The organism is Streptomyces sp. NPDC049597, from assembly GCF_040675505.1.
Taxonomy (GTDB): Bacteria; Actinomycetota; Actinomycetes; order Streptomycetales; family Streptomycetaceae; genus Streptomyces.
Window position 1 is genome coordinate 170,687 of record NZ_JBFAOY010000001.1, and the last position, 55,076, is coordinate 225,762.

A 55,076-nucleotide genomic window follows, 5' to 3' on the forward strand; every position below is an offset into this window, starting at 1 on the left:
GGGTTCCGCGTCGACGCCGTCGATCTGTCGCCGACCGCCGTCGCCTGGGGCGAGGAGCGGGCGCGGGGGGCGGGGGTGGACGTCCGGTTCGTCCGCGGGGACGCGTTCCACACCGCCGAGGTGGCCGGGCCGTACGACCTGGTCCTCGACTCCGGATGCTTCCACCACCTGCCGCCCCACCGCCGGGTCAGCTATCTCGCCCTGCTGGACCGGGTCCTCGCTCCCGGCGGCCATTTCGCCCTCACCTGCTTCGCGGCCGGCGGGATGGGGTCGGAGCTGCCGGACGCCGACCTCTACGACGGGGCCGGCCTGCGCGGCGGACTCGCCTACACACCCGAGGAATTGCGCTGGATCTTCTCCGACCTGGAGGAGGTCGAACTGCGCCGGATGCGCGAACAGCCGCCGCGGTCCGCTCACTTCGGCGAGGCATTCCTGTGGACGGCGCTGTTCAGGCGACCCGAAGCCGGGGGATGCACATGAAGGCAAACCTCCAGGCTGGGCCTACGCGAAAGCGAGGAATCCCATTGCGGGGACGGAAGAATACGCGCGCCGTTGACGGGAACCGGCACCTGAGCCGACGAACAGCCGAAGCACAGATGCGGGCCTGATGCCGGGCAGTGCCGACCCGGCACCGGAACGGGGAGGTGACGGGTGGGCATCGGCGGGCTCAGGGCGGGACCGCCGCTGTCGGTCCCGCCCGCTACCGTCCTCCCCATGACGACCGAGCCCGGGACGATGACCGAAGCCGAGACGACCACCCCCGAACCGGAATTCCTCACCCGCACCCGCGCCTCCTACGACGCCATCGCCGCCGGCTACGCGGACACGTTCCGCACCGTGCTGGAGGACCAGCCGCTGGACCGGGCCGTGCTCGGCGCGTTCGCCGAGACGGTCGAGGGGCGGGTCGTCGAGGTCGGGTCCGGGCCGGGGCGGGTGACCGCGCATCTCGCCGGACTCGGGGTGGACATCTCCGGTGTCGACCTGTCGCCCGCCATGGTCGCCCTCGCCCGGCGCACGTTTCCCCGCCTGCGCTTCGAGGAGGGGTCGATGACGGCGCTCGACGCCGCTGACGGGGCCCTCGGCGGGCTCGTCGCCTGGTACTCCGTCATCCACGTGCCGCCCGCCCGGCGGCCCGCCGTGTACGCCGAGTTCCACCGCGTCCTCGCCCCCGGCGGGCATCTGCTGATGGGCTTCCAGGTCGGTCACGAGCCCGTGCGCCACACCGAGGGGTTCGGGCACGAGATCTCGCTCGACTTCCACCGGCTGATGCCGGAAGAGGTCGCGGAGCAGCTGGAGTCGGCCGGATTCGAGGTGCGGGCGCGGATGGTGCGGGAGGCGGGTCCGGGCGAGAAGACCCCGCAGGCACATCTCCTCGCCCACCGCCCGCCTGTCGTGTCGGCGTGACGGCGACCGACCGTCCGCACGGCCCCGTACCGGTCGATCTGAGGCGCTCGGCTTTCCTCTGATCGGCGACGTGACCGGCACCGGGACCGTGAGGGAGCGCCTCACCGGTCCCTGACGGCCCCCGGCACACGGCGGCCCGGGCCGGGGCGCACACCCCCGGCCCGGGCCGGCCGGTGAGATGTCAGGCCCGCGGCGGCTCGTCCGGGCCGCGGTCGGGGCCGGGGGCGGGCCGGCCGCCCTCGCCGCCGCCGAACTGCTCCCTCATCTTGTCCTGTCCCGTGTCCACGTGGCGCCTGTGCTTGCCCCTGGTCCTCTCGTCCACGTAGTCGCCGGCCCTCTCGATGCCCTGGTTCGTCTGCTCGGGGTGGCCTTTGAGCATGCTCTTGATCTTGTCCATCATGGACATGAGGTTTCCTCCTCGACGCAGGGTCCCCCATCCCTCCCAGGGTCACGGCACGCCGCGGACTTCGCATCCGCAGGAGGAACGGCCCGGTCCCCGCAAGCCCGGCGGCCGGGAGCCGCCGGGAAAGCACCGAGGATCCGCCGGAGGTCCTACAGCACCGGCAGGCTCTTGCGCAGCTCGAAGGCCGTGACCTCGGAGCGGTACTCCTCCCACTCCTGCTTCTTGTTGCGCAGGGAAGTGACGACGGCCCGGGTCGAACTCGTGGGGCCCGACGCGCGGGCCGGGTGCTCCAGGTTTCCATGTCGGGGGCGGCCGGGGACGACGTTGCTGTCAGGTAGCCGGGAGAGGCAGGGCCGCCAGGCTGGCGAATGCGCTGGTCAGCTCCTGTCGCCAGGGCCAGGTCGCGGAGACGCGCAAGCGCAGACGGCGTCCGCCGCGGGTGATGCGGGCGGCGGTGTGCAGAAGCCGGTAGCGGAGCCTTTTCGGCTCCGCGGTGGCCAGTTCACCTTCCAGCAGCAGGGTGCGGGCCCAGGCGAGCAGTTGCGGCGTTGATGTTGAAGAGGCGGGAGGGCAGGCGGTTGGCGACCATCGCGGCGAGCCGGGGGGATGATCATGACCACACCACACATGCCCACGGGGGCGGGGACAGACCAAATGCGCACGGCTCCCCAGGCCAAGACGAAGAGGCCGATGCAGTCCCCATCATGGCGAAGTACACGTGACGGCGCCGGGCGTACATAAGTCCAGGTAGGCGGCACGGCTCCCCGGGGCGCACCGGCTACCGGGAGTCAGGGCGCGGGGGCGTGCGGCATGCGGAGCTTCGTCCACAGAGAGATGCACGGCACGCCGATCAGCACCGCAGCATAAATACCGATATAGGCATGATGGCTGACGCGAGCAATAATCAGACCGCCGCCCGTGGCGCCCAGGACGCTGAGCCAGAGGAGGGCGGCGACAATGGCGGACCTGAGCTGCACCGGCTTCGACCGTAACGCGCGATGGACACGATAGGAGCTCCTCCTCAACTGCCGAAAGAATCCGAACAGGCCGCCCAATGCAGCTCCGACCACCGCATAGCGGTCATCGACGTGCTGCAGTCGATGCAAGACGGCGACCTGGGCGAGCGTGCCGCACAGCGCGCCCCAGAAGACGCAGAAAAAGATGTCGGCGGCAAAGAAGGCGAACTCGTCACTCAATTTCTCCAGCCACGACTGGGCCGAGTACCCGGCATGGTATGCTCTCTGCTCCTCGGGGGTCACCAGAACCCTGACATCGTGCGCGACTCTGTTTCGCTCCAGCGACACGAATGTTCGTATGAATCCCACAGCGAGCAGCACCGCAAGGGCGAGGACCGCGCCGCGCACGGTGACCGGATCATGTCTCATGACGTAGATCGGCACCATGATCGTCGAAGCGGCCATCGCGGCCAAGGCCAGTACGAATCCGCGGCGAAAGGTGTCAGGCTGCACGGCCTGGCCCGGCAGTCGTTCCTCCAGCCGCTCCAGGAGTGGGTCCACCTGCGCCCTGACCGTGGCGCGCCATCTGCGCCGAGCGGTCCGGCCGCGCTCGCCGGTCGGGTCGAACAGCACGAACTCCGGGGTCCAGTCGTCGGCGAACCTGATCACCCCGCGCAGCGGATGTCGCCCTCTCCGCAGCCGCGGCGACCGCAGGGGCGGATAGTCCGGCAGTGCCGGCATACGTGACGACGCCACCCCTTCCCGGCGCAACTCCTCACCCCGCTGGGCGAAATATTCCGCGGCGGCGTCGCGGAATCGGTGGTACGCGTCCGGTCCCGTGCACACCAGAAGGAGCAGACGGGCCGGCGGCAGGGTCTTCACGGCCTCCATGAACTCCCATAGCGTGCCCTGTGCGGATTCCTTTTCATGCGAGGTTCCGGCCACCAGGAGAACCAGGCGTGCACGTCGGATCAGTTCGCTCACCTCGGATTTCCATTCATCCGTTTTGAGGTAAGACCGATCAATACCGGGTAGCGGGTATTTGTCGCCGGGGTGGCCGATCGCAAACAATTTGCCGAAGCGGCGGAAGAATCTAGCGACCTTCTCTTCTTCGGTGGCCGCGGCGTTGTGGACGTTATGGCCCAGGATTTCCCCGTTCGACAGCCAGAATCTCGCGCCCAACGCCCTCCTCGGATCGGCGAGTTCCCGGTCGATCCCGAAAGAGCGCAGGTACAGGACGAACGTCATGGTCGGGAGGTCCGCCGGCGAGCCCAGGACGGGTTGGATACGCATCGCGAAGGTCACTCCGATCGGCCCGGCCACCGACAGCCCGAACGCGGCGACGGCAAACCAGGCGAGAGACCAGAGCGCCATCCTCCAGTGAAACCCCCCGTCGAGCACCAGTCCGACGGCGGCGAACCCCCTGAAAAGGGCGCAGAAAGCGACAAAGATCACGACGGCGTACCACACCCCGGTGCCCCCTGAGCGCCGTAACACGTAGCGCGTCACACCGGAGTGGGGCTCTTGCTCGGACATCGACATGCGACAAGTAAGCCGACACCGCACGAAGGTGGTAAATGAACGTATCCGCACTCGTATGGTGGGGGTGCAGCGAGCCACAGGTGCGCCTGATCGGCCGACGCACCCACCGTCGAAGCTGACTGTCGTCGGCTGGGGTTCGTGCCACAACCGTGCCAGATGCAGGGGTCAGCCACAGGGTGCCCGCGGTCGAGTAGCCGCCTGCTTCCTCGGCTGGCGAAGCCCCAGCTCATCCCGCAGATCCCCCAGCCTCTCTCCAAAAGCGGGTGTACAGGTTCGAATCCTGCCGGGGGCACCAGCACAAACGCCCCCGACCGATCATGCTCCGGGCCGTTTTGACGGCACTCTTTGACGGCAGTCGCCTCTCCCAGTGGCAGTCCTCACCGCACATGTGAGCTTGTACGGTGTCCGACTGTCGTTGTTCGTCTACGGCAGGAAGGGCCCGCCGTGCCCACTACGTTCACCGGTCTCATGCTGCTGGTCGTCCTGCTACTGCCAGGACTGACGTTCGTCGTCGTCCGCGAGCGTCAGGGCAGCGAGCGTCGGCCTACGCCCTTCCGGGAGACCGGAACCGTGGTGTTCTGCAGCGTTCTCACCGAACTGGTGACACTCGCGCTTTTCGCGGCAGCGCGCGGCCTCATGCCCAGTCTGACGCCGGACGTCGGTCGCCTCGTGCGCGAAGGCGGTAGCTACGCGCGCGATCAATATGTCCAACTTGGCTGGTGGGCCGCCGGTCTATTGCTGTTCTCATGTGCTCTGGCGGCCGCGGCCGCGGCCGTCACAGGGAAGCGACCCCACGCATCCATCATGTCGGCATGGTGGGTCATGTTCGACCGCTGGTATCCCGGAGAAGACCCCATCGTCGGCTGCGTTCTGGAAGACGGCTCCTACATCGAGGGGCGGCAGGCGTCGTTCAACGTCAGCTCAGACGACTCCCCAGACAGGGATCTGGTGCTGGTGGAACCGTTGAAGTATCGCGCGCCCGGCGCGACCGAGGTACAGCACTTCCCATGGGGGGCGGCATGCATCTCGGCCCGCCGGATCGTGACCATGTTCGTCAGTTACCCCGACCCTGAGCAGGAGGCGGGGGAGGCGGCGACGCAGGGGTCCGCCCCGGCTGCCTCGTAGGTTTGTGACCACGCGTATCGGATGAACCCGACGGCTTCGTCTGCGGTTGGCCGCCTGAACCGGGCGTATTGGGCGAATCGACCATGGCGCATCCTTCCCGGACATACACATCCTGGCGATTGTCGCGACAACGCTCAGGATCTTCCCTGCGAAGACCCTACAGAGCTGCAGATGCCCCATCGAGGGGCGAGGCCGAAACGTGGAAGCCGCGTATCACGCCTGGTAGCCAGCGGTTCCCCCGGGCAGCTCAAAGTCACAAAACACCACCGCGCTGTCAGACCTGTCGCCTAGTGTGAGGCTTCACCGGTCCTGCTCGGGAGCAAGGAAGACGATGGCAAATCCGCGCGCGTTCCTCAGCTTCGACTTTGATCACAACGAGCTTCAGAAGAAGATGTTCGCAGGCCAGGCGGTGAGCGACTCACCCGCGCCGTTCACCGTCGAAGACTGGTCGAGCAAGACCTCGCTGCCCCAAAGCCAGTGGGAAGCCCTCATCAAGAAGAAGATCGCAAACACCCACATGTGCATCGTTCTGGTGGGCCAGCACATGGCGACGGCCACGGGTGTAGCCAAGGAGATCGCCATGGCCAAGGAACTGCTGGTCCCCGCCTTCGGTGTCTATGTCGACGGCGCCGGACCCAGCAGCCCACTGCCTGTCGGCCTGCCGCGGAGCCGCACCATCGCATGGAAGTGGGAACTCATCGCTCTGGCGGTGCGGCAAATGATGGGCGAGGGCAAGAACGCGTGAAGCGGGCCATCATCGTAGGCATTGACCACTACCCGGACGGTCAATCCCTCGGGGGTTGCGTCGCAGATGCGAGAGCGCTCGACAAGCTGCTTTCTGCCAACGCTGATGGCAGCCCGAACTGGCGCACTCAATTGATCACAGGAAAGGAGGGCGGTCCTGAGGTAACGCGGGACGGTCTGCGTCACGCCCTCACCCAACTGTTCGCCAGTGCTCGTGACACGGATTTACTCTTCTTCTTCGCCGGCCACGGGGCGCAGACGCCCTGGGGCGCCGATCTGGTTACCCAGGACGCTACAGACCATACGCTGGGCGTATCGATGAATGACCTGATCACCCTGGCCAACGATTCACCTGCCCGCAGTGTCACATTGATACTCGACTGTTGCTTCAGCGGAGATCTGGGAAATACACCAGGGCAGCAAGCCGCAGCAGTTGCAGAGAACTTCCGCCTCAACAAGAGCATTCTGCGGGAGAACGTCACCATCCTGGCCGCAAGCCGCGGAATCGAGACATCGCAGGAGGCAGACGGACACGGCGCCTTTACCCGCGTCCTCCTTGACGGACTCGAAGGAGGAGCCACCGACCACCTGGGAAAGGTCACTGCGCTCAGCCTTTACGGATACATAAGCCCAGCCTTTGACGCGTGGCAGCAGCGCCCGGTCTTCAAGGCGAACGTGACCGAGCCCGTTGTCCTGCGCATCGGTCCCCCATGGCTGGACGCCGCCATGCTGCGAAAGTTGCCCGAACACTTTCCTGAGGCAGACAGTCGAGTACGTCTGAGCCCGGAGCACGAGGGCGAAGGGAGACCTCTGCCTCGTGGAACTTCAGGCACTCCAAAACAGCAGCAATTCGACTATTTCGGGCGGCTGCGCAACGCCAACCTTGTCACCACGGACGGTCAACGTGATCACTACTGGGTAGCCATGGAAAGCGGAGAGGTTTACTTGACTCCCATGGGCCAGTACTTCTGGAAGCTAGCGAAACGGAAGGTGCTATGAGACGCATCGGGTGTACCGGACACCAGACGTTGAGCGTCGCCACACGGCGGCATGTCGTGGAAGCCATGCTGGCCGAGCTAAGCGACATGGAGGAAGAAATCTTGGGGGTGACGTGCCTCGCAGAGGGGGCAGATCAGGCTTTCGCGCTGGCCATGCTTGCCCGCGGAGGACAGTTGCATGTTGTCATCCCGAGTAGCGATTACGAAAACAGCTTCCAAAGCAACGAAGCGCGATCGGCCTACAATTCTCTACTCCAGATTGCCACCTCCCGCTCAGAGCTGGACTTTTCCACGGCTGGTGAAGACGCATATTTGGCCGCAGGGCAGGAGGTAGCTGATCAGAGCGATATCCTGCTGGCAGTCTGGGACGGCAGGCCGGCGGGCGGAAAAGGCGGCACCGCCGATATCGTGGCCTATGCCCGGCAGCAAGGTACGGACGTCCGCGTCATCTGGCCACCGGGCTCGACAAGGCAGTAACACCAAGCAGTCCCTAGGGTTCGCGGGACGCGATCAGACTCTGCGCGAGAGCGCGGTCGTACAGCTTCGTTGCGATGATGCCCCGAGGAGTCAGGACGGTCGACCACACCTTGACCGCGTGAACGGTCCGCCGCTGGTCCTCCTTTTCCTCCAGAATTCGCACGACCAACGCATGGTGCATCAATTTCGCCGCGGACCGCACATCGACGGAGGTCAACTCCAGCATCGCCAGGATCTGCTCAGCGTTGTTGCGTGCGGTCAGATGCGACGGGTCGTATGTACCCTTCCTGCCACAGGGTGGGAAAACAATCGTCACGCGGTGCTGGAGGCCGCATCTGCGGATCAACTCGATCTCCCACGCGAGGGACGGACGCATCTCGCGCCCTGGCGCGAGCAGCAGCACGATATGCGCGGCTTTCCCTACTAGTGCGGCAACATGATCCTGCCAGTCCTCGTCGGGTGAACGCAGGTAGACCGGACCAGGCGGCGAATACCGCACAGCGGCATCCACCAACGAGTACGCCGACATGTCCTGATGACGCAACAGAGCCCGCGCCGTCACCTGCTCCAAGGTCAAGGCAGGTGACCACAAGCCGATTTGGGGATGGGTGGGGAGTAGCACTTTGCCATCACCGCCGAATGTCCGCAGCATCAGACAGTACGAGGCATCCGACGCGAGTACAGAGTCGATGACCTGGGCGCAGTCCAGGCTCTCGCGGAGCCGCTTGTACCGCAACCACCACCGCAGGCCACTACCCAAGCCGAGGGCGAAAACCGGTAGGACGGTAACACCCCAGATCCCGGCGACCGATTCGAGCACCTTCTCACTCCCGGCCTGCTGGTCGAGAAGGACGTAGACGAGAGGAGGGACGAACAGCAGAGCGGCCAACAGCAGACCGACCTCCCGGACGAACCTGAGGAAGCGCCATCTCAACGGGACACCGGCCTTCGTGTTCGACGCCGCCCATTCGCTCGGTAGGGACGACGGCTCTCAGACTTCTCGGCGCCTGTTGCGCCACGCATGGACGCCCGGCAGCAGCGAAGAGTCCTCGCCGACCCCGCGCCCCTCCAAGACGCCCTCAACATTGTCGAAAAAGCCGACGGCGAAACGCCGCTGCCAGGCCAGCAGGGCAGGTACGGCTGCCAGAGAGACGCCGTTGGTAAGAATCGCCAGACCGACAGAAACGCCGGCAACCGCCCCGGTCTTGACAGATGGCAGCTTCAACACCACGGTGGAATGACCCGGATCGGCGTCGACCACCTCCGCGGAAACCGCGCCGCCGCGGCGAGCGTTGAAGGTCACCATCGCAGCTTCCGGCCTCACCTCAATGATTGGGTAACGCAGCAACTCGACGGCTCCCGTCAGCGCGTCGAATGCCCGACGCCGGGAAGCCTGCAACCGGCGCTCGTAGCGCCTGGTGGTCAGGAGCGTCGGCTCGCCGGGAGAAGCTGTGTCTGCTTCAGAGGCGGGAAATACCCCGTGCCCCTCAAGCGTCTCCAGGAGCCGGCCGAAGTCGTATGGCCAGTCCGAATCAGCGAGTCTGACGGCTTGCAGGCGTGAAAGTGTCTCGAGCGAGGGAGGTAGTTCATGCCCAGGTGGCATCACCGCCCCTCCGACGAGCACCGGTATGAGAGCTTTGCCGTGCCGGAGAGCAGTCTCCAACTCAACGCGTACCAGGTCGGCCGAGTCATCCAGCCGCCGCTGCCCCTGGTCATTCGAGCTACTCAGCCAGTCAGGCCCTAAGACCGCGATCACCGCGCGAGACGCGACTAACGCCCGCTCCAACTCCACTACGTAGTCCCGGGCGGGCAGGTTCGAATCGATGTCCAGATAGACACATTCCTTCCCGAAATACCTCCGCAGGTCGGCAGCGAGTCGCCCGGTCCACGGAGCCGAGTCCGAACGTCGATAAGAAATGAATATCGCCCGCCGCTCCTTCGCGGACGTCCGATCTTCAGGTGCTTGCATCACCGCTCCCGTCCGCGTCCTATCCGCCCGGCTCATGTGGAGGGGACCACAAGGGCGCTGTACGCAGCCTTCCGACAAGCACACGTGAAAACAAGAGGTGCAGGGGAGCGCACAGGCGGCGCACGCAAGTTGTCCGCGGACGGTGCAAGAAGACTCGTCGTTGTCGCAGGAGCACGCCGTGCACGGGCCCGATCTGATGCGATGTGGGAGCGGATCGAACCGCTGATGCCGACCGATCCGGTTTGCGGACGGCGTCGGCCGACCACCGCCGCACGCTCGAGGCCATCGCGTGGAAGTACCGCACCAGCTCGCCCTGGCGCGAACTCTTCGCCTCACTACGCCCTTCGCGATAGACAGCGTCTTCAGTAGGGTCCCAACGTGGGATAGGTAGCCCCGCATTCGGCGATGACGGGGGACGAACACTTCGTAAGCTTCGTCCTGAGCGACCCACAAAGTGCCGCCGGGCTCCTCGCGCGAGATCCAGCCATGGGTCGTTAGATAGAGGGAGATGCGGCGCGGATCGCCAGCTGCCCAGTAGATGCCGGCAGCAGCGGGCGGAAGTCCTGGAACATCTTCGGATCCGAGAGCGGCAGCAGCACATCCCGCCGAGACAGGATCTCCGTCTGCAGGTTGAGGCGGTCTCGCGCTTGCCCGATCCAGTGCCGCCCACGATGCGCACGTGGGTGCCGTTGCGGCTGGCGTCGGGGTCGCCGGGCCCGCCGAGAAGTGGCTGACCACGCAGACAACCGACATGACCACGCGAGAGTCGGTGGAGCCCGCGATTCGCGGCCACGCCATCCCTACCTGGGTCCGCGGCCGCTCGGCTCGCTCAAGCTGGAGCACATCCGGGATTCGCTCAGCGAACTGGAACGGGCCGTCCCTGCGTCGTCGTACCGGCGCGTGATCTGCAACATCGTGTCGACGGTCCGTAACGCGGCGGTGGACGATGGCCACCTGCCGGAGAACCCGTGCCGTGCGCAGTCGGTTCGTCCCCCGGCCACGGGAAGTGGCCGTTTTGTGCCGTGGAGCGCCGAGCGCGAGCAGGCGCACGGGCCCGGAAAGCCGTGGACGGCCTGTACGAGGGCACCGGTCCCGCGCCGGACGGCCCAGAGACGGCCCAGGGCCGGTGAGACGCCGTGGGGCCGACGGTCCGCGACCGTCGGCCCCACCCACTGAATCAGCGGGAAACCTGCGCTGACCAGTGCTTACAGCACCGGCAGGCTCTTGCGCAGCTCGAAGGCCGTGACCTCGGAGCGGTACTCCTCCCACTCCTGCTTCTTGTTGCGCAGGAAGAAGTCGAAGACGTGCTCGCCCAGCGTCTCGGCCACGAGTTCGCTGCGCTCCATCAGGTCGATCGCCTCGCCCAGGTTCTGCGGGAGCGGGGCGATGCCCATCGCACGGCGCTCCGCGTCCGACAGGGCCCACACGTCGTCGTCAGCGCCCGCGGGGAGCTCGTAGCCCTCCTCGATGCCCTTGAGGCCCGCCGCGAGCAGGACCGCGTACGCCAGGTACGGGTTGCAGCCGGAGTCCAGCGAGCGGACCTCGATCCGGGCCGAGCCCGTCTTGCCCGGCTTGTACATCGGGACGCGGATCAGAGCGGAGCGGTTGTTGTGGCCCCAGCAGATGTACGAGGGGGCCTCGCCGCCCGCTCCGGCGCTGCGGGCCGAGCCGCCCCAGATGCGCTTGTAGGAGTTGACCCACTGGTTGGTGACGGCCGAGATCTCGGCGGCGTGCCGCAGCAGGCCCGCGATGAAGGAGCGGCCGACCTTGGAGAGCTGGTACTCGGCGCCCGACTCGTAGAAGGCGTTGCGGTCGCCTTCGAAGAGGGACAGGTGGGTGTGCATGCCGGAGCCGGGGTACTCCGAGAACGGCTTCGGCATGAACGTGGCCTGGACGCCCTGCTCCAGCGCGACCTGCTTCATGACCAGGCGGAACGTCATGATGTTGTCGGCCGTCGACAGCGCGTCCGCGTAGCGCAGGTCGATCTCCTGCTGACCCGGCGCGCCCTCGTGGTGGCTGAACTCCACCGAGATGCCCATGGACTCCAGCATCGTGATGGCCTGGCGGCGGAAGTCCATGCCCACGTTCTGCGGGGTGTGGTCGAAGTAGCCGGAGCTGTCCGCGGGGGTCGGGCGGGTGCCGTCGACCGGCTTGTCCTTCAGCAGGAAGAACTCGATCTCCGGGTGGGTGTAGAAGGTGAAGCCCAGGTCGGAGGTCTTGGCGAGGATGCGCTTCAGCACGAAGCGCGGGTCCGCGAAGGACGGCGAGCCGTCGGGCATGAGGATGTCGCAGAACATCCGGGCGGTGCCGGGGGCCTCCGCGCGCCAGGGGAGGATCTGGAAGGTGCCCGGGTCCGGCTTGGCGATCATGTCCGACTCGTAGACGCGCGCGAAGCCCTCGATCGCGGAGCCGTCGAAGCCGATGCCCTCGTCGAAGGCCTGCTCCAGCTCGGCGGGGGCCACGGCGACGGACTTGAGGAAGCCGAGCACGTCGGTGAACCACAGGCGCACGAAGCGGATGTCGCGCTCCTCGAGCGTGCGGAGCACGAATTCCTGCTGCTTGTCCATGTCTGCGTTCCTACCCATCCTTGCGGTCCGCCGCCTGTCTGCCGCCTGCCTACCCGTCCCGAGGATGCCATTCACGGGTTTCGGGCAGGTTGCGCGGGGCGGCTGTGCCCATTGTGGGCCAGGGCACATCCGGAGACGACCCTGAGGGGTCTCTCACTCCTCCCGGCCCTCTGTGAAGGTCCTCACGGGTACCCCCGGAGGTCCCTCGCCCGGTGCGCTCGCGGCCTTCGGGCGGTTCGCGCCGGTTGCCCGCCCATGGAGCCGTGAGGTTTCCCTCCCCATCCGGCCTGCGCCGCCCGCGCGCCTACTACGATCTCGGGCCATGAGGGGTTCGCGGAGCGACCGCGTCTCGCGCAGTGCGCGTCCCACGGCTCTGCTGAGCTCCGTGGCGACGCTGCTCGGCGCGCTCTTCATCTGCCTGAGCCCATCGGCGCCCGCGCCCCACCAGGGGGCGGCGCACGAGACGGCGGCCGTGCGGGCACCCGGTGCCACCGACGGTGGCGGCCCCGCGTCCTCGCCCGTGTTCAGCTGCCCGGACCACCGGGGCGACTGCGGTCTGCTGCCGGTGCTGGGCCCGGCCGTGCTCACCGCTCCCCCGCTCGACGCTCCTGAGGCCACGGCCGCCGAGATCCCCCGCACGGCGGCGGCGGACGGCGGCGGCGGACCGCCGCGTACCGGCGCCCTGCCCCGGGCCCCCGACCTGCACGTCCTTCAGGTGCTGCGGGCGTAGATCCGCCCGCTCACCTCCCGCACCGACACACACCCCCAGACCTCACGAAGGACGACCCCACGATGGCTTCCCGCAACACCACCAACGAGCGCCGGGCCCGAATAGAGCAGATGCGCCGCGCCGAGCAGGCCCGCGAGCGCCGCAACCGCATCATCACGATCACCGTCAGCACCGTCGTCGTCGCCTCGCTCGTGGGCTTCGGCGCCTTCGTGCTCGACAAGAAGTCCGACGAGAAGGAGCAGGAGGTCGCCGCGGCCAAGGCCCCGGTCACCGACGAGAAGACCTGGGACGCCAAGAAGCTGGGCCGCAACCACGTCGAGACCCAGGTGGCGTACGAGATGGCCCCGCCGGTCGGCGGTGACCACAGCCAGGTGTGGATGAACTGCAACGGCGACGTCTACACCGAGCCCGTACCGGACGTGAACGCCGTCCACTCGCTGGAGCACGGCGCGGTCTGGGTGACGTACACCGACAGGGCCTCCGAGGCCGATGTGAAGAAGCTCGGCGAGAAGGTCGAGAAGACCCCGTACTCGCTGATGAGCCCGTACAAGAACCAGAAGGGCGCGATCATGCTGAGCGCCTGGGGCAAGCAGGTCACGGTCGACTCGGCCGACGACCCGCGGGTGAACCAGTTCTTCACCAAGTACGTGCAGGGGCCGCAGACGCCCGAGCCCGGTGCGGCCTGCACGGGCGGGCTGAGCGGGAAGTGAGCGGCATGACGCGTACGCACTGGGCCGCGATCACCGCGGTCGTGCTCGCGCTGCTGTTCGCCGGGGCCGCCACGGTGGTGGCCTCCGCCGGCGGGGACACGTCCGCCGCCCGTACGCCCACGGGCGACTCGGCGGACGCCGACTTCGCCCGGGACATGTCGGTCCACCATCAGCAGGCGGTGGAGATGTCGTTCATCGTCCGGGACCGGACGAAGGACGAGGAGGTGCGCAGGCTCGCGTACGACATCGCCAACACGCAGGCCAATCAGCGCGGCATGATGCTGGGCTGGCTCGACCTGTGGGAGCTGCCCAAGGTCGTCGCCGGCCGCGAGCCGATGGAGTGGATGCACCGGGGCACCGACGCCGCTTCGTCCGGGCACGGCTCCGCACACGGCGGACACGGCTCCGGCCGCGCCGACGGCGCGGCGGAGGACGGCCGGCTGATGCCGGGCATGGCGACGAAGGACGAGCTGGAGCGGCTGCGCGGGCTCAGCGGCCGGCAGGCGGAGGTCTTCTACCTCCAGCTGATGATCAACCACCACAACGGCGGTGTGGCGATGGCCCAGGGCTGCGTGGACCTGTGCACCGTCGGCACGGAGCGCGATCTGGCGCAGGGCATGGTGGACGCGCAGCGCTCGGAGGTCGAGCTGATGGTCGGCCTGCTGAAGAAGCGCGGTGCCCAGCCGCTCGCCTGACCCGTACGGAAAGGGGCACGTCCGTCACCGCGTGGTGACGGACGGGCCCGCGTGCTCCGGCGGCCGCTGGGCGTGGGGTGACGGGCCCCCGGGCCCGCGTGCTCCGGGGGCCGGTGGTCGCCGTGCCGGGGGGCCGGTGGTCGGGTGCTCCTGGGGGCCGGGGCCCGCGTGCTCCCGGGGGCCGGGGCCCGCGTGCTCCGGGAGGCCGGGGCCCGCGTGCTCCCGGGAGCCGGTGGCCGCAGCGGTCGCGTAGGCCGGAAGGCGCAACCACAATGGGATGGCTCGGGGCCTTTCGGCATCCAGGAGGCACGTTCGATGACCACGGCCAGAGACATCATGCACCCGGGGGCCCAGTGGATCCCCTCGCACGAGACCCTCGACCGCGCCGCACAGATGATGCGCGAGATGAACGTGGGCGCCCTGCCCATCGCGGACGCCGACGAACGCCTCTGCGGCATCCTCACCGACCGTGACATCGTGGTGGGCTGTGTCGCCATGGGGCACGACCCGTCGAAGGTGACGGCGGGCGAGATGGCCAAGGGCACACCACGCTGGATCGACGCGGGCGCCGACGTCGAGGAGGTGCTCCGCGAGATGCAGGGCCACCAGATCCGCCGTCTGCCGGTGATCGAGAACAAGCGCCTCGTGGGCATGATCAGCGAGGCCGATCTGGCACAGCACCTCAACGAGGACCAGATCGCGGGCTGGGCGGAACGCGTGTACGCGGCCACCGGCCCTCGTTCGTAGCGGCCCGTCGGTGCGGCGCGCTCGTGCCGCACCGACACCCCGGCCCGTGCGTGCGGCGCGCGCCGCGGGCCCGGCGGCCGGACGACTGCGCGGGGTGCGGTCCGGCGGCCGGACAACCACCCGCACCCGCGGCCCTTCGCCGCGGGGTGCGGGTGGTTGTCGGTCCGGGGCCGGTTGCCGGTCCGGAGCCGGCGGCCGGTCCGGGGCCGACGGCCGGACGAGGCGCTCCACCCGTCCCGAGACATCGCGTCAGACAGACGATTACACTGAGCCGCGTGCCTCAACTACGCATCGCTCTGAACCAGATCGACTCGACCGTCGGCGACATCGCCGGCAACGCCGAGGCCATCGTCCACTGGACCCGGCACGCCGCCGAGCAGGGGGCGCACCTCGTCGCGTTCCCCGAGATGGTGCTGACCGGGTACCCCGTGGAGGACCTGGCCCTGCGCTCGTCCTTCGTCGAGGCGTCCCGCGCCGCGCTGCGGGCGCTCGCCTCGCGGCTGGCCGCCGAGGGGTTCGGGGACCTGCCCGTCGTCGTCGGCTATCTGGACCGCTCCGAGACGGCCCAGCCCAAGTACGGCCAGCCGGCCGGCGCTCCGCAGAACGCCGGCGCCGTGCTGCACGGCGGCGAGGTGGTGCTGACCTTCGCCAAGCACCACCTGCCCAACTACGGCGTCTTCGACGAGTTCCGGTACTTCGTGCCGGGCGACACGATGCCGGTCGTCCGCGTCCACGGCGTCGACGTCGCGCTCGCGATCTGCGAGGACCTGTGGCAGGACGGCGGCCGCGTGCCGGCGGCCCGCAGCGCGCAGGCCGGCCTGCTGGTCTCGATCAACGCCTCGCCGTACGAGCGCGAGAAGGACGACACCCGCCTGGAGCTGGTGCGCAAGCGCGCCCAGGAGGCCGGCTGCACCACCGCGTACCTGGCGATGATCGGCGGGCAGGACGAGCTGGTCTTCGACGGCGACTCCATCGTCGTGGGCGCCGACGGCGAAGTGATCGCCCGCGCGCCGCAGTTCGCCGAGGGCTGCGTCGTACTGGACCTGGACCTGCCCGCGGCCGCCCCCGACGCGCCGACGGGTGTCGTCGACGACGGTCTGACCGTCGACCGCGTCGTGCTGTCCGAGGAGCCGCTGCCCGCGTACGAGGCCGAGCTCACCGGCGGGTACGCCGACCGGCTCGACGACGACGAGGAGGTGTACTCCGCGCTGGTCGTCGGCCTGCGCGCGTACGCCGCCAAGAACGGCTTCCGGTCCGTCCTCGTCGGCCTCTCGGGCGGCATCGACTCCGCCCTGGTCGCGGCCATCGCGTGCGACGCCCTCGGCGCGCAGAACGTGTACGGCGTCTCGATGCCGTCCAAGTACAGCTCCGACCACTCCAGGGGCGACGCCGCCGAGCTGGCGCGCCGGACCGGGCTGAACTTCCGGACCGTGCCGATCGAGCCGATGTTCGACGCGTACATGACCTCGCTGGGGCTGACGGGGCTGGCCGAGGAGAACCTCCAGTCGCGGCTGCGCGGGACGATGCTGATGGCCCTGTCCAACCAGGAGGGCCACATCGTGCTCGCGCCGGGCAACAAGTCCGAGCTGGCGGTGGGGTATTCGACGCTGTACGGCGACTCGGTCGGGGCGTACGGGCCGATCAAGGACGTCTACAAGACGGCCGTCTTCCGGCTCGCGCGGTGGCGCAACCGCGCCGCCGAGGAGCGCGGCCAGACCCCGCCGATCCCCGAGGCGTCGATCACCAAGCCGCCGAGCGCCGAGCTGCGTCCCGGCCAGGTGGACACCGACTCGCTGCCCGACTACGACCTGCTCGACCGCATCCTGGAGCTGTACGTCGACCGCGACCAGGGCAAGGACGCGATCGTCGCGGCCGGGTTCGACGAGGAGCTGGTGACGAGGACGCTGCGGCTGGTGGACACGGCGGAGTACAAGCGGCGCCAGTACCCGCCGGGCACCAAGATCTCGGCCAAGGGCTTCGGCAAGGACCGGCGGCTGCCGATCACGAACCGGTGGCGCGAGACGACGAGCTGACCGGCTCCGGTGTACGGGGGTCTCCCGCGGCGATCACGCGGGAGGCCCCCTCTCCGTCGCGCTTTCCGTCACGCTTTGCGCCGCGGTCGAGCAGTCCGGCCGCGGCGGCGATGGCGAGACCCGCGACGGCCAGGACCGCGCCGACGAACGCCGGCGACGTCCAGCCCCAGCCGGCGGCGATGGCCGCGCCGCCGAGCCAGGCGCCGCCCGCGTTGGCGAGGTTGAACGCCGAGTGGTTGGAGGCCGAGGCGAGCGTCGGGGCGTCCTGCGCCTTGCGCATCACCAGCATCTGCAGCGGGGTGGTGGTCAGGAAGCCGACCGCGCCGAGGACGACGACGGCCGTGAGCGCGAGCCACGTGGTGTGCACGGTGAAGGGGAACGCGACCAGGACCAGGGCGAGCGCGGCGAGGGAGCCGTACAGGGTCGGGCGCAGCGCCCGGTCGGTGAGCGGCCCCGCGACGAGCGCGCCCAGAGTCATGCCGATGCCGAACAGGGCGAGCACGAGGGTGACGGACGTCTCGCCGAGACCCATGGCCTCGGTGGTCATCGAGGCCAGGTACGCGTACACGGCGAAGACGCCGGCGAACCCGAAGACGGCGGTCAGCAGGCCCGAGGCGCGGGGTCCGGGCGGCGCGGGGGTCGGGCGCAGTCCGCCCGACAGGGCGGCGCGGGGGCCGGGGCGCAGCCCAAGTCAGGGGGGCCGGGGCGGAGACCCGGTTCAAAGGACGGGGCGGGTGGGGGGCGTCACAGGCTGACGCGGGCCGCGATCGGCAGGTGGTCGCTCGCCGTCCTCGGCAGGGTCCACGACGACACCGGCTCCACCCCGCGCACCATGATCTGGTCGATCCGCGCCATCGGGAACGTCGCCGGCCAGCTGAAGCCGAAGCCGTCCCCCGCCGCCCCCTGCGTCGAGCGCATCTGGGACGTGACCGCGTTCAGGGAGCGGTCGTTCATCGTGCCGTTGAGGTCGCCGAGCAGCACCACGCGGTCGAGGCCCTCCCGGGCGATCGCCTCCCCCAGCGCGTCCGCACTGTTGTCCCGCTGGTTGGCCGTGAAGCCCGCGTTCATCTTCACGCGCACCGACGGCAGGTGCGCCACGTACACCGCCACCTCGCCACCCGGCGCCGCCACCGTCGCGCGCATCGCACGCGTCCAGCCCAGCCGGATGTCCACCGGCGCCGCACCCGACAGCGGGTACTTGCTCCACAGGCCGACCGTGCCCTCGACCGCGTGGTACGGGTACGTCTTCGCCAGCGCCTTCTCGTACGACGCCACCTGTCCGCCCGGCAGTTCCTGCAGCGCGAGCACGTCGGCGCCCGAGGCCGCGACGTCCAGGGCGGTGTCGGCCGGGTCGGGGTTCTGGGCGTTCACGTTGTGCGTGGCGACCGTCAGATCCCCTCCGCTCGCCGACGACTTGCCCGTGAGCAGGCCGCCGAACAGGTTGAACCAGACCACGAGCGGCAGCAGCAGCGCGATCAGCGCCGTGGCCGAGCGGCGCACCAGCGCGCCGACGAGGATCAGCGGCACGGCCAGGCCCAGCCACGGCAGGAACGTCTCGGTGAGGCTGCCGAGGTTGCCGATCCGGTTGGGGATATGCGCGTGCAGGATCATCAGGAACGCCACCAGCACGGCGAACAGCCCGAGCAGGATGCCCCGCCGCCAGATCCCCCGGTCGCCACGCCAGCGCTCGCTTCGGAAGCGGGGTCCGGATGGCCGCGTCCCCGCCGTACCGTTCCGCGTCTCCGCCGTGTACGCCTGCGCCATAGAGCTGTCCTCACTGCCTTGCTGTCACACCGGTGGCGAGCCGCGCCGCTCCCCCGGGCCTCGGGCCCTTTCCTCGAAGGACCCTAGGCCGTCGGGCAGTCCGGGGTCCCGCGGCCCCCTCGGCACCCTAGGGGATGACCGGTGGTCACTCCGCCGTCCGCGGACGGCCCTACTGCCACGACGACGCCCGGTCCGCACACAGGGTTCCTGGTATCGGCCCAGGTGGGGCGGCTGTGACAGAACGCGCACATTCACACGCCGCCTTCAGCCGGGCGGCCGCACCCCGCGCAGCACGGTGTCCACGATCCGCTCGGCGCTTCCCGGTCCGGGCGTGGACTCGGGCCGCAGAACGGTGCGTACGAGCATGGGGCCCACGAACATGTCGCCGAGCAGGTCGAAGTCGACGTCGGCGCGTATCTCCCCGGTCTCGACGCCGCGCCGCAGGACGGCGTCCATGCGCTCGCGGCGGGGAGTGACGGCAATCCGGTGGTACATCTCCCAGAGCCGGGGATAGCTCTGCATCTGCGCGAAGACGTTGTGCAGGAGCGCGGAGGAGCGCTTGGCGAGTCCGCGCCGGCGCAGCATCTCGACGAGCGCCACGAGGTCGTCGCGTACGGAGGTGCCGGGAAGGGGCGGGTCGACGGGTTCCATGGAGCGGACGACGTCGACGAGGAGGGACTCCTTGCCCTCCCAGCGGCGGTAGATGGTGGCCTTGCCCACCCCGGCGGTGCGGGCGATGCGCTCGATGGAGAGGTCGGAGATGGCCACGCCCTCTTCGAGGAGACGGACGACGGCGTCGATGACCGACCGCTCGACGGCCTCGCTGCGGGGGCGCCCGCGGCGGGCCGGCGCGCCGGCCGGCCGGGCGTGCGACTGGGTGCCCGTCTTCCCCGCGTCCGGCCCGTGAGCGCCGGAGCCCGCGCCCTGGGCGTCCGGTCCCTGCGCGTGCGCGCCCGAGCCCGACCCGCGTGCGTCCCGTCCGTGCGCGTGCGCCCCCGCGCCCGGCCCGCGCGCGTCCCGCCCGTGGGGGCCGTGCTGCTGCCCCGGGGGCACCGTCGCTCCGCCTCTCGCCGCCATCCGGCCATTGTCCCGCAGGCTGTTCACGGTGCTCACGCCCCTGGTGGCTCGGCCTTCATCGGCACCTGCTCGGGCTCTGGCCGCTTTGCCGGCGGCGCGGCCCGGCCCGGCAGGAACAACGCCACCACCACCGCGCCCATCACCGCCACGCACGCCGACCCGAGCGCCGTCAGGTGCATCGCGCTCAGGAACGCCTCGTGCGCCGGGGCGGTCAGCTCCTTGCCCGCGGGGCCCAGGCGCTGCGCCGCGGCAAGCGTCGCCTCGACCGACTCGCCCGCCGCCTCCCGCGCCCCGCCCGGCAGTGCGGTCAGGTGGGGCTCGATCTCGCCGCGGTAGCGCGCGGACAGCGCCGAGCCGAGCACCGCGACGCCCAGGGCGCCGCCCACCTGCCGGAACGTGTTGTTGATCGCCGAACCCGAACCGGCCTTCTCCCTCGGCAGCGTCTGCATCACGGCCACCGTCACCGGCGTCATGACGTGCGCCATGCCCGTGCCCTGGACGAAGAAGACGGCCTCCAGCACCCACAGCGGCGTCGACGCGTCGAAGAACCCGAACGAGCCGAGACCTGCCGCGACCATCAGCATGCCCACCGCGCACACGGAACGTGCGCCGAAGCGGTCCACGACCAGGCGGGCCCGCGGGGCGAACACCACCTGCGTCACCGCCAGCGGCACCATCAGCATCCCGGCCTCCAGCGCGCTGTGGCCGCGCACGCTCTGCAGGTAGAACGCGGAGATGAAGGTCACGCCCATGAGCGCGAAGAACCCCAGGGTGCCCGCGGCGATGGAGGCGGCGAACGCCGGCCTGCCGAAGTACGACATGTCGATCGCCGGGTGGTCGCTCCGCTTCTCGTGCAGCACGAAGCCCGCCAGGACCACCACGCCGGCCAGAAGCGGGAGGACCACGGAAGGGGCGGTGAAGTCGGCGAGCTCGCCGCCGTGGATGATGCCGGACACCAGCAGGACGAGGCCGACGATGGACAGGACGACGCCGAGCGGGTCCAAACGGCCCGGATCCGGGTCCTTCGACTCGGGGACCAGCAGGACCATCGCCACCAGAGCGATGATCACGACCGGCACGTTGACCAGGAAGATCGAGCCCCACCAGAAGTGCTCGAGCAGCAGTCCTCCGGTGATGGGGCCGAGCGCGACGGCGACGCCGACGCTGCCGGTCCAGATGCCGATCGCCTTGGGCTGTTCGGCGCGCTCGAAGACGTTCATCAGAACGGCGAGCGTGGCCGGCATCACGAAGGCCGAGCCGAGGCCCATCATGGCCCGGTAGGCGATCAGCTCGACGGGAGAGGCGGAGAACGCGGCGAGCGCCGATCCCACGCCGAAGACGGTGACGCCGAGGAGCAGCACCTTCTTGCGGCCGATGCGGTCGCCGAGCAGTCCCGCCGTGAAGAGCAGTCCGGCGAAGACGAGCGTGTACGCGTTGATCGCCCACTCCAGCTGGCCCTGGGTGGCGCCGAGGCCGGTGGGCGGGGGTGCGGCGATCGTCCGCACCGCCACGTTCAGGATCGAGTTGTCCAGGACCACCATCAGCAGGCTGAGCATCAGGACGACGAGGGTCGCCCAGCGTCTGCGGTGGACGGCCTCGGGTACGCGGGGAGCCGTGGCGGCCCCTGAGGGGCTGGTCATGGACCCAGCCTAACCATTTCGATACGAAACCGTCTCGTAAAGGAACTCCGCGACACGAGGTCCTCTTCCGTCCGGGCGGCACGTAGTGCCACCATGGAGGCGGTCCGGGGACGCCGTCAGGGCGCCTCGAGATGACAACAAGGAGCCGGATCAGCCATGACGCTTCAGGCTGCGCAGAACCAGCCCGCCGCCCGCCCCTCCGACAGCAAGGCGCTCTACGGCGGCTCGCAGAGGCGGCGCATCACCGTCCACGACATCACCGCCGCCAAGGAGCGCGGCGAGAAGTGGGCCATGCTCACCGCGTACGACGCGATGACCGCGTCCGTCTTCGACGAGGCCGGCATCCCGGTCATGCTCGTGGGCGACTCGATGGGCAACTGTCACCTCGGTTACGAGACCACCGTCCCCGTGACGATGGACGAGATGACGCTGCTCTCCGCCGCCGTCGTCCGGGGCACCAAGCGCGCCCTGATCGTCGGCGACCTGCCGTTCGGCTCATACCAGGAGGGCCCGGTCCAGGCCCTGCGCAACGCCACCCGGCTCGTCAAGGAAGCGGGCGTGGGCGCGGTCAAGCTGGAGGGCGGCGAGCGCTCGCTCGCGCAGACCGAGCTGATCGTCGAGTCCGGCATCCCGGTCGTCTCCCACCTGGGCCTGACCCCCCAGTCCGTCAACACCATGGGCTACCGCGTACAGGGCCGCGGCGACGAGGCCGCCCACCGGCTGATCCGCGACGCCAAGGCGGCGCAGGACGCGGGCGCCTTCGCCGTCGTGCTGGAGCTGGTTCCGGCCGAGCTCGCCGCGGAGGTCACCCGCTCCCTGCACATCCCGACCATCGGCATCGGCGCAGGACCGGACACGGACGCGCAGGTCCTCGTCTGGACCGACATGGCGGGCCTGACGGGCGGCAAGGTGCCCCGCTTCACCAAGCAGTACGCGGACCTGCGCCGCGCCCTCGGCGACGCGGCGAAGGCGTTCGCCGAGGACGTCCGGGGCGGGGCGTTCCCCGCCGAGGAGCACACCTTCCACTGACCACTGCCGGTACGGACGACAGCCCGCCGATCTTCCCCCGTCGGCGGGCTGTCGCATGTCCAAGTGCGGCTGCGGGATCGGGCCTTCGGCGTAGTGTGGAAGGTGGTCTCGGGGGTGTTCCGCGACGCCGCCTGGAGGCGGATGACCATGGCCGGAATCGTGAGCAGAACGTTCGACAAGGCTGACGAGACACGGGAATTCACCGAGGGCAAGGGGAGGCTCGACCTCCTCAACACGGACCAGGGGCCGGTCGGCCGGGCCGTCTTCGAGCCGGGCTGGCGCTGGTCCTCCCACATCAAGCCCCTCGCGGGGACGGACAGCTGCATGGCGGCCCATGTCGGATACGTCGTCAGCGGACGCATGAAGATCATCATGGACGACGGCGAGACGACCGACGTGGAACCGGGCCAGTTCATCACCGTCGCCCCCGGACACGACGCCTACGTCGTCGGTGACGAGCCGTGCGTCATGCTCGACTGGGTCGGATTCGGGGATTACGCGAAGTCCGGCTCCTGACCTGAGCGAACAACGGCCGTCGACGGTATGCCGGCCCCGTGTCGGCACGCTGTCGGCGGTCTGTCGTGCGCCCCGGGCCCGTGGACCGCACGCGCCGGCGAGAACGCCGTCCTCGCCGACCAGGGGCGGCTCGCCGCGCCGGTTCCCGGCGACGGGCAACTCACCGCTGTCGTCGGCCTGCTGAGCGGGCGCGGCTTCGTCATCGCGCACACCGGCACCATCTGCCCGGCCCGGACGAGGTGTTCCCCGCGGTCGCCGGCGCCGGGACGCCGTCCCCGGGGGTGAGGGAGGGACCGGACCATCGGGCGGGCCCGCATCCGCATCGGCGCGCACGTGCGCCGCGACGTCCTGCGGATCAGACCGGATCCACAGCCGATGTCCGACGCCCCGCCGATGTCCGACGCCCCGCCGATGTCCGACGCCCTGTCGATGCCCGTTGTCCTCATCGGATGCCCCCCGAAGAGCGCGAGGGTGTTGCCGCGCAGGTCGGTGCGCATCTGCTCCAAGGGGTGGCGGGCCTCGTCGACGGGAGGCCGGAGCGGGCAGGAACCCGGGAGGCCCCCAGCGACGTCGTCCCCCGTGTCACCGGTACGGTCTACTCCGCACGCCGTCCCCGCGTGCCCGCCCCACGGTCCCGCACGCCCGCGTCCCAGGAGCCGCACCCATGACCATCGCTGCCAGGCGCCCCAGCGACCGCAGGATCAGTCCCGTGTTCATCGGGATCGCCGCGGTGACGGCGGTGACGGGCTGGGCCGTGTGGACGGACTTCGCGGCCAGTCCCGGTCTCGCCGTCTTCCTGTTCGTGGTCTCGGCGTGGATCGTCTCCCTCTGCCTGCACGAGTACGCGCACGCCCGTACCGCGCTGCACGGCGGTGACATCTCGGTCGGCGCGAAGGGCTATCTGACGCTCAATCCGCTGAAGTACACGCATGCCCTGCTGAGCGTCGTACTGCCCGTCATCTTCGTGATCATGGGCGGCATCGGCCTGCCCGGCGGCGCCGTCTTCATCGAGATGCACCGCATCCGGCAGCGCTGGAAGCACAGCCTGGTCTCCGCGGCGGGCCCGCTGACGAACGTGCTGTTCGCCGCCGTGTGCACGGCGCCCTTCTGGCTGGGCGCCCTCGACGGGGTTCCGCTGCCCTTCCGCCTCGCCCTGGCCTTCCTCGCGATGCTCCAGGTCACCGCCGCGATCCTGAACTTCCTGCCGGTGCCCGGCCTCGACGGCTACGGGGTGATCGAGCCCTGGCTGTCGTACAAGGTGCGCCGCCAGGTGGAGCCGTTCGCGCCGTTCGGCCTGATCGCCGTCTTCGTGGTCCTGTGGATCCCCGAGGTCAACGCGGTGTTCTTCGACGCGATCCACGGCGTGATGGACGCGCTCGGCGTGCAGCAGATCGAGATCTACTGCGGCCGGGACCTGTTCACCTTCTGGGACGGCCAGGACGACTTCTGCGTCGCCGGCTGACGGACGCCGGGCGGGCGCCCGGGGGCGTCAGGCGCAGGAGGCGTCAGGCGGACGGAGCGCCGGCCCCGCGCTGCGCCCTGGCGCGTCGGATGTAGTACCAGGCCATGTTCGACGACAGGCCGGCGAGCAGCACCCAGACGATCCCGAGCCACATGCCCTGCGTGAAGGACAGCACCGCCGCGGCGACGGAGAGCACGCAGACGACGAGGGAGTAGAGGGCGAGGCGGGGCATGGGGTGCGGCTCCTGTCGGGTCCTTCGGAGGGGGCGGGTCCCTCCAGTGTCCCCCATGCCCCGCGGCTCCCGGACGCCGGTCGGATCGAGGGCCCCGGTGGCCTCCCGGAGCGCGGTCGGGGCCGGGCACCCGGTCGCGGCGCCCGTCACACGTCGGTGACGCGCAGCCCCGCGTGTGCCTTGTAGCGGCGGTTCACCGAGATCAGGTTGGCGACGAGCGACTCGACCTGGTGCGCGCCTCGCAGCCGGCCGGCGAACACTCCGCGCATCCCGGGGATGCGGGCGGCGAGTGCCTGGACGACGTCGGTGTCCGCGCGGGACTCGCCGAGCACCATCACGTCGGTGTCGATCTCGTCGATCGACTCGTCCTGCAGGAGCACGGCCGACAGGTGGTGGAAGGCCGCGGTCACCCGCGAGTCCGGCAGCAGCGCGGCTGCCTGTTCGGCGGCGCTGCCCTCCTCCGGCTTCAGCGCGTACGCGCCCTTCTTGTCGAAGCCGAGCGGGTTGACGCAGTCGACGACGAGCTTGCCCACGAGCTCCTTCTGCAGCGTCTCCAGCGTCTTGGCGTGTCCCTCCCAGGGCACGGCAACGATCACGATGTCGCTGCGCCGGGCGCACTCGGCGTTGTCGGCGCCCTCGACGCCGAGACCGAGCTCCGCCGCGGCGGCCTCGGCGCGCTCGGCGGACCGCGAGCCGATGATCACGCGCTGGCCCGCCTTGGCCAGCCGGTAGGCGAGCCCGCGGCCCTGGTCGCCGGTGCCGCCGAGGACACCGACGACGAGGCCGGAGACGTCGGGGAGGTCCCAGGGGTCCCTGGCGGGGGCCTTCGGGGCGGTGCCCGTGCTGTCATTCGAAGTCATGGCCCGACCTTACTCGCTGGTACACGGCTCCCGAACGGGTGAGCCGGGCCCGACCCCGCCCACGGGCCCGGGCCCGTGGTGCAGGATGCGGCTCCATGGATGCCGTACGGGTCGCGCTTCTGCGCGAAGTCCTCGCGGGGACGGAGTGGCCGGCCGCGACCCGGCACTTCGCCGGGGTGCTGCGCACGTCCGTGGTGCAGCGGGGCGGCGGGCTGCTGCTGGTGGGCACGCGGGAGTACGAACCGTGGCACCTGGCCGCGCATCTGGTGGACGAGGCCGCCTGGTCGGGCCTGCCGCAGCTGGAGCCGACGCTCGTACGCCACCGGGTGCGCCCCGGCGACCCGGTTCATCTGACCGTCGGGCTCGGCAGGCTGGAGGCGGCCCGCCGGGGCGAGACGCTGCTGGTCGTGGCACCCGAGCTGCCCGACGCCGGCCTGCTGGAGCGGGTGCACGACGCCCGGCGGGCGGGTGCGACGGTGCTCGCGCTGGACAGCGGCGAGCCAGAGGTGCACGGTCTGGCGCACGAGGCGCTGACGGTCCCGGCGGCGGGCCCCGAGGACACGGCCGCCGAGATCGACATGGACATGGTGCAGCACCTGGTGAGCGCGGCGGCCGGGGAGAACGGCGGGCCCGTACGACGCGGGCGCCTGCGCCTGCGGGACCGGCTCTCGCGGCTGGCGGACCAGCTGACGGAGCCGCCGCCGGCGCGCTGGTAGCGGGCGGCGTCGGGGTGGGGCGGCCGTGCGGAGGTGAGATGTACGTCGTCGCGGCCGGCGTCTCCGCTCTCGCCGGACTGCAGCGCCCGGCGCTGGACTCGCTGATGGCCCGGATCGTGCCGCATCACGACGCGCGCACGGACGAGGACGCGGTGCGCCGTCGGGCCCAGAAGGAAGCGGCGGGGGTGTAGGCCCGGCTCGCGGCGCACCCCGGCGTTCAAGCGCGCGGCCCGGTCGTGTGCGGCCCCCACGGCCCGGACGCGGGCCCCCGGGGCGCACCCCGGGGGCCGTAGCGGACCGCCGCATGATCCCGGTGCGCACCGGGATCATGGCTCCCGGGCGCGGCCCGGGTGTGGGAAGGGGCGGGGACCCTACTCCTGCTCGCGGGGCGACGCCCCGTCGTGCCAGCGCGGGTCGTTCTCCCACTCCAGGTTGCGTTCCCGCGCCGTCTCCATCGCGTGCTCGGCCTCCGCGCGGGTCGTGTACGGCCCGAAGCGGTCCTTCGCCGGGCACTCCGGGCCTTCCTCGACCTTCTTGTGCTGCAGGCAGTAGTACCACTCGCCCGGTTTGCCCACCGTGCGCTTCTTGAACAGGGCCATCGTCGGCTCCTTCCTCCAGGGCCATGCTGCCCCATGGGCCTGCGCCTACGCCCGGCGGCGGGCCAGGCGCCCCCGGTTAGACTCGCGGCATGTCTGGCCAGTCGCTGCTCGTTCCCGGGGTCCTCTCCCCCACCCGTTCCGTCCCCGCCTCCATTCCCCGTCCCGAGTACGTCGGCAAGCCCGCGCCGACCCCGTACACCGGACCGGAGGTCCAGGACTCCGACACCATCGAGCGGATGCGCATCGCGGGGCGCATCGCCGCGCAGGCGATGGAGGAGGCCGCCAAGCACATCGCGCCCGGCGTGACGACGGACGAACTCGACCGAGTGGCGCACGAGTTCATGTGCGACCACGGCGCCTATCCGTCCACGCTCGGCTACCGCGGCTTCCCCAAGTCGCTGTGCTCCTCGGTCAACGAGGTGATCTGCCACGGGATTCCGGACTCCACCGTCCTGCGCGACGGCGACATCGTGAACCTGGACGTGACCGCCTACATCAACGGCGTGCACGGCGACAACAACGCCACCTACCTGTGCGGTGAGGTCGACGAGGAGTCGCGGCTGCTGGTGGAGCGGACGCGGGAGTCGCTCAACCGCGCGATCAAGGCGGTCAAGCCGGGCCGGCAGATCAACGTCATCGGCCGGGTCATCGAGTCGTACGCCAAGCGCTTCGGCTACGGCGTGGTGCGCGACTTCACCGGTCACGGCATCAACTCGTCGTTCCACTCCGGTCTGATCGTCCCGCACTACGACGCCGCGCACGCGACCACGGTCATCCAGCCCGGGATGACGTTCACCATCGAGCCGATGCTGACGCTGGGGACGTACGAGTACGACATGTGGGCGGACGGCTGGACGGTGGTCACGAAGGACCGCAAGCGCACGGCGCAGTTCGAGCACACACTGGTGGTGACCGAAACGGGCGCGGAGATTCTCACGTTGCCGTGATCCGACAGGCGGGTAGCGTTTTTACCGACAGGACGTCGGGAACAGGTTGCCTCAGACAAGCTGAGCAGCCTACGGCCCCTGGAGGCACGCCGTGGACCCCACCGGCACACCCTTTTCGACGCTCATCCGCGCCGCCTCGCACGAGCAGCACACCCGGGTCGGGACCTCCTCGTTCATGAGCGGGCTGCTGGACGGCCGGCTCGGGGTCGCGGCGTACACGCGCTACACCGAGCAGCTGTGGTTCGTCTACCGGGCGCTGGAGGACGCGGCCGGGACACTGCGTGACGATCCCGTCGCGGGACCCTTCGTCCGGCCCGAGCTGATGCGAGCGCCGGAGCTGGAGCGCGATCTCGCGCATCTGCGGGGCCCCGGCTGGCGCTCCGGCCTGCGTGCGCTGCCCGCGACCGCCGCGTACGCCGCGCGGATCGCCGCATGCGCCCGCGACTGGCCCGCCGGGTACGTCGCCCACCACTACACCCGCTACATGGGGGACCTGTCCGGCGGGCAGGTCGTCCGCGACCGGGCGGAGAAGGCGTGGGGCTTCGCGCACAAGGGCGACGGCGTGCGGTTCTACGTCTTCGAGGGGCTCACCAACCCGGCGGCGTTCAAGCGCACCTACCGCGCGCTGCTGGACGCGGTCGACGCGGACGACCTGGAGAAGCAGCGGATCGTGGACGAGTGCAGGCGGGCGTACGACCACAACAGCGCCGTGTTCCGCGAGCTCGACGCGGAGTTCCCGCTCAGCGCGTGACCTCCCGGAGCACGGTCAGGGCATCGTCACCGCGTGCGGGAGGCGCGAGCGCCCGGCGCGCCGCAGCGGCGCGATACGTCCCACGCTCCCGCGCGCCGGCTGCGCCTCGGACGCGGGACGTGCGAGGCGCACGCGACCGCCGATCTCGACGATGCCGTCCGGCCCCGGCGCGGTCAGGATCTGCGAGCCCCCGCCCTGGGTGATGTTCAGCGCCCGGCCCAGCCGGTCCGTGAGCAACAGGGCCGCCGCGCCCGTCGCCTCGTCCTCCACGGCGGTGCCGTCCTGTCGCCTGCCCGGGCCGTGCTTCACGGGGGCAGCGGCCGTTGACGGCTGCTCCCGGTGGTGCGCTTCCTCGGGGCGTGACCGCCGAAAGGCCCTCGCCCGCACGCGTCCCGCCGCCTCGTCCTCCCACGCCCAGGCGTAGAGCCGGTCGTCGCCGGGAGGCGGCGCGGGCAGGGCGTCGACCTCGGCGGCGGACGCGTACCGCACGATCCGCCACTGCGGCGCCCAGTCGGCACGGGTGGTGATCCAGGTGAACTCGCCGTCGTGGCGCGCCCACACCTCACCGGTCGGCGAGCGGACGGCATCGAGGTCCAGCAGCCAGGCCGTGCCGACGAGGGCGCTGCCGGCGAACGGCAGCCGTACACCCGGCGCGTGGATGTCGACGACGCCGCGCTCCTCGTCGTCGACGAACACGGTCTGCCTGTGGCCGAGTTCCGCGGCGAGCGCCTGCCGGGACGTCCGGTCCGGGCAGCGGCGCGCGTCGCGGACGACGCCGAGGGCGTTGCCGAACCGGCCGTCGCCGGCGCAGAAGACCTGGAGCACGTCGATGACGTCGGACATGTCGCGTTGGTTCACGCGGGCATTCAAGCACCCGAGGGCCGCCCGAGCCCCGGCCGCGGCCGCGCAGGCCGCTGCCGGACCTGCCCACGGGCCGCCCATGAGCGGGCCATGGCGACCCGTGACCTGCGCGTACACACCCACCGGGGCGCGCTGCGGACCAACTCCGTGAAGTTCTTCACCTGGTCGGGCGGGATGCTCGTCGTCGTCTCGGCCGGTGGGCCCGCGTACGGGGTGCACGACCTGTTCCCGGCCCCGGTAGGGTTCGGACGGTCAGTTGGGGCGAGGAGCAGAAGGCAACCGATGAGAAGGCTGGGTCGGGCGGCGACGGGGCTCGCGGCGACAGTGGTGCTGTCCCTGACGGCGAGCGCGTGCGTGACAATTCACGGAGAGCTGGAAGTCGTCCCGTCGGCGACGGAGGCCGAGGCCGCGAAGGCGCTCGCCGACTTCACCGCGGCGTACAACAAGGCGGACAAGGCGTACGACCCGGCCCTCGACGCGCAGCACGTCACCGGCGCGCTCGGCGCCATCAACCAGGCGGGCCTGAAGGCGCGGCAGGTCAACTTCCCCGACGGCAATCCGCAGCACGTGCCGCTGGAGCTCGCGGACTCCTCGTACGTCATCCCGAAGAAGGCGGGCTGGCCGCGCTGGTTCGTCGCGAACACGGACTCCAACCGCGACCGGGACGACGGCGGCGTCCAGGACAACCGCTGGCTCGTCGTCTTCGTGAAGAGCGGGGCCCAGGACACGTGGAAGGCCGCGTACCTGGCCATCATGGCGCCCAAGGACATCCCGGCCTTCAAGCGGGACCAGGACGGCCACGCGGAGCCGGTCGCGCCGGACGACGCCGCGCTCGCGGTGGCCCCGCGCAATCTCAGCGAGGACTACGCCTCGTACCTGCAGAACGGCACGCCCGAGCACTTCTCGCCGGGCCCGCACACGTCGGGCTGGCGCGAGACGCGCAAGAAGAACGCGTCCTTGCTGGGCATGTCCACCCAGTACATCGACCAGCCGCTGGACACCGGGACCTTCGCGCCGCTGGGGCTCGTCACCCAGGACGGCGGCGCGCTGGTGTTCTTCTCGGTGAAGAACTTCGAGCGTCAGACCGCCGCCAAGGGCGTGCGACTGAAGATCATTCCGGATGTGAAGGCGCTGCTCACCGGTGAGGTGAAGTCCACGATCACCAAGGAGCGGGTCTCCAGCCAGGTGGTCGCGGTGCCCGTCGGCAGCGGCGGCGGACAGCCGAACATACTGAGCAGGCTGACCGGCCTGACGGCGGCCAAGGGCTCGTAGCACCGGGAACCACGCGGTGCGGCGGGACCGCCGTCGTCTGCGGCGGTCCGGGGCGGGCGCGCGGCGCCCGGCTCCGGGGGCGTGTACGGCGATGCGGGCGCGTGGCACTCGCATCCAACGGGCCGTACCAGCAAGGAAGTCGGGCGGCGAGGGCGTGCCCTGTGCGGTCGGCGCGCGAGCGGCGCCCGGGTCAGCGGCCCAGCGGCCAGGCGGCCTCGTGACGGCCGGCGTCCTCGTCCTCGCCCGCCGCGTACCGCGCGCACGCGTCCGTCAGCGTCTCCAGGAGGGTCAGCGGGTCCGGCAGCGGATGCTCCACGCCGCGCACCCAGACCACCTCGGTCTCGCCCGGCAGGCGGGCGGGCGGCACCAGCACATAGCTGCCCCGGCAGTGCCAGCGCAGGCCCGGGTGCTCGTCCATGGTCTCGGGGTGGCAGTCCAGCTCGCAGGGCCACCACTCGTCCTCGTCCTCCGGCGTGCCGCGCGTCGCCGTGAAGAACAGCATCCGGCCCCGATCGCCCGCGCCGCCGGACTCGGCCACGGGACCGACGTCCACGCCCTGCGCCAACAGCCGCTCCAGAGCACTGCGACCGGCGTCCAACGGAACGTCCAGGACGTCGTGGACCATGCCGGTCGCGGTGATGAAGTTGGCCTCGGGCTGGTTGCGGGCCCAGCGTTCGATCTGTGCCCGGTCGGTGGTGGACTGCGTCTGCCAGGCGAAGGACACGGGATGCGTGGCCGGAATGGGACAGCCGATGCGCTCGCAGGAACAGCTGGGACCCACGGGATACGCGGCGGGCGCGAGCGGCAGTCCGGCATCAGCGGTGGCCAGGAGCAGAGCCTCGCGCTGCGAGCCCTCCGCCTCCGTGTCCCCGGTGCGGCGGCGCAGCCACTGGCCCAGCCTGCTCTCCCGGGACGTCCTGCCCTCCGTGCCGCGGAAGCGGCCGATACCGTCGCCCATCTATCCCCTCACAGCTCACGCTCGCCCCATGCGGACAATGCCATGGTCCCACCATCCTGCGCTGCCGGTGGCCACTGTCCCCAACCGGGGTACCTGCTCGTGTGTTCCCGGCGCGCGCCGGGCGCGCCGGTGCGGGGGCCCGGCGCACGGCCGCTCAGAGGTGCTTCGGGATACGGCCGTTCCGGGGTGCGGTGCTTCAGGGGCGTTGGCGCGAGGCCGTTGACGGAGCGGTCGACGACCGCGTCGGCGTGGTCGTGGGTGAGCGGCAGGGGGCGCAGCGGCCGGCGGTGCGCGAGGGGGGCCGGTGAACGGCTCCGGTGCGACGCGCGGGTCGATGCCCCGAGGCGGCCGCCGGACCACCCCTTCGGCAGAGGGCGGCGCGCCCGCCCAGGCCGCACCATGGCTCCACGCGCAACCGTGCGCCCCCGCCGTGAGGAGCCCGCATTGCCTCGTGACGCCTCGCCCCGCCGTTACCTGATGTGCCCACCCGCGCACTTCGAGGTGACGTACTCCATCAACCCGTGGATGGACCCCACCAAGCCGGTGGACCGGCCGCTCGCGCAGCTCCAGTGGGAGAGCCTGCGCGACCGCTACCGTTCCCTCGGCCATCGCGTCGACGTCCTCCCGGCCCGGCCCGGACTGCCGGACATGGTCTACGCGGCGAACGGGGCCACCGTCGTCGGCGGCCGCGTGCTCGGCGCCCGTTTCGCCCATGCGGAGCGCGCCGCCGAGGCCGCGCACCACCTGGAGTGGTTCCGGGCGAACGGCTGGACCGACGTCCACGAGCCCGAGCACGTCAACGAGGGCGAGGGCGACTTCGCGGTCACCGCCTCCTGGATCCTGGCCGGGCGCGGCTTCCGGTCCAGTCCGCTGTCGCACGCCGAGGCGCAGGAGGTCTTCGGCCGGCCCGTCATCGGGCTCGACCTCGTCGATCCGCGCCACTACCACCTGGACACGGCGCTCGCCGTCCTCGACGACAGGACCGACGAGATCATGTACTGGCCGGGCGCGTTCTCGCCCGGCAGCCGCGCGGTGCTCGCCCGGCTGTTCCCCGACGCTCTCGTCGCCGACGGGAGCGACGCGGCGGCCCTCGGCCTGAACGCGGTGAGCGACGGCCGCCACGTGCTGCTGCCGCAGGCGGCGGTCGGCCTCTTCGCGCCGCTGCGAGCGAGGGGCTTCGAGCCGGTCGGGACGGACCTGAGCGAGTTGCTCAAGGGCGGCGGCAGTGTGAAGTGCTGCACCCAGGAGCTACGCCCCTGAACCGTCCGTCCCGTCGCTGTCGTGGGGCGGCCACGTGTCGCCCCACGCCGCGTCGCGCGCCGCGCGGTACCGGTCGCCGTGCCGCTTGGTGACCGTCTCGCGGCGCAGCGCCTCGTCCTTCCCGCACAGGTCCAGCAGGACGAGGCCCTTGCGGATCTGCGGCTTGCGGATCACCCGGGCGGGTGCCGGGTCGGCGGGGAAGCGCACGGCCGCGACATAACTGAACTTCTCGTCCTCGTAGGCCAGTGAACCGCCCTTGACCTGCCGGTGCAGGGACGAGCGGGAGACCCGGGCCGAGAAGTGGCACCAGTCGGCGCCGGGCTCGATGGGGCACGCCGCGCTGTGCGGGCAGGGAGCCGCGACGGTGAGGCCGGCCGCGATCAGCGCGTCGCGGGCCTCGATGATCCGCTCGTAGCCGTCGGGCGTCCCGGGCTCGACGATCACCACGGCCTGCGCCGCACGCGCCGCCTCGGCCACCACGGCGGCGCGGTCGGCCTCGGACAGCTCGTTCAGCACGTACGACACCGTCACGAGATCGGTGCTCTCGACGCGGAGCGCCGAGCTGATCCGGGAACGCTGCCAGCGCGCGGCCCGCAGCGACGGGAGAGGCGAGGCGAGCGCCAGCTCGCGGCCCAGCTCCAGCGCGGGCTCCGCCCAGTCGAGCACCGTCGTCTGCGGCGCCGGCTCCTGCCACGCGTCGGCCACCGCCCAGCTCGCCGCGCCCGTGCCGCCGCCGATGTCGGTGTGCGTGGCCGGCGTCCACGCGGGCGCCGCCCGGCGCAGCGCCGCGAGCGCGGACCGTACGGCCTCGAAGGTCGCGGGCATCCGGTACGCGGCGTAGGCGGCGACGTCGGAGCGGTCGCGGAGCACGGGGGCGTCGGTCGGGGTGGTGCCCCGGTAGTTGGCGATCAGCCGCTCGACGGCCTGCGCGGCCTGCCGGGGCGGCAGACCGTCCAGCAGCCCGGCGAGGGCGCCGCGCAGGGTCTCGGCGGTGGGGGCGGAGGCGTTCACCGGGAGATTCTAGGCATGTCCGGCCTGCCGTGACGGAGTCGCACGGACGGCCCCGGACGGCACTCCGCGCCCCCCTGCGACGAACTGCCCCGAGTCCGGGGCCCCGGTTGCCGCGCCGATGCCCCGAGCCGCCCCCGCGCACGTACGCGTGCCGGACTGCGGAGATCTCGGACGCGGGCCTCTTCACCTGGACGGACGCCGGGGGCCTGCGACACCTGCTCGGCAGTCGAGGCGCAGGGCCTCAGTCCTCGGCAACAGCCGCGGACGGGCCGGACCTGTCGCGCTGCCAGGGGCGGCACAGGCCCGCGAAGCACGCCAGCGCCGCCACCCCGCAGCACAGCTGCACCACGGCCATGGGGACCGCGGTCGTCTCGCCCGCGATGCCCACCAGGGGGGACGCGACCGCGCCGACGAGGAATGACGACGTGCCGATGAGGGCCGAGGCCGAGCCGGCCGCGTGCGGAGTGCGCAGCAGCGCCAGCGCGGTGGTGTTCGGCGAGGCGAACCCCATCGCCGCCGAGAGCACGAACAGGCCGGCGGCGACCGGCACCAGGCCCACCTCGCCGAACACGCCCGCCGTCATCAGCAGCAGCACCACCGCCGCGAGTGTGAGCACGGTCAGCGCGACGGCGACCACCTTGTCGAGGGCGACCCGCCCGACGAGCACCTTGCCGTTGATCTGCCCGGCCGTGATCAGACCGACCGCGTTGAGGCCGAAGAGCAGGCTGAAGAGCTGGGGCGAGGCCCCGTAGATCTCCTGCATCACGAACGGTGACGCCGAGATGTACGCGAACAGGGCCGCGAAGGCGAGCCCGCCCACCAGCATGTAGCCGGTGAAGGCACGGTCCCCGAGCAGTCCGCGCATCGTGCGCAGCGCCTCGCCGACGCCTCCCCCGTGGCGTCGTTCCACGGGCAGCGTCTCGTCCAGCCACTTCACGACGACGAGGGTGAGCACGAGGCCGACGGCGGCGAGGACGACGAAGACGCCGCGCCAGTCGGTCAGCCGCAGCACCTGGCCGCCGATCAGCGGCGCGATGATGGGCGCCGTCCCGGAGATCAGCATCAGAGTGGAGAAGAACCGGGCCATCTCGATGCCGTCGTAGAGGTCCCGGACCACGGCGCGGGCGATGACGATGCCGGCGGCGCCCGCGAGCCCCTGCACCAGGCGGAAGCCGATGAGCAGTCCCGCGCTGGGGGCGAGCGCGCAGACCACGGTGGCGACGACGTACACGGTCATGCCGATGAGCAGCGGCCGCCTGCGGCCCCACTTGTCGCTCATCGGGCCGACGACGAGCTGTCCCAGCGCCATGCCGGCGAGGCACGAGGTCAGCGTGAGCTGCACCGTCGCGGCGGGCGCGCGCAGGGAGTCGGTGACCTGCGGGAGCGCCGGGAGGTACATGTCCATGGACAGCGGTGGGAGCGCCGTGAGCCCGCCCAGCACCAGCGTGACCAGCAGACCGGCACGGCGCGTGGCCACCGGGGCCACGGGGGCCCCGGTGAGGGGGGAGGAAGGTGCCGGATCGGCTTCGGGGACGGGTCCTTGGGGGCTCTGGCCGCTCTCCGGCATCGACAGCTCCGTTCCTTGATTCAACGAGCCATGCTCTCAGCTCGTCCGTTCGAAGCGAATCCGTCAGCAGTGGACTTCGTCACTCGGACACTCCGGGCCGGCCGTACCGCACCGCGGCCGTGACGCGGACGCTCGACGCGGTGCGTGACCCGCGCCGGCGTCCGCTTTCCGGGTGAGTGGGCGTCAGACCTGGCGCAGACCGGGGTCGCCTGCCTCGGTCACGAACGACGCGGACGTGGCGATCGAGCCGCCCGGCCTGGTGACGAAGTCCATCGAGCGGAAGTCGGCGCGCGCCTGCCGCTCGCCGAGCGTGACGGTCACATAGCCGCGCCGCCCGTTGTAGAACCGCATGTGCGGGTTGGCCTTGGTGTAGGTCTCCCAGGTGGCCGGCCGGTCGGCGCCGTCCTTGCCGCTGGAGACGGACGTGGCGACGATCTCGGTGCCGACGGTCCTCGCCCCGGGCGTCTCGTAGTCGCGCTTGATGTCGTAGGCGTACGCGACATGGACGTCGCCGGTGAGGACCATCAGGTTCTCCACGCCGGCGGCCTCGGCGCCGTCCAGGACGCGGTCGCGGGAGGCCGGGTAGCCGTCCCAGGCGTCCATGCTGACCCTGGCCGGCTCCGTCAGGTCCAGCTTGCGCTGCGAGAAGTTGACCTGCTGCGGCACGACGTTCCACACGGCGTCCGAGGCGCGCCAGCCGTCGATGAGCCAGCGCTCCTGCGTCTCGCCGATCATGGTGCGCGACGGGTCCTCGGATTCGGGGCCGGGGGCGTGCGCCTTGTCGCCGTACGCCTGGTCGGAGCGGTACTGGCGGGTGTCGAGGACGTCGAACTGCGCGAGCTGCCCGAAGTGCAGCCGGCGGTAGAGAGTCATGTCCGGGCCGGTGGGCCGCTGGGGCGCGCGCAGCGGCTGGTTCTCCCAGTACGCGCGGTAGGCGGCGGCCCTGCGCAGCAGGAACTCCTCCGGCGGCACGTCGTTCTCGGGCGTCTCGTCCGCGTAGTTGTTCTCGGTCTCGTGGTCGTCCCAGGTGACGACGAACGGGTGGGCCGCGTGGGCGGCCATCAGGTCGGGGTCCGACTTGTAGAGGCCGTAGCGCAGCCGGTAGTCCTCCAGCGTGACCGTCTCGCGGTCGAAGTGGCCGGGCAGCCTGCGGTCGGTGTGGTTGCGGGCGCCGCCGACGGCGTTGACGGCGTACTCGTAGAGGTAGTCGCCGAGGTGGAAGACGACGTCGAGGTCCTCGTCGGCGAGGTGCCGGTACGCGGTGAAGTAGCCGTCGTGGTACGCCTGGCAGGACACGGCGGCCAGCTTCAGCTCGCCGATCCGGGCACCGCGGGCGGGCGCGGTGCGGGTGCGGCCGGCCGGGCTGATCCAGTTCCCGGCGCGGAAGCGGTAGTAGTAGACGCGGTCCGGGTCGAGGCCGGTGGCCTCCACATGGACGCTGTGGTGGAACTCCGGGTGGGCGGTGGCGCTGCCGCGCTTGGCGATCCGGGTGAAACGCGCGTCGTGGGCGAGCTCCCAGCGGACCGGGAAGCGGGTCTGCGGCAGACCGCTGCCGGGCTCCAGCGGGCTGGGCGCGAGCCGCGTCCACAGCACGACGGAGGAGGGCTGGGGGTCGCCGGAGGCGACGCCGAGCGTGAAGGGGTCCGCGGTGATCTTCCGGGCGTCGCCCTCGGCGGCGTGCGCGGTGCCGGGCAGGCCCACGCTGAAGGCGAGCGCTGCCGCCGCCGAGGTGACGGTGAGGAAGGTACGGCGGCCCAGCTGCCGTACGGCCGCCGCTCTGAGCTCGGATGCGTGGTTCCGGTGCGACGCGGATGTCATGTGGCCCTCCCCTTGCGGCTGTTGTCAGACGCATTGGAGTGGCCGGTGACGAATCGGTGTTGTCGAGGACACAACATCCGTATGGCGGTCGGATGAGTTCCGTGCAGGGCACAGGCGCGTACGCTGCGCCGCATGAACGCTGCACGGAGGATCGCGGTGGTGACGGGCGCGGGCTCGGGCATCGGCCGGAGCGTGGCGCTGGAGTTGGCCGCCGCCGCGAAGGACAAGGGCGCCCGCACCGGATGGGCGGTCGCGCTTGCCGGCCGGCGCGCCGAGGCGCTGGAGGAGACGGCGGCCCTGGCGGGCCCGGGCGCCGACGTCCTGTGCGTGCCGACGGACGTGACCGACCCGGATGCGGTGGACGCGCTGTTCGCGGCGGTCCGCGAGCACTACGGCCGGGTGGACCTGCTGTTCAACAACGCGGGCACGTTCGGTCCCGGCGGCATCCCCTTCGAGGACGTGCCGTACTCCGCATGGCGCAAGGTGGTGGACGTCAATCTGACGGGTGCTTTCCTGTGCGCGCAGGCGGCGTTCCGCCACATGAAGGACCAGGACCCGCAGGGCGGCCGGATCATCAACAACGGCTCGATCTCGGCGCATGTGCCGCGCCCGCATTCGGCGCCGTACACGGCGACGAAGCACGCGCTGACCGGGCTGACGAAGTCCATCTCACTGGACGGGCGCCCGTACTCGATCGCCTGCGGCCAGATCGACATCGGCAACGCGGCGACGAAGATGACCCAGGCCATGCAGGCGGGCATCCTGCAGGCGAACGGCGAACTGGCGTCCGAGCCGTTGATGGACGCGGCCGACGTGGCGCGCACGGTGCGGCACATGGCGGAACTGCCACTGGAGGCGAACGTCCAGTTCGCGACGGTACTGGCGACGAACATGCCGTTCATCGGCCGCGGGTGAGCCGCGGGCGGCGCGAGCGCAGGGGCGCGGCGATGCGCGGGCGGGCGCACCGAGGGCCGGGCGCGGGTGGTGCGCCGGCGGCGCGGGGCAGGACGCGGGCAGACACGGGTGGTGTGCGGCGGTGCGCGGCTGAGGGCCGGTTGCCCGGCCGAACGCGGGCAGTGCACGGCTGAAAGCCGGTCGCACGGCCGAACGTCGGCGATGCGCGACGGCGCGGGGCTGAAAGGCCGGTCGCACGGCCGGACGTCGGCGGTGCACGGCGGCGCGGGGCTGAAGGCCGGTCGCGCGGGCGGTCCACGGTGGCGCGCCGGCGGCGCGGGGCTGAAAGGCCGGTCGCACGGCCGGACACGGGCAGTGCGCGGCGGCACGGGCGGTGCGCGGCTGAGGGCCGGTTGCCCGGCCGAACGCGGGCAGTGCACGGCTGAAAGCCGGTCGCACGGCCGGACACGGGCAGTGCGCGGCGCGCGGGCGGTGCGCGGCTGAGGGCCGGTTGCCCGGCCGAAGGCGGGCAGTGCACGGCTGAAAGCCAGGCGCACGGCCGGACGTCGGCGATGCGCGACGGCGCGGGGCCGAAACCCGGTCGCGCGGGCAGTGCGCGGCGGCGCGGGGCTGAAAGGCAGGCGCGCGGGCGGCTGAGGCGGGAGCGGGCCGTACCGTGCCGGCGGGCCGACCGGCGGCGGTTCAGGCCTGGCCGGTCTCGAAGCGGCCCACCTTCCCGTCCTCGACGGTGAAACGCCACATGGTGCGCATCTCGCCCCAGGTGTCGTTGCGGTAGCGGGCGACCAGGCCGAGCCCGTCGGCGGTCTGCTTCTCGATGTCCATGTGGCCGTTCGACGAGAAGATCTCGCTCTCGGTCCACTCGTCGATGTCCCGCTCGCTGCCGTCGTCGGACATCGTGGCGCCGGGCGTGAGCGCGGCGCGGAAGCTCTGGCGGTCGTGCGCGTTGACGGCGGTGACGAAGGCGCGGACGGCGGGCTCGGTGAGTTTGCTGACGGCGATGGGCACGGCGGTGGTCCTTCCGCTCACGGGTGGTCGCCTCCATCGGTACACCGCCCCGCCGCGCGGCACCTTCCGGCGGCGGCCACCCGGGCGTCGGCCCGCTCGTCCGGGCGGATCAGTCCTTGTAGTCGGGGGCGATCCGGTCGAGGAGCCGCAGCATCGCCGCCCACGCCAGGTCGTACGCGTCGTCGTCCTGGAAGTCCGCGTCCGCCTCGCCCGCGAGCTGCCGCGCGGTGTACTCGCACACGTCGGCGGGCGGCAGGACCAGCGGCCCGCCGCCGGCCTGCGCGGTGACCTGGATCTCGCACGCCTTCTCCAGGTAGTACATGCGCAGGAACGCCTGGGCCGCGCTCTCACCCACCGTCAGCAGGCCGTGGTTGCGCAGGATCAGCGCCGGGTGTCCGCCGATGTCCGCGACGAGCCGCCGCTGCTCGTCGAGGTTGAGGGCGACGCCTTCGTAGTCGTGGTAGCCGACGCGGTTGTGGAACTCCATCGACATCTGGTTGAGCGGCAGCAGCCCGCCCTCCTGCGCGGCGACGGCGCAGCCCGCCCTGGTGTGGGTGTGCAGGACGCAGTGGGCGTCCGCGCGGGCGGCGTGGACGGCGCTGTGGATGACGAATCCGGCCGGGTTCACCGGGTACGGGGTGGGCTCGACCGGGTTGCCCGCCAGGTCGATCTTCACCAGGTTGGAGGCGGTGATCTCCTCGAAGAGGAGCCCGTAGGGGTTGATGAGGAAGTGGTGCTCGGGGCCCGGCAGCCGCAGGGAGATGTGCGTGAAGATCAGGTCGGTCATCCGGAAGTGCGCCACGAGCCGGTACACGGCGGCGAGTTCGCGGCGCAGCCGCGGTTCCTCGGCGGCAGCGGCAGCGGCGGCGGAGGCGGCAGCGGCGGTGGGGGCGGCGGTCGTCGCCGGGTCGGCGGTCATGCGGTGGCTCCTCGGACGGGGACGGTGGTGGTGGGGTCGACCACGGGGGTCAGCGGGCGGCCGGTACGCAGCCAGGCGATGACGTTCTCGGCCGGCTTGCACACGTACGCGCGGCGCGAGGTGTCGGAGAGGTAGGCGCTGTGCGGCGACAGCTGGATGGCGGGGTGGCGGCGCAGCGCGTCGCCCGCGGGCGGCGGTTCGACGGGGAAGACGTCGAGCGCGGCGCCGGCGAGCCGCCCGCTGTCGAGGGCGTCCAGCAGGGCCGACGGGTCGACGAGTTCACCGCGGGCGACGTTGACGAGGAAGCTGCCGGGCCGCATCCGTTCCAGCAGCCGCGCGTCGGCCAGGCCACGCGTCCGCGGTGTGAGCGGGACGTGCAGGGACAGCACGTCGGAGTCCGCCGCGAGGGCGTCGAGGCCGGCGTACCGCCGGACGCCGGCCGGCCAGTGTCCGTCCGCCGCGTGCGGGTCGTACGCGGCGATGCCGCCGAAGACCGGCGCGGCGACGGCGGCCAGGTGCCGGGCGATGCGGCCGAGACCGACCAGTCCCAGGGTCAGATCGCTGGCCCGGCGGGGCACTTCGGCGGCCACGAACTCCGCGTTCCAGCCGCCGGACCGGACGACGGCGTCGGCCTGCGGGAGCCGGCGCACGAGCGACAGGGCGCTCGCGAGAGCGTGGACGGCCACGTCCTCGGTGGCCGCGTCCGGCAGGTTGGCCACCCACAGGCCGCGGCGCCGGGCCTCCGCGGTGTCGACCATGTCGAAGCCGGCGGACATGGTGGCCAGGATCCGCAGCCGCGGCAGGCGGTCGAGCAGCGCGGCGTCGATGCGCGCGTAGCCGACGATCAGCGCCACGGCGTCCGCTCCTGCCCGGCCGATGACCTCGGGGTCGCGGCTGTCGGCGACGCGTACGTCGAAGCCGGCGTCGGCGAGCAGCCGGGCACCGGGTCCTGGATCCAGGTCCTCGGTGTCGGTGAAGACGACGACGGGCCGCCCCATACGATCCTCCGCAGATGATTCGTTGGTTGCTGATGTATTGAACTTACGATTCGTTTCCTTCGATTGTCCACACCTCCCGGTGCGAAAGTCAGTGAGGCCCGTCACCGACGGGGCCCACGGCGCGCGCGGTGCCCGAGAATGTGAGCGGACCCCGGCGCGGCACGCGCCGGGGCCACCGAGCCGAGGGGATCAGCCCAGGTGGATCTGGACCGCATCGACCTGGCCGTCGTCCGCGAACTGCAGAGCGACGGCCGCCTCGCCTACGAGACGCTGGCGCAGCGCGTGGGCCTGTCGAGGCCGGCGACCCGCGCACGCGTCCAGCGGCTGCTCGAGTCCGGGGCCGTACGGGTCGTCGCCGTGGTCCATCCGGCCGTGCGCGGGCTGACGGCCTCCGCGCACCTGTCGGTCGACACCCACGGGCCGGCCGAGGCCGTCGCCCGCGAGATCGCGGCGATGCCCCAGGCCCCCTTCGTCTCCCTCACCGCCGGGCCGCGCGCCGTCATGGCCGAGCTGCGCACCGAGGGCTTCGACGCACTGGACCGGGCCATCGAGCGGGTCCGGTCGCTCGCGGGCGTGTCGGTGGTCGACCCGCTGATCGGCATCGAGCACCTCAAGGACCCGTATCTCCTCGCGGCCGTGCCCGAGGTGCCCGAACTCGACGAGACGGACCGGCAGATCCTCGACGAACTCGAACGGGACGGCCGCCTGCCCTTCGCGGACCTCGCCGAACGCGTGGGCCTGTCCCCGGGGGCCACCCGCTCGCGCACCCTGCGCCTGCTGGACAGCGGCGTGGTGAAGGTGCTGGCCCTGGTGCGTCCCGAACTGCTCGGCATGGGCTACCTCTGCGGCTTCGCCGTACGGGTCGAGGGCGCGCGGAAGCCGGTGGCCGACGCCCTGGCCGGTCTGGAGCGGGTGTCGTTCCTGTCGGCGTGCGTCGGCCGGGCGGAGCTCGTCGGCACGATCACCGCCGAGTCGCTCGCGACGGTCCGCACGACCCTCGACGAGATGCGGGGCCGCCGGGGCGTGCTCGGGGTGGAGAGCTGGGTGCACCTGGAACTGGTCAAGGAACGGTACGACCTGGGCGGCCCGGCCGCCTGACCCTCCCGGTGGAGGCACCCGGCAGACGAGAAGCAGGACGGCCGACTGCCCGTGGAGCCCCGGTCACCGCCGGACCGGGAAGACGCACCGGAAGCTGGAAGCGGCGTCCGGGTCGCCGTGGCCCTTGTAGCGGGACACCTGGGGTAGCTGCACACGCGATAGGGAGGGCGCAGGGCGGATCCACTCGGCCCGCAGGGACCGCTGCACACCCACGTCTGCCCTTTTGCCGCCGTGGCCCGGGACGACGACTGCTACGCTGCGGGTGACCTGGAACGTGTATCGAGGAGTCGCAGACGTGGCGGGTGAAGACGACATCTCCGGGTGAGATCCGGATCTGACGGCCACCGGCCGGTGCTCAGGAGCGCCGCCGACGTGGTCCGTCCCGTCGTACCCCTTTCCCATGTCTGCCCAGGGCGGAAGTCTGCTCTCTGCCCTCACCCTTCGAGGTCATCTCCATGTCCGACGCGTCCGTCGTCTGCTCGAACCTGTCCTTCGCCTGGCCCGACGACACCCCGGTCCTCCACGACCTGTCGTTCGCCGTGAACACCGGCCGCACCGGCCTGGTCGCCCCCAACGGCTCGGGCAAGAGCACCCTTCTCAAACTGATCGCCGGCGAACTGAAGCCCGCCACCGGCTCGGTGTCCGTCACCGGCACGCTCGGCTACCTCCCCCAGAGCCTCCCCCTGACCGGTGACCTCACGGTCGCCGAGGTGCTCGGCGTCGCGGCGGTGATCCGGGCCCTGGACGCCGTGGAAGCCGGGGACGTCAGCGAGGAGCACTTCGCCACCATCGGCGACGACTGGGACATCAAGGAGCGCACCCGCGCCCAGCTCGACCGTCTCGGCCTGGCGGAGCTCGCCCTGGACCGCAGCCTGAGCACGCTCAGCGGCGGCCAGGTCGTCTCGCTCGGCCTCGCCGCCCAGTTGCTCAGGCGCCCCGACGTGCTGCTCCTCGACGAGCCCACCAACAACCTCGACCTGGAGGCCCGTCACAAGCTCTACGACGTGCTGTCGGACTTCACCGGCTGCCTGCTGCTGGTCAGCCACGACCGCTCGCTGCTGGACCGCATGGAACGCATCGCCGAACTCACCGGCGACGAACTGCGCCTCTACGGCGGCAGCTTCACCGAGTACGAGGAGGCCGTACGCGCCGAGCAGGAGGCCGCCGAGAAGAACGTCCGCAACGCCGAGCAGGAGCTGAAGCGGGAGAAGCGGGAGATGCAGCAGGCCCGCGAGCGCGCCGAGCGCCGCGCGAGCAACGCCGCACGCAACCTCAAGAGCGCCGGCCTGCCCCGTATCTTCGCCGGCAACATGAAGCGGGGCGCACAGGAGTCCGCGGGCCGGGCCGGACAGATGCACGCGGCCCGGGTCGACGAGGCGAAGGCCCGGCTCAGCGAAGCCGGGCGCGCGCTCCGCGACGAGCAGCGCATCACCCTGGACCTGCCCGACACCCAGGTCCCCGCCGGGCGCAACCTCTTCCTCGGCGAGGGGATGCAGGTCCGCCTCGGAGGGAAGGCCGTGTTCGCCGCGGGCGGCGTCGACCTGACAGTCCGGGGCCCCGAACGCATCGCGCTGACCGGGCCCAACGGCGCGGGAAAGACCACCCTGATGCGTCTGATCACCGGCGAACTCGCCCCGGACTGCGGGCAGATCAAGCGCAACGACGGCCGGACCGCCTACCTCTCGCAGCGCCTGGACCTGCTGGACCCGGACCGCACGGTGGCGGAGAACTTCGCCGCGTTCGCGCCGGAGCGGCCCGAGGCCGAGCGGATGAACCTGCTCGCCCGCTTCCTCTTCCGCGGCGCGCGGGCACACCTGCCGGTCGGCGTCCTGTCCGGCGGTGAACGGCTGCGCGCCACCCTGGCCTGTGTGCTGTGCGCCGAACCGGCCCCCCACCTGCTCCTGCTCGACGAGCCGACCAACAACCTCGACCTGCTCAGCGTCGGCCGGCTGGAAAGCGCGCTCAACTCCTACCAGGGCGCCTTCATGGTGGTCAGCCACGACGAGCGGTTCCTCGCCGAGATCGGCGTGAACCGCTGGCTGCGGCTGGCCGACGGCACGCTCAGGGAAACGGGAGCTCCCGCGGTGTGAGCCGCCGAGGTGTGACGTGGCCCGCGTCCGAGGCCCTGCGCCCGGCGGGCCGCCCACCGATCACCCTGGACGGCTCCCTGTGCCCCAGCCCGCTCTGCTCGCCCGTGACCTCGCCCATGACCTCGTGCGCGACCTGGGCGGCCGCCGCGTCCTCGACGGCGTCTCCCCGACCGCGGGTACGGCCACCGGGCCGGCCGGGTGCAGAGCCAGATCTCCCGCCGGGGTGCGCAACGCCACGCGGCGGCTGGAGGGCTGGAACGCACCCGAGCCGCCGAACCGCCGCGCCCGCTGCGGTTCGCCGCCGGGGACCTGGCCGCACGTGCGGAGGAGGGCTCGCGGCCCCTGGTGCGCCTTCGCGACGTACGGGTGCCCGGCCGGCTCGCGCTGGACGGACTGGAGGTCTCGGTCACCGAGCGGCTGCTGGTCACGGGCCGCAACGGGGCGGGCAGGTCGGCGCTGCTCGCGGTGCTCGCCGGACGCCTCCCGGTCGAGGGCGAGGTGCGCCGGCGGCACGGGATGACGGTGGGCTGCTCACCCAGGACACCGTGTTCGAGCGGGGCCGACCGCATGGTCCGGGACACCTACCGGATGTCGCTGGGCGCGGAGCGGGCCGAGAAGGCGCCGCTGCGTTCGCTCGGCCTGCTGCACGAGGCGGACCTGGCACATCGGTCGGACGGCTGTCCGTGAGACAGCGCCGGCGGCTGGCACTGGCACTGCTGGTGGCCCACCCGCCCCAGTTGCTGCTGCTCGACGAGCCCACCAACCATCTCTCTCCGCCGCTGTGCGACGAACTGGAGTCCGCGCCGGGTGCCGGCCCCGGCGCGATCGTCGTGGCCGGCCACGACCGCTGGCTGTGCCGGCGGTGGGCAGGGCCGCGAACTCCGTCTGGAACCGGGGCGCGACCGGGAGGAGGCGACGCCCGCCCGTCGCGGGTGCTGACCTGCGCGGGCCGGGCCGCGGTGCCGTACGCTCGCGACCACGCTTCCGCGCGGGGCACCGCCCGAAACGGTGACGATTCTTGCGCCCGCCGGGAGTCACCTGTCAAGATGGTGATGTGAATCTTGACCATGTATTCGTGTGCGGGCACCCGGCCCTCGACTTCGCGGCCACCCTCCGGGCCCGGCGCTCGGTCCGGTTCGAGATGTTCGTGACGCCGGAGCGTCTGAATGCCTGGTACCTGGAGTCCGGACTGGTGGACGCGATCACTCCCGGCGAGGAGGACGACGTCCGGGAGGCGACGGCTGTGCGCGAGGCCATATACCGTCTCGTCACCAACCGACGTCTCGGCGAGGAGTTCGACCGCGAGGCGCTCGCCGTGGTCAACGCCACCGCCCGCAAGACCCCCGTGACGCCGCAGCTCACGCTGACGGGCCGGCACAGCGAGGCGACGCCCGAGCAGGCACTGGCGACCGTCGCCCGGCAGGCCGTGGAACTGCTCAGCGGCCCGGACGTCCCCTTGATGAAGGAGTGCGGCAACCCCGAGTGCACCCGGGTCTACATCGACCGCTCCCGTGGCATGCGGCGCCAGTGGTGCGGAATGGAGTCCTGCGGCAACAAGATCAAGGCCGCCGCCTACCGCGCACGCAAGAAGACCGCGCCCTCCGTGACCGCGCGCTGATCCCCCGAGCGGGGCAGCTCACGGTCCCGGCGAACGCGGGCTCAGTCGGCGGCGAGCCCCGGAAGACACCGCGGGGCGGCGTCCGCCGGTCCCGATGACTCGGTCCTGCCGCCGCCGCCCTCCCCGTCACGGACGCGATCACCCGGACCGCGCTCGAGGTCGCGTCAACGCCTGTCTTCACAGGAAGTTCGAAGCGGCCGGGCCGTACCCCGACAGCACCGCACTCTCCACTCAGCTCCACAGCTGCGCGTCCGTCGGCCGGTCGCGGCTCTCGGCGTGCGCCTCGCCCGGGGACAGCCGCTCACCGAAGACACGGCCGGCTTCCGAACGACGATGCCTGGCGGTCCGTACGTGCGCGTGCGTCATGGAGGTCATGCCCTGCCCTCGCTCTTCGGTCGGCGGTGTGGATGCGGCTGACGGGTACGGGGTGCGGGCCCCGCGCCGGGGGTGTGGAGGGGAACGCGGGACCCGCGGTCAAGGGGGGCCTGTCAGGCGGCAGCGGCGTGGATGGTGACCGGGATGTTGTCGCGCGTGGCCTTGGAGTACGGGCAGATCTGGTGGGCGGCGTGCGCGAGTTCCTCCGCGGTGGCCTGGTCGACACCGCCGAGGACCGGGCTGAGAACTGCCGAGAGGGAGAACTCGCCGTCGTCGTGGGTGAGCGTGATCTCGGCGGTGATGGTGGTGCTGGTGAGACGGATCCCCCGAGAGGTGGCGGCGCGACGGAGGGCGCCGAGGAAGCATGCGGCCCAGCCGGCGGCAAGGAGTTGCTCGGGGTTGGTCGCGGTGCCCGCGCCGCCCAGCTCCTTGGGGAGGGTGAGGCCGGTCTCCAGCAGACCGTCGGAGGAGCGGACGCGACCGCCGTTCCTGCCCTCTCCCGCGACGTCGACAACGGCGGTGTAACTGACTGCCATGACTCGTGCTCCCCATCTGTTCGGAAGGTCTTCGACCGCCGGCCGACCGGAACGCCATCCAGGCGTCACCGGTTGAAGCGGTGACGAAATCATGGCACCCGCTTGCGTCACCAGTCAATGCGGTGACGACATTCGGTGTTCGAGGTCAGACGGTGATGGTCTTGTACTCGGTGTAGGTGCCGAGGCCGACGGCGCCGTACTCGCGGCCGATACCGCTGGCCTTGAAGCCGCCGAAGGGGCCGTCGAAGGCGACGGAGGCGCCGTTGACCGTGACGGTTCCGGTGCGAACGCGGCGGGCGACCGCCAGGGCGTGCTCCTCGTCGGAGGACCAGACGCCGCCGGAGAGGCCGTACTCGGAGTCGTTGGCGATACGGACGGCGTCGTCCTCGTCGTCGTAGGCGATGACCACCAGGACCGGGCCGAAGATCTCCTCCTGCGCGATCCGCATGGAGTTGTCCACGTCGGCGAAGACCGTGGGGGTGACGTAGTTCCCCTTCTCCAGACCGTCCGGGATCTGCGGACCGCCGGTGACCAGACGAGCGCCCTCCTCGATGCCCAGCCGGATGTAGTCGCGCACCCGCTCCTGCTGGTCCGGGCGGATCATCGGGCCGATGAAGGTGTCGGGGTCGCCCGGGTCGCCGACCTTCAGCGACTCCACCAGCTCCTTCAACGCGGTCACGATCTCCTCGTACCGGCTGCGCGGGGCCAGGATCCTGGTCTGGGCGATGCAGGACTCGCCATTGTTGAGCAGGGAGCCGAACCTCACGCCCGCGACGGCCTTGTCGATGTCGGCGTCGGGCAGGACGATCGCTGCGGACTTGCCGCCCAGCTCCAGGCTGACCCGCTTGAGCTGCTCGCCGGCGATCGAGGCGATACGGCGGCCCGCCCGCGTCGAGCCGGTGAAGGCGATCTTGTCGACCTCCTTGTGCGAGACCAGGTGCTCACTGGTCTCCCGGTCCGCGGGCAGGACGCTGATCACGCCCTCGGGCAGGCCCACCCGTTCCAGCAGCTCGGCCAGGAAGCCCATGCTGAGCGAGTTCTCCGGGGACACTTTGAGGACCACGGAGTTGCCGGCGACCAGGGCGGGGATGATCTTCGCGGTGGCCGAGGAGAAGGGCGAGTTCCAGGGGATCACCGCGGCCACGACGCCGATCGCTTCACGGCGCACCACGCTGCGCACCGGCGACGCGGGGTCGGACGGCGCGAGCGTCTCCTCCCAGGCGAACTCCTCCGCCGCCTTCAGGTAGGCGTTCGCCTGACGGGTCAGACCGGGCTGTCCGGCGCGGGTGAACCAGCCGGCCGAACCGTTCTCCAGCGAGATCAGGTGCGCGATCCTCTCCGCGTTCTCCTCGCGCAGCGCGTTGAACCGCCGCAGTATCGCGATCCGCTCGCCGGGCGGGGTCAGACGCCACTCGCCGGCCTCGAAGGACGCCCGTGCCGCGGCCACCGCGCGGTCGATGTCCGCCGGCTGCGCCTGGGCGGCGCGGCCGACCACCGACCGGTCGTGCGGCAAGGCGATGTCGAGCAGCTCCGGGGTGCTCGGCTCGACCCAGGAACCCCCGATGAAAAGCCGGTCATAGGTGATCACGCGCTTCCTCCCTCTGGTGCCGCGGTGAGACGTTCGACGACCATCCAACTGTCACTTCAATGTAGCACTTGGATTCATTACCCACACGGGGCGATGACATTATCATCACCAGCTTGACCGGTGACGCGAGACAGTGGCAAGGTCGTCACCACTCAGGGCGGTGACGCACGGCGACTGGACCGGGCCCGCCCCATGACCGAGAACATTCCTGAGAGGGGTTTGTCGTGGTGAGCATCAAGGGTGGACGCAAGCGGCTGGTGACGGGTGCGGCCTCGGCGGTCACGGCGGGGCTCGCGTTCGGCGCGTTCGCCCTCAGCGGCACGGCCAACGGCGCCGCCGAGGCCGCCGAGGCCGCCCGGCACGCGAAGCCGACCATCGTCCTGGAGCACGGCGCCTTCGCGGACGGCTCCAGCTGGAACGGCGTCATCGCCGACCTGCACGCCGCCGGCTACCCGGTCGTCGCCGCCGCCAATCCGCTGCGCGGCCCGGCGTCCGACGCCGCGGCCCTGCGCACGGTCCTCGACCACGTCAAGGGACCGAAGGTCCTCGTCGGCCACTCCTACGGCGGCAACGTCATCAGCCAGGCCGCCACCGACGACCCCGAGGTCAAGGCGCTGGTCTACGTCGCCGCCTTCCTGCCCGCCCCCGGCGAGAGCGCCCTGGAGCTCACCGGCAAGTACCCGGGCTCCACCCTCCCCGACGCCCTCGACCCGGTCACCTACCAGCAGGCCGACGGCTCCACCGCCACCGACCTGTTCATCCAGCAGGACAAGTTCCGCGACCAGTTCGCCGCCGACGTCCCCTCGGAGCAGGCCGCCCTGATGGCCGCCGAGCAGCGTCCCGTCGCCCAGGCCGCTCTGGAGGAGAAGGCCACCACCGCGGCCTGGAAGACCAAGCCCACCTGGGACATCGTCACGACCCGCGACCTCAACATCCCCGCCGCCGTCCAGCGCTTCATGGCCAAGCGCGCCCACGCGCACACCGTCGAGATCGCCGCCTCCCACTCGGTCGCCGTCTCCCACCCCCATCTGGTGGCCGACGTGATCGAGGAGGCCGCCCGCGCCACCGTCCGCTGACCCCCTGGAGGAGTGCACATGGACGGCCTTGCTGGCACTGCACCGTGGCACTTAGCGCCGAATTTCCTACCGTTGAGGGGCATTAGGTGCCTCAGGCTCCACATCCGGTCACTAGACTCGGTGCGGTGAGAGCCGACGCAGCGCGCAACCTGGAAGCCGTCCTGACCACCGGGGCACGCATGCTCGCCGCCGACCCCGGCGCGAGCATCGCGAGCATCGCCGCCGAGGCAGGCGTGGACCGGCGCACCGTCTACCGCCGCTTCGCCTCCCGCGAAGAACTCATCGCCGCGATCTACGCATCGCGCCTCACGGCCGTCGAGCGGGCCATCGAGGACGCACGACTGCGCGAAGCACCCGTCGCCGTCGCCCTGCACCGCTACGTCGAGAACATCATCGCCGTCAACCGCGCCTGGCCCGTCGACCTCACGCGCATGCTCGCCGACGACGACTTCCAGTCGCGCCGCGACAGGTCCGTCCGCGAGGTCGACGCCTTCCTCGAACGCGCCACCGACGAAGGCCTCCTGCGGCGCGGCCTTCCCCAGGGATGGGCGAGCGCACTGCTGCCGCAGCTCATGCACCTCGTGTCCCGGCAGCTGCCCGAACTCAGCCCCGCGCAGGGGGCGGACGTGGTCGTGGACACCCTGCTGAACGGCCTCCGAGCGTCGTGACACCGGCGGCCTTCGGGGACAGATGTGTCCGGGCGGTGTTCCCGAGGACCGGCCGCTGAGCGTCTTGTCGGTGTCACGAGAAAAGGCCCCGGCCGCTCCTGCAGCCTCACCTGATTCTGATTCTTCCCAGGTTCTTCCCAGCACCGGCCCGGATCAAGAAATCGGGAGCGTATCCGCAGGTCAGAGAGCTGAGAGGCAGACGAGTCGGGCTGTACGCCGGGTTCTGTCCCCCGGGACCTCGCGGTCGTCGGGGCGACGGCCATCCATCTAGGACCGGCGTTGCCGCCGGCCTCGTGCGGTCTACCCGCGGACTCGGGCGGGCAGCCCTGATACGTCCGCGCAGGGCCACCGAAGTGGCCCCTCTTGACCTTGCTCCGGGTGGGGTTTACCTAGCTGCCCAGGTCACCCTGGGCACTGGTGGTCTCTTACACCACCGTTTCACCCTTACCGAGGACCGAGATCCCCGGCGGTCTGTTTTCTGTGGCACTGTCCCGCGGGTCACCCCGGGTGGCCGTTAGCCACCACCCTGCCCTGTGGAGCCCGGACGTTCCTCGGGGAGATCCACAAGAATCTCCACGCGGCCGCCCGCCCGGCTCGTCTGCCGTGGTGGTCATGCTACCCGGCGTTTCACGGGAAGTCGGCCGTCTCAAGATCGAAGCCGAAGGACTCGCGGAGGGGGGAGCGGCTTGCCGAACGGCGCCAGGTCGCGGCGCATGCACTCGCCGTCCTCCGGGTCGCTGAAGAGCGTCACGGTGGACGTCTCCCGGTCCACGAGCAGGTGGAGCGGGACACCGCCGCGGGCCTAGCAGCGCGTTTGATCTCCCGATCGACGTCCGGTCGGCTGGAGGTCACTTCGAGCAGGACGCCCGCGCCCTCGCCGAGTCTGCGCGACGCCGTCACGCGGGAGCGAACAGCACTTTCGCCCGGACCGGGTCCGCCTGCGTGAGCCGTACCCGCAGCCGCTCCCCCAGGGGCAGGCCGGCCCCGTCGCTCTCCACCCGGGCCACCACCGCCGGGTCCTCCAGTTGGACGGTGCCGACGTCCGGCTCGTTCTCCCTGACGTCGACCACCACCGCGTCGAAGACCTCGCCGACGCGGTCGCGCAGCACGGCCGCCTCCACGATGTCCACGTACCCGCGCTCCGCCGTGCCCGCCCGCCGTGACCCCTCGGCCATCTCCCGGGGCAGCTTCTCCAGCGCCTCCGCCACCCACGTGGGGGGCTCCTGCCCGGCCACCGCCGCCAGGCACAGTTCACCGGCGTAGCGGTCCACGAGGCGGCGCAGCGGAGCGGTGCAGTGCGTGTACTCGTCCGCGACGGCCGCGTGCACGGCGGGCGTGGGCAGCACGCCGCCGGTGAACGCCGTGTACCCCGCGCCCCGCAGCAGCGTCGTGCACTCCTGGAGGAAGGCCGCGTGCCGGCCGTCGTGCGGGTCGAGGGAGCGCACGAGCTGCGCGTACGAGACGTGGTGCGGCCAGTCGATGTGCAGCGCGGTCGCCGAGCGGCGCAGCCGGGCCACCGCACCGTCGGGGGCGGTGGGCAGCGTGCGAAGGATGCCGGTGCCGGACGCGACCATCAGGTCGGCCGCGGCCATGCCGGTCAGCAGGGAGATCTGGGCGTTCCACGCCTCCGCGGGCAGCGGGGCGCGGTATTCGAGGGCGTAGGTGCTGTCCTGCTGGACGACCTCCTGCTCGGGGACGTTGAGGGAGATCCCGCCGCGTTCGACCTCCAGCGCCTCGCGCAGGGCGCCGATCTCCTTGAGCAGGGCGAGCGGCTCCTCGGCCGTGCCGGCGTCGATCCGCTGCTGCGCGCCCGCGTAGTCGAGCCTGGCCCGGCTGCGGACGAGGGCCCGGCGTACATCCGTCGTCACGGCGCGGCCCTCGTCGTCGAGGTCGATGCACCACAGCAGGGCGGGCGCGGTCTGGCCGGGGAGCAGGCTGGCGGCGCCCTCGGAGAGCAGCGGCGGGTGCAGCGGGATCTTCCCGTCGGGGAAGTACAGGGTCTGCACCCGGCGGTGGGCCTCGGCGTCCAGCGCCCCGCCGGGCGTGACGAACGCGGCGACGTCGGCGATCGCGTACCGGACGCGGTAGCCGCCGCCCTCGCGCCGGGTCAGGTGCATCGCCTGGTCGAGGTCGACCGAGCCCGGCGGGTCGATGGTGAGGAACGGGATGCCGGTCTCGTCGGCTGCGGGCAGGCGGGGGGCGCGGGCGGCCTGTTCCGCCTCGGCGAGTGCCGCGGCCGGGAAGTCCTCGCTGACGCCGATCGTCGCACGCAGTTCGCGCAGGGCGGCGCGAAGCGGCGGGGCCTCGGCTGCGCCGGTCAGACGGATGGGGCGGCGGGGCATGGACCGAGCGTATGGCGGAGCGGGGGCCGTGGCATTTCGGCGGCCCGCGCGCTTTGTAGGCTGGCTCGGGGGCCGCACCCCCTCCCCCGTACGCCATGAAGGAGATCTGCCGTGCTCGTGCTGTTGCCGCCGTCGGAGGGGAAGGCCGCTTCGGGCCGCGGGGCGCCCCTGAAGCCCGAGTCGCTGTCCCTGCCGGGGCTCGCCGAGGCACGCGCCGCCGTCCTGGACGAGCTGGTCGAACTGTGCGCCTCGGACGAGACGAAGGCGCGGGAGGTCCTCGGTCTGAGCGAGGGGCTGCGTGGCGAGGTCGCGAAGAACGCCGGGCTGCGGACGGCCGGTACGCGTCCGGCCGGCGAGATCTACACGGGCGTGCTGTACGACGCGCTGGGCCTGGCCACGCTGGACGCGGCCGCCCGTCGGCGGGCCCGGCAGTCGCTGCTGGTGTTCTCCGGCCTGTGGGGCGCGGTGCGTCTCGGCGACCGCATCCCCTCCTACCGCTGCTCGATGGGTGTGAAGCTGCCGGGGCTGGGTGCGCTGGGTGCGTACTGGCGGGGGCCGATGGCGTCGGTGCTGCCGGATGCGGCCGGGGACGGGCTGGTCCTGGACCTGCGGTCGTCGGCGTACGCGGCGGCGTGGAAGCCGAAGGGGGAGGCCGCGGCGCGTACGGCGACGGTGCGGGTGCTGCACGCGCCGACCCGGAAGGTGGTCAGCCACTTCAACAAGGCGACGAAGGGGCGGATCGTGCGGAGCCTGCTGGAGGCGGGTGCGGCGCCGGGGTCGCCGGGCGAACTGGTGGAGGCGCTGCGGGACTTGGGGTACGTGGTGGAGACACCGGCGGCGGGGAAGCTCGACGTGCTGGTGTCGGAGATCCACTGAGACGTTGCACGCTGCGCAACGATCGTTGCGCTAGATGCCTCCGCTGGGCAGGATGGGCGCATGACTTCCGCCCCGTCCGTGCTGGACCTCGCCCCCGTCCTGCCCGTCGTCGTCATCGATGACGCGGCCGACGCCGTGCCGCTCGCGCGCGCCCTCGTCGCGGGCGGGCTGCCCGCGATCGAGGTGACGTTGCGTACGCCCGCCGCGCTCGACGCGATCCGGGCCGTCGCGGCGGAGGTGCCGGACGCGGTCGTGGGCGCGGGCACCGTGGTCTCGCCGGACGGCGTCGCCGCGGCGTTGGCGGCCGGGGCGCGTTTCCTGGTCAGCCCCGGATGGACGGACACGCTGCTGGAGGCCATGCGCGGGTCGGGCGTGCCGTTCCTGCCGGGTGTCTCGACGGCCTCGGAGGTCGTGGCGCTGCTGGAGCGCGGTGTGCACGAGATGAAGTTCTTCCCGGCGGAGGCCGCGGGCGGCGCCGCGTACCTGCGGTCGCTGGCCGGCCCGCTGCCCGGGGCCCGCTTCTGCCCGACGGGCGGCGTCTCGCTCGCGTCGGCACCGGCGTATCTGGCGCTGCCCAACGTGGGCTGCGTCGGCGGGACCTGGATGCTGCCGGCCGACGCGCTGACGGTCCGGGACTGGAGCCGGGTCGAGACGCTGGCGCGCGAGGCGGCGGGGCTGCGCGGGCAGGACGCCGGCCGCGCGCCGTCGGCCTGACGTCACGACCGGTGGCCCTTACCGGCCCTGTTCCCGTATAGCCACGACTTACGGCCGTGCGGCGCTGAGTGACCGTTGTGGTCGTCGTTTCCCCTCGCCGGGCGTCTCGTTGAGCGAGTCCGTCCAGGTCGCCGTCGACGTCGACGGCTCCACGTCCTTGACTGTCCGGTCGTACTGGTGGCCCCAGGACGGCATCGAGGCCGCGACACCCGAGCACGGGGGAGCCGACCGCCGGTCGAGCGCAGCACGCTCCCGCCGGGATGCCGGCGGCACCGCCCCGTCACTGAACCCGGCTGTAGCCGGCGCAGAGCCTTATCGGCCAACCTGTCTTCGGCCCGCTGGGTGCTGCCCTCGCCGCGGGGTTCCCTGGTACGGGGGAGATGATCAACGTAGACATCGCCGCCGTATCAGCGTCTACGAAGGAGTGCGAGCCATGCTGAGGCTGGAGAGCATCATGGGGCACACGATGAAGCTGTTCGCGGCCGCCAGGCCAACGGGCGCGGAGATATCCATCGGCCTGGAACGCGGATCACGGGACTTACCCCGCGAGTTATCGTTCGCGGTGCGGGCGCACCGCCATGTCCGTCTTCACCCTCGGCTCCGCGTGTGCAGGTGCCGAAGGCTCTGGCTCGGCCGTGGCCAGGACCTGCGGGTATCGCATGTCGAGTTCGAGCGCCTGAGGGCCGGCGAGCACACCGTGCGAAGGTGGGACGGGGGCTACCTGGGCTGGACGGGGCTGCATGTGGCAACCCAAGGTGCGGACCTCCCGAGCGGGGCCGGGGCCCTTGTCACCATGCAGTTCACGCCAAATGGCCTTG

Annotated in this window: 53 protein-coding genes, 1 other RNA gene and 5 pseudogenes (2 of these 59 running past the window's edge); 31 read left to right on the forward strand and 28 right to left on the reverse strand. The window is 71.3% G+C overall.

Annotated features, from left to right (window positions below; genetic code table 11):
• Both AB0K02_RS00750 and AB0K02_RS00755 read left to right on the forward strand, forming a co-directional pair.
• Positions 1–480: the 3' portion of a class I SAM-dependent methyltransferase gene (locus AB0K02_RS00750; RefSeq protein WP_365990167.1), read on the forward strand. 276 nt of this gene lie to the left of the window's left edge; 480 of the gene's 756 nt are visible here — the last part of the coding sequence; its start codon lies beyond the left edge, outside the window; the stop codon is at positions 478–480.
• Between the two features lie 234 nt (positions 481–714).
• Positions 715–1,404: a class I SAM-dependent methyltransferase gene (locus AB0K02_RS00755; RefSeq protein ID WP_365990168.1), complete on the forward strand. Its 690-nt coding sequence runs from the start codon at positions 715–717 to the stop codon at positions 1,402–1,404.
• 181 nt (positions 1,405–1,585) lie between these two features.
• On the opposite strand, the gene AB0K02_RS00760 is transcribed toward AB0K02_RS00755, so the two are convergent.
• The 4 genes and pseudogenes from AB0K02_RS00760 to AB0K02_RS00775 form a co-directional block, all read right to left on the reverse strand.
• A complete protein-coding gene (locus AB0K02_RS00760; protein ID WP_365990169.1) occupies positions 1,586–1,810 on the reverse strand; it encodes an antitoxin in 225 nt (74 codons plus the stop codon).
• A 327-nt stretch (positions 1,811–2,137) separates the two neighbouring features.
• Positions 2,138–2,347 (reverse strand): annotated as a pseudogene (locus tag AB0K02_RS00765) (transposase); the annotation flags it as partial.
• A gap of 59 nt (positions 2,348–2,406) precedes the next feature.
• Positions 2,407–2,546: pseudogene (locus AB0K02_RS00770) on the reverse strand (DUF3099 domain-containing protein); the annotation flags it as partial.
• 49 nt (positions 2,547–2,595) lie between these two features.
• Positions 2,596–4,305 carry a hypothetical protein gene (locus AB0K02_RS00775; RefSeq protein WP_365990170.1) on the reverse strand — a complete coding sequence of 570 codons (1,710 nt, stop codon included), beginning with the start codon at positions 4,303–4,305 and terminating at the stop codon, positions 2,596–2,598.
• Positions 4,306–4,749: 444 nt separating this feature from the next.
• Between AB0K02_RS00775 and AB0K02_RS00780 the strand changes: the two genes are divergently transcribed.
• The 4 genes from AB0K02_RS00780 to AB0K02_RS00795 all read left to right on the forward strand — a co-directional run bounded on the left by AB0K02_RS00780 (position 4,750) and on the right by AB0K02_RS00795 (position 7,649).
• Entirely contained in the window at positions 4,750–5,430 is a 681-nt protein-coding gene (locus tag AB0K02_RS00780; protein WP_365990171.1) for a DUF6338 family protein, read from the forward strand.
• Between the two features lie 331 nt (positions 5,431–5,761).
• Positions 5,762–6,175 carry a TIR domain-containing protein gene (locus AB0K02_RS00785; protein ID WP_365990172.1) on the forward strand — a complete coding sequence of 138 codons (414 nt, stop codon included), beginning with the start codon at positions 5,762–5,764 and terminating at the stop codon, positions 6,173–6,175.
• Positions 6,172–7,173 carry a caspase family protein gene (locus tag AB0K02_RS00790; RefSeq protein ID WP_365990173.1) on the forward strand — a complete coding sequence of 334 codons (1,002 nt, stop codon included), beginning with the start codon at positions 6,172–6,174 and terminating at the stop codon, positions 7,171–7,173. Before AB0K02_RS00785 ends, AB0K02_RS00790 begins: the two co-directional genes overlap by 4 nt.
• 56 nt (positions 7,174–7,229) lie before the next feature.
• Positions 7,230–7,649 carry a hypothetical protein gene (locus AB0K02_RS00795; protein ID WP_365990174.1) on the forward strand — a complete coding sequence of 140 codons (420 nt, stop codon included), beginning with the start codon at positions 7,230–7,232 and terminating at the stop codon, positions 7,647–7,649.
• Positions 7,650–7,662: 13 nt separating this feature from the next.
• Here the strand turns inward: AB0K02_RS00795 and AB0K02_RS00800 are convergent, their stop codons facing one another.
• Both AB0K02_RS00800 and AB0K02_RS00805 read right to left on the reverse strand, forming a co-directional pair.
• Positions 7,663–8,538: a hypothetical protein gene (locus AB0K02_RS00800; RefSeq protein WP_365990175.1), complete on the reverse strand. Its 876-nt coding sequence runs from the start codon at positions 8,536–8,538 to the stop codon at positions 7,663–7,665.
• Between the two features lie 102 nt (positions 8,539–8,640).
• Entirely contained in the window at positions 8,641–9,618 is a 978-nt protein-coding gene (locus AB0K02_RS00805) for a toll/interleukin-1 receptor domain-containing protein (RefSeq protein WP_365990176.1), read from the reverse strand.
• Between the two features lie 201 nt (positions 9,619–9,819).
• Here AB0K02_RS00805 and AB0K02_RS00810 point away from each other — a divergent pair.
• Positions 9,820–9,944, forward strand: a pseudogene (locus AB0K02_RS00810) (transposase); the annotation flags it as partial.
• 216 nt (positions 9,945–10,160) lie between these two features.
• Here the strand turns inward: AB0K02_RS00810 and AB0K02_RS00815 are convergent.
• Both AB0K02_RS00815 and AB0K02_RS00820 read right to left on the reverse strand, forming a co-directional pair.
• A pseudogene (locus AB0K02_RS00815) lies at positions 10,161–10,354 on the reverse strand (sporulation protein SsgA); the annotation flags it as partial.
• Positions 10,355–10,823: 469 nt separating this feature from the next.
• Positions 10,824–12,185 (reverse strand): glutamine synthetase family protein, encoded by a 1,362-nt coding sequence (locus AB0K02_RS00820; protein WP_365990177.1) that lies wholly within the window; start codon positions 12,183–12,185, stop codon positions 10,824–10,826.
• 322 nt (positions 12,186–12,507) lie between these two features.
• On the opposite strand from AB0K02_RS00820, the gene AB0K02_RS00825 reads away from it, so the two are divergent.
• From AB0K02_RS00825 to AB0K02_RS00845, 5 genes are all read left to right on the forward strand, one after another.
• The gene (locus AB0K02_RS00825; protein WP_365990178.1) at positions 12,508–12,915 is read left to right on the forward strand and encodes a hypothetical protein; all 408 of its coding nucleotides are present in this window, start codon (positions 12,508–12,510) and stop codon (positions 12,913–12,915) included.
• A 62-nt stretch (positions 12,916–12,977) separates the two neighbouring features.
• Positions 12,978–13,625: a DUF3105 domain-containing protein gene (locus tag AB0K02_RS00830; protein ID WP_365990179.1), complete on the forward strand. Its 648-nt coding sequence runs from the start codon at positions 12,978–12,980 to the stop codon at positions 13,623–13,625.
• 5 nt (positions 13,626–13,630) lie between these two features.
• Entirely contained in the window at positions 13,631–14,320 is a 690-nt protein-coding gene (locus tag AB0K02_RS00835; protein WP_365990180.1) for a DUF305 domain-containing protein, read from the forward strand.
• Positions 14,321–14,635: 315 nt separating this feature from the next.
• Positions 14,636–15,067 carry a CBS domain-containing protein gene (locus AB0K02_RS00840; protein ID WP_365990181.1) on the forward strand — a complete coding sequence of 144 codons (432 nt, stop codon included), beginning with the start codon at positions 14,636–14,638 and terminating at the stop codon, positions 15,065–15,067.
• Positions 15,068–15,342: 275 nt separating this feature from the next.
• Positions 15,343–17,100, forward strand: coding sequence for an NAD+ synthase (locus AB0K02_RS00845; RefSeq protein WP_365990182.1), 1,758 nt, complete (start codon positions 15,343–15,345; stop codon positions 17,098–17,100).
• On the opposite strand, the pseudogene AB0K02_RS00850 reads toward AB0K02_RS00845, so the two are convergent.
• The 4 genes and pseudogenes from AB0K02_RS00850 to AB0K02_RS00865 form a co-directional block, all read right to left on the reverse strand.
• Positions 17,069–17,710: pseudogene (locus tag AB0K02_RS00850) on the reverse strand (MFS transporter); the annotation flags it as partial. The gene AB0K02_RS00845 and the pseudogene AB0K02_RS00850 sit on opposite strands and share 32 nt — an antisense overlap.
• A gap of 134 nt (positions 17,711–17,844) precedes the next feature.
• Entirely contained in the window at positions 17,845–18,864 is a 1,020-nt protein-coding gene (locus AB0K02_RS00855) for an endonuclease/exonuclease/phosphatase family protein (protein ID WP_365990183.1), read from the reverse strand.
• Positions 18,865–19,128: 264 nt separating this feature from the next.
• Positions 19,129–19,941: a TetR/AcrR family transcriptional regulator C-terminal ligand-binding domain-containing protein gene (locus AB0K02_RS00860; RefSeq protein WP_365990184.1), complete on the reverse strand. Its 813-nt coding sequence runs from the start codon at positions 19,939–19,941 to the stop codon at positions 19,129–19,131.
• Positions 19,942–19,973: 32 nt separating this feature from the next.
• Positions 19,974–21,581, reverse strand: a complete 1,608-nt coding sequence (locus tag AB0K02_RS00865) for an MFS transporter (protein ID WP_365990185.1) — start codon at positions 21,579–21,581, stop codon at positions 19,974–19,976.
• 156 nt (positions 21,582–21,737) lie between these two features.
• On the opposite strand from AB0K02_RS00865, the gene panB reads away from it, so the two are divergent.
• From panB to AB0K02_RS00880, 3 genes are all read left to right on the forward strand, one after another.
• A complete protein-coding gene (gene panB, locus AB0K02_RS00870) occupies positions 21,738–22,610 on the forward strand; it encodes a 3-methyl-2-oxobutanoate hydroxymethyltransferase (RefSeq protein WP_365990186.1) in 873 nt (290 codons plus the stop codon).
• Positions 22,611–22,757: 147 nt separating this feature from the next.
• A complete protein-coding gene (locus AB0K02_RS00875) occupies positions 22,758–23,126 on the forward strand; it encodes a cupin domain-containing protein (RefSeq protein ID WP_365990187.1) in 369 nt (122 codons plus the stop codon).
• 664 nt (positions 23,127–23,790) lie between these two features.
• Positions 23,791–24,588: a site-2 protease family protein gene (locus AB0K02_RS00880; RefSeq protein WP_365990188.1), complete on the forward strand. Its 798-nt coding sequence runs from the start codon at positions 23,791–23,793 to the stop codon at positions 24,586–24,588.
• 43 nt (positions 24,589–24,631) lie between these two features.
• On the opposite strand, the gene AB0K02_RS00885 is transcribed toward AB0K02_RS00880, so the two are convergent.
• Together AB0K02_RS00885 and npdG are read right to left on the reverse strand one after the other, a co-directional pair.
• Positions 24,632–24,820, reverse strand: coding sequence for a hypothetical protein (locus AB0K02_RS00885; protein ID WP_365990189.1), 189 nt, complete (start codon positions 24,818–24,820; stop codon positions 24,632–24,634).
• A 146-nt stretch (positions 24,821–24,966) separates the two neighbouring features.
• Positions 24,967–25,680 (reverse strand): NADPH-dependent F420 reductase, encoded by a 714-nt coding sequence (gene npdG, locus AB0K02_RS00890; protein WP_365990190.1) that lies wholly within the window; start codon positions 25,678–25,680, stop codon positions 24,967–24,969.
• A gap of 95 nt (positions 25,681–25,775) precedes the next feature.
• Here npdG and AB0K02_RS00895 point away from each other — a divergent pair, with 95 nt between their 5' ends.
• Positions 25,776–26,396: a hypothetical protein gene (locus AB0K02_RS00895; protein WP_365990191.1), complete on the forward strand. Its 621-nt coding sequence runs from the start codon at positions 25,776–25,778 to the stop codon at positions 26,394–26,396.
• Between the two features lie 38 nt (positions 26,397–26,434).
• Entirely contained in the window at positions 26,435–26,587 is a 153-nt protein-coding gene (locus AB0K02_RS00900; RefSeq protein ID WP_365990192.1) for a hypothetical protein, read from the forward strand.
• Positions 26,588–26,767: 180 nt separating this feature from the next.
• Here the strand turns inward: AB0K02_RS00900 and AB0K02_RS00905 are convergent, their stop codons facing one another.
• Positions 26,768–26,995 (reverse strand): hypothetical protein, encoded by a 228-nt coding sequence (locus tag AB0K02_RS00905; RefSeq protein WP_365990193.1) that lies wholly within the window; start codon positions 26,993–26,995, stop codon positions 26,768–26,770.
• Between the two features lie 89 nt (positions 26,996–27,084).
• Between AB0K02_RS00905 and map the strand changes: the two genes are divergently transcribed.
• Positions 27,085–27,942 (forward strand): type I methionyl aminopeptidase, encoded by an 858-nt coding sequence (map, locus tag AB0K02_RS00910; RefSeq protein ID WP_365990194.1) that lies wholly within the window; start codon positions 27,085–27,087, stop codon positions 27,940–27,942.
• A 91-nt stretch (positions 27,943–28,033) separates the two neighbouring features.
• Positions 28,034–28,693 carry a biliverdin-producing heme oxygenase gene (locus AB0K02_RS00915; RefSeq protein ID WP_365990195.1) on the forward strand — a complete coding sequence of 220 codons (660 nt, stop codon included), beginning with the start codon at positions 28,034–28,036 and terminating at the stop codon, positions 28,691–28,693.
• A 15-nt stretch (positions 28,694–28,708) separates the two neighbouring features.
• Here the strand turns inward: AB0K02_RS00915 and AB0K02_RS00920 are convergent, their stop codons facing one another.
• Positions 28,709–29,536 carry a PhzF family phenazine biosynthesis protein gene (locus tag AB0K02_RS00920; RefSeq protein WP_365990712.1) on the reverse strand — a complete coding sequence of 276 codons (828 nt, stop codon included), beginning with the start codon at positions 29,534–29,536 and terminating at the stop codon, positions 28,709–28,711.
• Positions 29,537–29,836: 300 nt separating this feature from the next.
• Here AB0K02_RS00920 and AB0K02_RS00925 point away from each other — a divergent pair, with 300 nt between their 5' ends.
• On the forward strand, positions 29,837–30,826 hold the full coding sequence (locus tag AB0K02_RS00925) for a hypothetical protein (RefSeq protein ID WP_365990713.1): 990 nt from the start codon (positions 29,837–29,839) through the stop codon (positions 30,824–30,826).
• Positions 30,827–31,016: 190 nt separating this feature from the next.
• On the opposite strand, the gene AB0K02_RS00930 is transcribed toward AB0K02_RS00925, so the two are convergent.
• Complete coding sequence (locus AB0K02_RS00930) at positions 31,017–31,784, reverse strand: bifunctional DNA primase/polymerase (protein ID WP_365990196.1); 768 nt, start codon at positions 31,782–31,784, stop codon at positions 31,017–31,019.
• Between the two features lie 399 nt (positions 31,785–32,183).
• Here AB0K02_RS00930 and ddaH point away from each other — a divergent pair, with 399 nt between their 5' ends.
• On the forward strand, positions 32,184–33,044 hold the full coding sequence (gene ddaH, locus AB0K02_RS00935; protein ID WP_365990197.1) for a dimethylargininase: 861 nt from the start codon (positions 32,184–32,186) through the stop codon (positions 33,042–33,044).
• On the opposite strand, the gene AB0K02_RS00940 is transcribed toward ddaH, so the two are convergent.
• From AB0K02_RS00940 to AB0K02_RS00950, 3 genes are all read right to left on the reverse strand, one after another.
• Positions 33,033–34,055: a small ribosomal subunit Rsm22 family protein gene (locus tag AB0K02_RS00940; RefSeq protein ID WP_365990198.1), complete on the reverse strand. Its 1,023-nt coding sequence runs from the start codon at positions 34,053–34,055 to the stop codon at positions 33,033–33,035. The genes ddaH and AB0K02_RS00940 overlap by 12 nt on opposite strands.
• Positions 34,056–34,296: 241 nt before the next feature.
• Positions 34,297–35,622, reverse strand: a complete 1,326-nt coding sequence (locus AB0K02_RS00945) for a multidrug effflux MFS transporter (RefSeq protein ID WP_365990714.1) — start codon at positions 35,620–35,622, stop codon at positions 34,297–34,299.
• A gap of 183 nt (positions 35,623–35,805) precedes the next feature.
• On the reverse strand, positions 35,806–37,440 hold the full coding sequence (locus tag AB0K02_RS00950; protein WP_365990199.1) for an alkaline phosphatase D family protein: 1,635 nt from the start codon (positions 37,438–37,440) through the stop codon (positions 35,806–35,808).
• Between the two features lie 132 nt (positions 37,441–37,572).
• On the opposite strand from AB0K02_RS00950, the gene AB0K02_RS00955 reads away from it, so the two are divergent.
• The gene (locus tag AB0K02_RS00955; protein ID WP_365990200.1) at positions 37,573–38,355 is read left to right on the forward strand and encodes an SDR family oxidoreductase; all 783 of its coding nucleotides are present in this window, start codon (positions 37,573–37,575) and stop codon (positions 38,353–38,355) included.
• Positions 38,356–39,036: 681 nt separating this feature from the next.
• On the opposite strand, the gene AB0K02_RS00960 is transcribed toward AB0K02_RS00955, so the two are convergent.
• The 3 genes from AB0K02_RS00960 to AB0K02_RS00970 form a co-directional block, all read right to left on the reverse strand.
• On the reverse strand, positions 39,037–39,360 hold the full coding sequence (locus AB0K02_RS00960) for a nuclear transport factor 2 family protein (protein WP_365990715.1): 324 nt from the start codon (positions 39,358–39,360) through the stop codon (positions 39,037–39,039).
• Between the two features lie 109 nt (positions 39,361–39,469).
• Positions 39,470–40,279, reverse strand: coding sequence for a class II aldolase/adducin family protein (locus AB0K02_RS00965; protein WP_365990201.1), 810 nt, complete (start codon positions 40,277–40,279; stop codon positions 39,470–39,472).
• On the reverse strand, positions 40,276–41,277 hold the full coding sequence (locus tag AB0K02_RS00970) for a C-terminal binding protein (protein ID WP_365990202.1): 1,002 nt from the start codon (positions 41,275–41,277) through the stop codon (positions 40,276–40,278). The genes AB0K02_RS00965 and AB0K02_RS00970 overlap by 4 nt, the downstream gene beginning before the upstream one ends.
• Positions 41,278–41,475: 198 nt before the next feature.
• On the opposite strand from AB0K02_RS00970, the gene AB0K02_RS00975 reads away from it, so the two are divergent.
• The 4 genes from AB0K02_RS00975 (at position 41,476) to AB0K02_RS00990 (ending at position 46,083) form a co-directional block, all read left to right on the forward strand.
• Positions 41,476–42,375, forward strand: a complete 900-nt coding sequence (locus tag AB0K02_RS00975) for an Lrp/AsnC family transcriptional regulator (protein WP_365990203.1) — start codon at positions 41,476–41,478, stop codon at positions 42,373–42,375.
• A 455-nt stretch (positions 42,376–42,830) separates the two neighbouring features.
• Entirely contained in the window at positions 42,831–44,465 is a 1,635-nt protein-coding gene (gene abc-f, locus AB0K02_RS00980; protein WP_365990204.1) for a ribosomal protection-like ABC-F family protein, read from the forward strand.
• 198 nt (positions 44,466–44,663) lie between these two features.
• Positions 44,664–45,152: a hypothetical protein gene (locus AB0K02_RS00985; protein WP_365990205.1), complete on the forward strand. Its 489-nt coding sequence runs from the start codon at positions 44,664–44,666 to the stop codon at positions 45,150–45,152.
• Between the two features lie 367 nt (positions 45,153–45,519).
• A complete protein-coding gene (locus AB0K02_RS00990; protein ID WP_365990206.1) occupies positions 45,520–46,083 on the forward strand; it encodes a CGNR zinc finger domain-containing protein in 564 nt (187 codons plus the stop codon).
• Between the two features lie 231 nt (positions 46,084–46,314).
• Here the strand turns inward: AB0K02_RS00990 and AB0K02_RS00995 are convergent, their stop codons facing one another.
• The 3 genes from AB0K02_RS00995 to AB0K02_RS01005 form a co-directional block, all read right to left on the reverse strand.
• The gene (locus AB0K02_RS00995) at positions 46,315–46,458 is read right to left on the reverse strand and encodes a hypothetical protein (RefSeq protein ID WP_365990207.1); all 144 of its coding nucleotides are present in this window, start codon (positions 46,456–46,458) and stop codon (positions 46,315–46,317) included.
• Between the two features lie 113 nt (positions 46,459–46,571).
• Entirely contained in the window at positions 46,572–46,994 is a 423-nt protein-coding gene (locus AB0K02_RS01000; protein WP_365990208.1) for an Ohr family peroxiredoxin, read from the reverse strand.
• 145 nt (positions 46,995–47,139) lie between these two features.
• Positions 47,140–48,582 (reverse strand): aldehyde dehydrogenase, encoded by a 1,443-nt coding sequence (locus tag AB0K02_RS01005; protein ID WP_365990209.1) that lies wholly within the window; start codon positions 48,580–48,582, stop codon positions 47,140–47,142.
• A 224-nt stretch (positions 48,583–48,806) separates the two neighbouring features.
• Here AB0K02_RS01005 and AB0K02_RS01010 point away from each other — a divergent pair, with 224 nt between their 5' ends.
• Positions 48,807–49,658, forward strand: coding sequence for an alpha/beta hydrolase (locus AB0K02_RS01010; RefSeq protein ID WP_365990210.1), 852 nt, complete (start codon positions 48,807–48,809; stop codon positions 49,656–49,658).
• Positions 49,659–49,837: 179 nt separating this feature from the next.
• The gene (locus AB0K02_RS01015; protein ID WP_365990716.1) at positions 49,838–50,326 is read left to right on the forward strand and encodes a TetR/AcrR family transcriptional regulator; all 489 of its coding nucleotides are present in this window, start codon (positions 49,838–49,840) and stop codon (positions 50,324–50,326) included.
• 196 nt (positions 50,327–50,522) lie between these two features.
• Here the strand turns inward: AB0K02_RS01015 and rnpB are convergent.
• Positions 50,523–50,923, reverse strand: an RNA gene (gene rnpB, locus AB0K02_RS01020) — RNase P RNA component class A.
• A 299-nt stretch (positions 50,924–51,222) separates the two neighbouring features.
• Positions 51,223–52,668, reverse strand: coding sequence for an RNB domain-containing ribonuclease (locus tag AB0K02_RS01025; RefSeq protein ID WP_365990211.1), 1,446 nt, complete (start codon positions 52,666–52,668; stop codon positions 51,223–51,225).
• A 111-nt stretch (positions 52,669–52,779) separates the two neighbouring features.
• On the opposite strand from AB0K02_RS01025, the gene yaaA reads away from it, so the two are divergent.
• From yaaA to AB0K02_RS01040, 3 genes are all read left to right on the forward strand, one after another.
• Positions 52,780–53,544 carry a peroxide stress protein YaaA gene (gene yaaA / locus AB0K02_RS01030; protein ID WP_365990212.1) on the forward strand — a complete coding sequence of 255 codons (765 nt, stop codon included), beginning with the start codon at positions 52,780–52,782 and terminating at the stop codon, positions 53,542–53,544.
• Between the two features lie 60 nt (positions 53,545–53,604).
• Positions 53,605–54,258: a bifunctional 4-hydroxy-2-oxoglutarate aldolase/2-dehydro-3-deoxy-phosphogluconate aldolase gene (gene eda, locus AB0K02_RS01035; protein ID WP_365990213.1), complete on the forward strand. Its 654-nt coding sequence runs from the start codon at positions 53,605–53,607 to the stop codon at positions 54,256–54,258.
• Between the two features lie 433 nt (positions 54,259–54,691).
• Positions 54,692–55,076: the 5' portion of a hypothetical protein gene (locus AB0K02_RS01040; RefSeq protein ID WP_365990214.1), read on the forward strand. The gene runs 113 nt beyond the window's last position; the window shows 385 of its 498 coding nt (coding positions 1–385); its start codon is at positions 54,692–54,694; its stop codon lies off the right edge, out of view.

Excerpts from the sequence above, each read along its gene's own strand:
- AB0K02_RS00755 (WP_365990168.1), top strand. The coding sequence starts at position 715 with ATGACGACCGAGCCCGGGACGATGACCGAAGCCGAGACGACCACCCCC.
- AB0K02_RS00760 (WP_365990169.1), bottom strand. The coding sequence starts at position 1,810 with ATGTCCATGATGGACAAGATCAAGAGCATGCTCAAAGGCCACCCCGAG.
- AB0K02_RS00775 (WP_365990170.1), bottom strand. The coding sequence starts at position 4,305 with ATGTCGATGTCCGAGCAAGAGCCCCACTCCGGTGTGACGCGCTACGTG.
- AB0K02_RS00785 (WP_365990172.1), top strand. The coding sequence starts at position 5,762 with ATGGCAAATCCGCGCGCGTTCCTCAGCTTCGACTTTGATCACAACGAG.
- AB0K02_RS00805 (WP_365990176.1), bottom strand. The coding sequence starts at position 9,618 with ATGCAAGCACCTGAAGATCGGACGTCCGCGAAGGAGCGGCGGGCGATA.
- AB0K02_RS00820 (WP_365990177.1), bottom strand. The coding sequence starts at position 12,185 with ATGGACAAGCAGCAGGAATTCGTGCTCCGCACGCTCGAGGAGCGCGAC.
- AB0K02_RS00825 (WP_365990178.1), top strand. The coding sequence starts at position 12,508 with ATGAGGGGTTCGCGGAGCGACCGCGTCTCGCGCAGTGCGCGTCCCACG.
- AB0K02_RS00830 (WP_365990179.1), top strand. The coding sequence starts at position 12,978 with ATGGCTTCCCGCAACACCACCAACGAGCGCCGGGCCCGAATAGAGCAG.
- AB0K02_RS00835 (WP_365990180.1), top strand. The coding sequence starts at position 13,631 with ATGACGCGTACGCACTGGGCCGCGATCACCGCGGTCGTGCTCGCGCTG.
- AB0K02_RS00840 (WP_365990181.1), top strand. The coding sequence starts at position 14,636 with ATGACCACGGCCAGAGACATCATGCACCCGGGGGCCCAGTGGATCCCC.
- AB0K02_RS00855 (WP_365990183.1), bottom strand. The coding sequence starts at position 18,864 with ATGGCGCAGGCGTACACGGCGGAGACGCGGAACGGTACGGCGGGGACG.
- AB0K02_RS00860 (WP_365990184.1), bottom strand. The coding sequence starts at position 19,941 with ATGGCGGCGAGAGGCGGAGCGACGGTGCCCCCGGGGCAGCAGCACGGC.
- AB0K02_RS00865 (WP_365990185.1), bottom strand. The coding sequence starts at position 21,581 with ATGACCAGCCCCTCAGGGGCCGCCACGGCTCCCCGCGTACCCGAGGCC.
- panB (WP_365990186.1), top strand. The coding sequence starts at position 21,738 with ATGACGCTTCAGGCTGCGCAGAACCAGCCCGCCGCCCGCCCCTCCGAC.
- AB0K02_RS00875 (WP_365990187.1), top strand. The coding sequence starts at position 22,758 with ATGGCCGGAATCGTGAGCAGAACGTTCGACAAGGCTGACGAGACACGG.
- AB0K02_RS00880 (WP_365990188.1), top strand. The coding sequence starts at position 23,791 with ATGACCATCGCTGCCAGGCGCCCCAGCGACCGCAGGATCAGTCCCGTG.
- AB0K02_RS00885 (WP_365990189.1), bottom strand. The coding sequence starts at position 24,820 with ATGCCCCGCCTCGCCCTCTACTCCCTCGTCGTCTGCGTGCTCTCCGTC.
- npdG (WP_365990190.1), bottom strand. The coding sequence starts at position 25,680 with ATGACTTCGAATGACAGCACGGGCACCGCCCCGAAGGCCCCCGCCAGG.
- AB0K02_RS00895 (WP_365990191.1), top strand. The coding sequence starts at position 25,776 with ATGGATGCCGTACGGGTCGCGCTTCTGCGCGAAGTCCTCGCGGGGACG.
- AB0K02_RS00900 (WP_365990192.1), top strand. The coding sequence starts at position 26,435 with ATGTACGTCGTCGCGGCCGGCGTCTCCGCTCTCGCCGGACTGCAGCGC.
- AB0K02_RS00905 (WP_365990193.1), bottom strand. The coding sequence starts at position 26,995 with ATGGCCCTGTTCAAGAAGCGCACGGTGGGCAAACCGGGCGAGTGGTAC.
- map (WP_365990194.1), top strand. The coding sequence starts at position 27,085 with ATGTCTGGCCAGTCGCTGCTCGTTCCCGGGGTCCTCTCCCCCACCCGT.
- AB0K02_RS00920 (WP_365990712.1), bottom strand. The coding sequence starts at position 29,536 with ATGTCCGACGTCATCGACGTGCTCCAGGTCTTCTGCGCCGGCGACGGC.
- AB0K02_RS00925 (WP_365990713.1), top strand. The coding sequence starts at position 29,837 with ATGAGAAGGCTGGGTCGGGCGGCGACGGGGCTCGCGGCGACAGTGGTG.
- AB0K02_RS00930 (WP_365990196.1), bottom strand. The coding sequence starts at position 31,784 with ATGGGCGACGGTATCGGCCGCTTCCGCGGCACGGAGGGCAGGACGTCC.
- ddaH (WP_365990197.1), top strand. The coding sequence starts at position 32,184 with ATGGCTCCACGCGCAACCGTGCGCCCCCGCCGTGAGGAGCCCGCATTG.
- AB0K02_RS00945 (WP_365990714.1), bottom strand. The coding sequence starts at position 35,622 with ATGCCGGAGAGCGGCCAGAGCCCCCAAGGACCCGTCCCCGAAGCCGAT.
- AB0K02_RS00950 (WP_365990199.1), bottom strand. The coding sequence starts at position 37,440 with ATGACATCCGCGTCGCACCGGAACCACGCATCCGAGCTCAGAGCGGCG.
- AB0K02_RS00955 (WP_365990200.1), top strand. The coding sequence starts at position 37,573 with ATGAACGCTGCACGGAGGATCGCGGTGGTGACGGGCGCGGGCTCGGGC.
- AB0K02_RS00965 (WP_365990201.1), bottom strand. The coding sequence starts at position 40,279 with ATGACCGCCGACCCGGCGACGACCGCCGCCCCCACCGCCGCTGCCGCC.
- AB0K02_RS00970 (WP_365990202.1), bottom strand. The coding sequence starts at position 41,277 with ATGGGGCGGCCCGTCGTCGTCTTCACCGACACCGAGGACCTGGATCCA.
- abc-f (WP_365990204.1), top strand. The coding sequence starts at position 42,831 with ATGTCCGACGCGTCCGTCGTCTGCTCGAACCTGTCCTTCGCCTGGCCC.
- AB0K02_RS00995 (WP_365990207.1), bottom strand. The coding sequence starts at position 46,458 with ATGACCTCCATGACGCACGCGCACGTACGGACCGCCAGGCATCGTCGT.
- AB0K02_RS01000 (WP_365990208.1), bottom strand. The coding sequence starts at position 46,994 with ATGGCAGTCAGTTACACCGCCGTTGTCGACGTCGCGGGAGAGGGCAGG.
- AB0K02_RS01015 (WP_365990716.1), top strand. The coding sequence starts at position 49,838 with ATGCTCGCCGCCGACCCCGGCGCGAGCATCGCGAGCATCGCCGCCGAG.
- AB0K02_RS01025 (WP_365990211.1), bottom strand. The coding sequence starts at position 52,668 with ATGCCCCGCCGCCCCATCCGTCTGACCGGCGCAGCCGAGGCCCCGCCG.
- eda (WP_365990213.1), top strand. The coding sequence starts at position 53,605 with ATGACTTCCGCCCCGTCCGTGCTGGACCTCGCCCCCGTCCTGCCCGTC.